The organism is Sphingobium sp. 15-1, assembly GCF_013375535.1.
GTDB classification, from domain to species: Bacteria; Pseudomonadota; Alphaproteobacteria; order Sphingomonadales; family Sphingomonadaceae; genus Sphingobium; species Sphingobium aromaticivastans.
Genome location: NZ_JABXJG010000003.1, coordinates 576,079 through 632,352 on the forward strand (window position 1 = coordinate 576,079; position 56,274 = coordinate 632,352).

Sequence of the window (56,274 nt, forward strand, 5' to 3'; positions counted from 1 at the left end):
CCACGCATGGACGTGGAGAGCGGTTTATCAAAATTGTGGGCCATTTCTTATCCTTCCCCTCCATTTTATTTACTTTAAATCTGCATTCAAATTTTCTTCGGCTATATTTGGAAAAAAGCTCTATCAGCCATATTGAAACCCGCCATCCACCGGCACCCCGGCACCGGTCACAAATGATGCGTAGTCCGAGCACAGGAACATCGTGACCTTCGCCACATCCTCCGGCTTGCCAAAGCGGCCCAATGGCGTCTTGGCCGCGAGCCAGGAACGGCACTCATCCGCTTCTCCAAACCAGCCCAGTTCAACACATTCGGTGATCAAATGATCGATCATGTCCGTCTGAATGATGCCGGGATAAAGGCAATTGACACGGATATTATATCTTCCCTTGCCGGCTTCCACTGCGGCAACCTTGGTGGCCCTTTCCACCGCCGCTTTCGATCCCGCATAAGCAGCCATGCCGCCTGCGGCAGCCTGAGACGAAATCGACGAAAGGTTGACGATCGCACCGCCTTTCCCCGCGATTCCTCCTGGTCGCATCGCGCGAAAGGCCCACTTCATCCCAAGGAGAACGCCAACCACATTTATATCCAACAGTTCACGCGTTAATTCGGCATCAAAATCGATAACCGGCATGGCGGCTTCTATGCCCGCGTTGTTGATCAGCACGTCAAGGCCGCCACCCCATTCGACGCAGTGTTCGACAACTTCCTGCCAGCGCTGCTCGTCGCGAACGTCATGATGCAAAAACAACGCGCTGCCGCCAAATTCCTTTACGAATTCCGTACCTTCACGATCCAAAACATCTGACACAATGATATTCGCGCCAGCCGAATGAAACGCCCGCGCAATGCCCGCGCCGATACCGCGCGCTCCACCGGTGATCAGTACAGTTTTCTCCGCGAAGTCCATCCGGCTCCCCATCATTATTGGCACATCCGCTGTTGCGGCGCACTTACAATTGCAGGTCAGCGAAAGATCGCATGTACAGAGCAGATAGATAACCTGTTCTGGTTACCTTCTTATTTTCCCACTCTAACACACTGTTTCGCTCAAGCCCGTCACGGCTTCATAAGTCTGTTATTATTGTGCTGGCGAAAAAAGCTCTTGCTGAGGCCCGCCGGGAATTTGTCTTTGGACGCCAATTTCGTTGAGCAGTTGAAACCGCCTTTATTTTTTTGGAAAAAGCGGCTTATCTAATGGGGGTCCGGCTTGACTGCCTGCTCAGCCCACTTCACCCTGACGCCGACTCTGGGGAGCTCCGGCAGAGGGGCTAAAGCCGCTGCAGAAGGCTACCGGCCTGCGAGAACCCGCTGAACCTGATCCGGTTTGCACCGGTGCAGGGAACGGAACTGGACTGGTTCGAATCTCCGTCCCGCTCTTCCGTCACACAAGTGGAGATCAGGCGGTCTGCTGCAAAGGGCGCCGTCGGAACGCAGTTCATGATTGGAGAATTCGTATGGCGGATATAACCGAAGAAGCTGGGATCGGCGTCACCACTGGTCCGATCCTTGGTTCGCGCAAGATCCATGTCGGCCCGCTCAAGGTCGCGATGCGCGAGATCGACCTGGAGCCGGGCAGCGGCGAGCCGCCCGTCCGCGTCTACGACACGTCCGGCCCTTACACCGACCCCAATGCCCGCATCGACATCATGGCAGGCCTGCCGCAACTGCGCCGCGACTGGATCATCGGTCGGGGCGATGTCGAGGAATATGACGCCCGCGCCATCCAGCCCGAGGATAACGGCATCAAAGGCCCCGACCGCAGCGGTGGCGTCCAGCCCTTCCCCAACACGGTCAAGCGGCCTCTGCGCGCCAAGGCCGGCGCCAACGTCTCCCAGATGCACTATGCCCGCCGCGGCATCATCACGCCGGAGATGGAATATGTGGCCGAGCGCGAGAATCTCGGTCGTGCCCGCCTCGCGGAATATGTCCGCGACGGGCAGGACTGGGGCGCGTCGATCCCCGACTATGTGACGCCCGAATTCGTCCGCGAGGAAATCGCCCGCGGCCGCGCCATCATCCCATCGAACATCAACCACCCGGAATCGGAGCCGATGGCCATCGGCCGCAACTTCCTGGTCAAGATCAACGCCAATATCGGCAATTCGGCCGTCGCCTCCGATGTGGCGAGCGAGGTCGACAAGCTGGTCTGGTCGATCCGCTGGGGCGCCGACACGGTGATGGACCTGTCGACCGGCCGCAACATCCACGACACCCGTGAGTGGATCATGCGCAACTCGCCGGTCCCGATCGGCACCGTGCCCATCTATCAGGCGCTGGAGAAGGTCGGCGGCATTGCCGAGGAACTGACCTGGGAAATCTTCCGCGACACGCTGATCGAGCAGGCCGAGCAGGGCGTCGACTATTTCACCATCCATGCGGGCGTGCGCCTGCCCTATATCCCGATGACCGCCAAGCGCGTCACCGGCATCGTCTCGCGCGGCGGGTCGATCATGGCGAAATGGTGCCTCGCCCATCACAAGGAAAGCTTCCTCTACGAGCATTTCGACGAGATCACGCAGATCATGAAGGCCTATGACATCGCCTATTCGCTGGGCGATGGCCTGCGTCCCGGCTCGATCGCGGACGCCAATGACGAAGCGCAGTTCGCGGAGCTCTACACGCTGGGCGAACTCACCAAGCGCGCCTGGGAACAGGATGTGCAGGTGATGATCGAAGGGCCGGGCCATGTCCCGATGCACAAGATCAAGCAGAATATGGACAAGCAGCTAGAGGCCTGCGGCGAGGCGCCTTTCTATACGCTTGGGCCGCTCACCACCGACATCGCGCCGGGTTATGACCATATCACCAGCGGGATCGGCGCGGCGATGATCGGCTGGTACGGCACGGCGATGCTTTGCTATGTCACGCCCAAGGAGCATCTGGGCCTGCCCGACCGCGACGATGTGAAGGTGGGTGTCGTCACCTACAAGCTTGCCGCCCACGCCGCCGACCTGGCCAAGGGCCATCCCGCCGCCAAGGTCCGCGACGACGCGCTCTCCCGCGCCCGTTTCGAATTCCGCTGGCGCGACCAGTTCAACCTGTCGCTCGACCCCGACACGGCCGAGAAATATCACGACCAGACCCTCCCGGCCGAGGGCGCCAAGAGCGCGCATTTCTGCTCCATGTGCGGGCCCAAATTCTGCTCCATGAAAATTACCCAAGAGGTGCGCGACTTCGCGGCGCAACACCCCCGGAACACTGATACCTTGTTCGCCGTCGAAGACGTGGAGGCGGGCATGGAGAGGATGCGCGACAAGTTCAAGCAGGAAGGTGGCGAGCTTTATCTGCCAGCAGCCGAATGACCGAAACCGTCTCCATCCTCCTCAACGGCGAGCATTGCCGCGTCCGCCCTGGGCTCAGCATTGCGGAGCTGGCGTTCGAGCTGGGTTTCGTATCGACGAAGATCGCCGTCGAACGGAATCGTGTGGTCGTCCCACGCTCCACGCTCAGGCAGGTGATGGTGAAGGATGGCGATGAGTTGGAGGTCGTCCATTTCGTCGGCGGCGGCGATCATTCCGCCTCGGTGACGGCAGACGATGCCTGGAGCGTTGCGGGGAAAAATTTTACCTCGCGCCTGATCGTCGGCACCGGCAAGTACAGGAATTTCGAGCAGAATGCGGCGGCGGTCGCGGCGTCGGGGGCGGAGATCGTCACCGTGGCGGTGCGGCGGGTCAATGTGTCGGACCCCAAGGCGCCGATGCTGACGGATTTCATCGATCCCAAGAAGATCACCTATCTGCCCAATACGGCGGGGTGCTTTACGGGTGAGGAGGCGATCCGCACGCTGCGTCTGGCGCGTGAGGCGGGCGGCTGGGATCTGGTGAAGCTGGAGGTGCTGGGCGAGGCGCGGACGCTCTATCCCGACATGGTGGAGACGCTGCGGGCGACCGAGGTGCTGGCCAAGGAAGGCTTCAAGCCGATGGTCTATTGCGTCGATGATCCGATCGCCGCCAGGCGGCTCGAAGATGCGGGCGCGGTGGCCATCATGCCACTGGGCGCGCCGATCGGATCGGGCCTCGGGATCCAGAACAGGGTGACGATTCGCCTAATCGTCGAGGGCACGCGGCTCCCCGTGCTGGTCGACGCGGGCGTCGGCACCGCGTCGGAAGCAGCGGAGGCGATGGAACTGGGATGCACCGGCGTCCTCATGAATACCGCCATCGCTGAATCCAAAAATCCCCTATTAATGGCACGCGCGATGAGGGCGGGTGTCGAAGCCGGTCGCATGGCCTATCTCGCCGGACGCATGGGCAAGCGCCTCTATGCGGACCCCTCGAGTCCGCTTGCCGGGCTCATATGAATTTTGCCATCCACACGAACCCGAGGAAGCTGCTCATCCCAATATCGGCGGACGCGGGACGCAGAAGTACGTAGCGGTGACGATTTCGGGAGAGACGAAGCGCGCTGACTAATCCATAGGATGGTCGACCGCGTTTACCGTTGATCGAATATGTGATAGGCTTTAGCGCTGAAAGAAATAGAATATATGCCGGCAGGAGTGGGCTGTAATGGACACACAGGTAGTGCGAGCAGCAGGGGTCGCCGGCTATCGATCCCTGGTGGACACAGTAGGTGATCGGAGAAACGCACCTCGATTGTCTGACATGGGCGTTTCCAATGAAGCCGAAGGCGATCACTATATCGGCTACCTCAAGGTCATCGAAACGCTCGAAGCGGCGGCGCAGCGGTTGAATTGCCCCGATTTCGGTATGAGGCTGGCGCAACAGCAGGATTTCGATGTGTTTGGGGCACTGGGCGTAATCATGCGGCATGAGAAGACCATCAGGTCGAGCTATAACAAAGCCGAGCAATATCTCGCTTATCATAGCCCGGCGATTACATCAGGCCTGCGCGAATTGCCCAGCGACAAATACGAATTTCTGGCCTTCGACGTCGATATTTCGCAGACCTCCTATGCCAGCCAGCATTATGAACTCAGCATCAGCCTGATCCATCGCTGCCTTCAGCATCTGTCCGGCGGCATTTATCAACCGCATGAAGTGTTGTTCAGACACATGCCGGTTGCTCCGCTTTCAACTTATCGCCGGGTATTTGGGATCACACCCAAATTTGGTGCGGCTACACCTGGAATCATTCTGGCTAAACAATATCTGGATTGCGCCATCGCCAATCACAGCCAGGTGCTTTCCGAACTGGCGGAATATTTCCTGAAGGACAAATGTCCGGTGAATGGCGAATATTATTCCGCAAAGACGCGTGAAATCATTCGCCACCAGATCGCGGATCAAGACTGTACTCAGGCCGATGCTGCACGGATGATGGGCGTTAGTGCGCGTACACTTCAGCGACGGTTGCAGGACGAAAATACGAATTTCGACAGCCTGCGCGATGAGATCAGGCGCGCCATGGCCGAGTTCTTGCTCAAATCCACTGACCTCAGCATCACGCAAGTGTCAGAGCGGCTGCATTATGGCGAATCTTCCGCGCTTACCCGCAGCTGTTATCGCTGGTTCGGTATGTCGCCTCGGAAATTGCGTCAGCAAGCGAGAAATGACCGGGTGGATTATCATTGACCGCCGGCGAGGTGCATCCTGCACCGTCATCGATCTAGTCGATTTCACCGCACTGAAAAGGGCCACCAGGGATAGAATGCGGGCATCCCATTCGAGACCCGATCTCTGAACCGGGGAGGACGCTTTTCCAAGAAGCTTGCGATCCCTTCCTTCACATCATCGCTGCGGGAGCGGGCGAACATGCCCATACTGTCCAGGCGATGCGCCTCCGCAGGGTGATCAGCCTCCAGCATCTTCCACAGAAGCTGCCGCGTGAGCGCTACGGAAACCGGCGCTGCGTTTTCTCGAATCTCCCGCGCCAAGGCATTGGCCGCAGGCAGCAAGTCTTCCGGTTCATGTAGCGATTGGACTAGCCCGCCTTCCAGCGCCTCGGTCGCGGGAAATGTCCTTCCGGTAAGCATCCAGTCGAGAGCCCGGCTGATTCCGACTATACGGGGCAGGAACCAGGAGGATGCGGACTCCGGAACGATGCCTCTGCGAACAAAAGGAAAGGCGAATTTCGCCGCAGTTGAGGCAAGCCGGAAATCGGCGGCCAGCGTCAGCGTCGCGCCCATTCCCACAGCCGCACCGTTGATCGCGCAGATAACGGGCTTTGTGAAGTCGAACATCCGCACCGTGAGATAGCCACCGCTGTCCCGCATGCGCGGGTCGCTCCAATCGGGCGTCGCACTTTCTTCCCTATCCGACCCGACGATGAAAACATCGCCGGCGGTCAGATCTGCGCCCGCGCTAAAGGCACGACCCGCGCCGGTGATCAGCACGCAGCGCACAGCGTCATCGGCATCCGCCCGATCCAATACGTCCAGCAGCTCAAAGATCATCGGAGTGGTAAAGGCGTTAAGTTTTTCGGGCCGGTTCAGCGTAATGCGGGCTACCGCATCATCAACCTGATACAGAATATCGGCGCTGTTCATGCTTCTCTCCCCCTAATATTAGAGCATCGTGCGCAAAAGTGGGAACCGGTTTTGCGCTTAAAACAATGCGACAACAAAAGTTTAGAGCGCACGGCCTGCGTCCGATTTAACGCAGCGCGCTCTAGAGCGCCGCCGAAGCCGACTTCGGAAGGGTCGCAGCCATAAGAGGCGAAAACTTCAGGCTACCATTTCGCCCAGCCGTTGCCGGATGATCTGGTCCGCTTGGCCCATGATCCGTGCGAATAATATCGCAACGGTCGGAATATCGTTGATGAGGCCAGCCACCATTCCGCAGCTCCAAGCACCCGCCTCAAGATCACCTTCAACCATCACCTTTGGATAGATACCCGCAACCTGCTCCATAAGATCGTCGATGGTCAGCGCATCACCCTTTTGACGTTCGATCTCGATGATGCGTTCAACGCCTGCATTGTTCAATACGCGCTCGGTATTGCGCAACGAACGCATGATAAGCCGCGTGTCGAGTTCGCTCGCCGCGACCAACGCTTGTTTGACTTTGTCATGAACCGGCGCTTCCTGTGTAGCGATGAAGCGCGTTCCCATATTCATGCCTTCCGCGCCCAGCGCAAGAGCCGCCACCAAGCTGCGCCCATCGGCCATGCCGCCGGATGCCACGAAAGGTATCGTCAATTCCTCTGCCGCGCGCGGCAGCAGGATCATATTCGGAATATCGTCTTCACCAGGATGCCCACCGCATTCGAAACCGTCGATGCTGACGGCGTCGCAACCGATTTTCTCCGCCTTCAATGCGTGACGTACCGACGTGCATTTGTGAATGACCTTTATGCCGGCTGCTTTGAGCGCGGGCATATGCTCTTCAGGGTTGCGCCCCGCGGTTTCGACGATACGCACGCCGCCTTCGATTATTGCGTGAATATATTCGGCATAAGGCGGTTTGGCGAATGTCGGGAGGAAAGTGAGATTCACGCCGAACGGCTTGTCCGTGGAGTCGCTGCAGCGGGCAATCTCCTTTGCCAGCGCTTCAGGCGTTCGCTGGGTTAGGCCGGTAATGATGCCAAGCCCGCCCGCGTTCGAAACCGCGGAGGCCAGCTCGGTGAGGCCAACAAAATGCATCCCGCCCTGGATGATCGGGTGTTCGATGCCGAAAAGGTCCGTAATCCGTGTGCGCATTCATGACTCCAAAAAAAGCGCGACGTCCTCTGGTTTCAACCCAATCCCTGAACGAGCAGCATTACGCCTTCCGTACCCGCCCGGCGCCGCACCGATATGCGCTGATACTCATCGGACAGCATAAAGGCTTCATAGGCCGCTTTGTTCGCGAATTCGAGGATGACCACCTTGCGGCCGTCCCATTTCCCTTCCAGTGCGACAGTATCTTCGTCAGCGGCGAGTATTCTCACGCCCTGTGAGCGCTGGAAGAGATTGATGAATCCTTGGGAATAGCGATCATATTCGCCGCGATCGATGATCTTGATCAGCGCCAGAACATAGAGTGACATATCGTCATCTTCCCATCACAGGAATAAAAGCGGCCCGTCCAGCCGAACGGGCCGCTTCGCGCTTAAAGGTCGACAACAACCCGCCCGCGCACTTTGCCGGCCAGAATGTCGGTGCAGAGCTGCGGTACGTCATCCAGCGTGGCACGGGAGGTCATCTGCTCCAGCTTCGACAGATCGAGATCTTCGGCAAGACGCTGCCATGCCTTTTCGCGTTGGGCGTAAAGTGCGTGGACGGAATCGATGCCTGCAAGCGTCACTCCACGCAGAATGAACGGCAGGATATTGGTTGGCAAATCCACGCCGGAAGCGACACCGCAGGCAGCGACAGCGCCATTATATTTTATCTGAGTGAGCACGGTTGCCAGCGTCTGGCTCGATACGGTATCGACCGCGCCCGCCCAACGCTCCGCATTGAGCATCTCGCCTGCCTTTGAGAATTCTGCCGCGTCGACGATCTCGTCTGCGCCCAATCCGCGCAGATAATCCGCCTCTTCGTTGAACCGGCGGGACGATGCGACAACATGATAGGCAAGTTTCTTCAGGATCGCGATGGCAACCGAACCTACACCTCCCGCTGACCCAGTGATAAGAATCGAACCCTTGTCGGGGGTTACTCCCGCATGTTCGAGCGCGAGCACGCAAAGCATCGCAGTATATCCGGCGGTGCCGATCGCCGCGGCTTGCGATGTCGAAATGGAATCGGGCAGCGGCACCAGCCATTCGGATTTCACGCGAGCCTTGCCGGCGTATCCGCCATGATGCCCTTCACCGACCCCATAGCCATTGAGCACCACGCGATCCCCTTCCTTGAAGCGGGCGCTGCTCGACTCGATCACGGTGCCTGCGAAATCGATACCCGGTACCAGCGGATAGTTCTTGATCATCGGCGCGGCATTGGTGACGGTCAGGCCATCCTTGTAGTTGACGGTCGAATGCTCCACCTTGACCGTGACGTCGCCCGCCATCAGGTCGCTATCCGACATTTCCGTAAAAATCACCTTATGGCCATCCCCCCCTTGGTTGGTGGCAAGAAGCGCGCGAAAACTCTCCGACATATCTGTTCTCCTTTCGACAGCCGCATCGCGGCAAGCCCCCCCTCGCCTCAATTCCAGCGAAGGCTTGTTAACTCCGATCGTGACCGATTACGCGGGCCGCGGTTCGAATCCGATCGCCGCCTTGGTTTCCAGAAATTCCTGGAATGCCAGCTCACCCCATTCCCGCCCGTTGCCCGACATCTTGTAACCGCCGAAGGGAGCGTTGAAGTCCGGCGGAGCATCATTGATGTATATCTGTCCGGCGCGGATCTGGCGCATCACCTTGCGCGCATGGTTGAGATCGCCGCTCTGCACATAGCCGGCGAGCCCATAGGGGGTGTCGTTGGCGATCCTGATCGCCTCGGCTTCATCATCATAGTTCATGATCGCGAGCACCGGGCCGAAAATTTCTTCGCGGGCAATGGTCATATCAGGTGTCACATCGGCAAATACCGTTGGCTTGACATAATAACCCTGGTCAAGACCTTCGGGGCGTCCGATGCCGCCGGCGACCAGCGAAGCGCCCTCGTCCATGCCGATCTGAATGAGGGATTGTATCTTATCCCACTGCGCTTTGGAAACGACGGGTCCGATCGTCGCATTGCTGCCCGGCGGGCCGGCAACGATCTCCTCAACCGCCGCCCTGGCGAGTTGTTTCACTTCTTCAGCCATCGAACTTGGCACAAGCATGCGCGTCGGAGCCGTGCAGGTCTGGCCCGAATTGGTCATGATGCTCTTGACGCCGCGCTTCACAGCGTCTTGCAGATCAGCGTCGGCCAGAATGATATTCGGGGATTTGCCACCCAGTTCCTGATGCACGCGCTTCACAGTGGCCGCCGCATCCCGGGCCACTTCGATGCCGGCGCGGGTCGAGCCGGTAAAGCTGACTAGATCGACGTCGGGATGACGGGAAAGAGCAGAGCCCACCGTCGGCCCATCGCCGTTGACCAGATTGAACACGCCTGCCGGTACACCGGCTGCATCGAGAATTTCGGTCCAAAGCCGCGCCGAGAAAGGCGCGATCTCGGAGGGTTTCAATACCATTGTGCATCCCACGGCAAGCGCAGGCACCACCTTGCAGGCGATCTGGTTGATCGGCCAGTTCCAGGGCGTTATGAGAGCGCAAACGCCGATCGGCTCTTTCGTGATCAGGGTCGTGCCCTTGAGTTCCTCGAACGGGAAATTTTCCAGCGCCTTGATCGCCGTCGCCAAGTGAGCCGCGCCGATGGGCGCCTGAGCCGAGGCCGCCAGCCAGTCCGGCGCACCCATTTCTTCGGTGATGGCGGCGGCGACTTCATCGATCCGCCGCTTATATTCCGCCGCAATCGCCTTTAACAGTGCAAGCCGCTCTTCACGCGTGGTTGACGAGAAGGACGGAAAAGCTTGGCGTGCGGCCGCGACCGCGGCGTCCACATCCGCCTCGCTGCCGAGATTGATTACGCCTGCGACTTTTTCGGTCGCCGGGTTGATGACGTCCAGAACCTTCGGGGCGACTGGATCTACCCATTCGCCATTTATGTAGAATTTACGATAGTCGCGCACTGCTTTCTCCCGATATTTCAGAAATCGGAAGCAAACCCGCCGCGCGGGCCGCTTCTCTCAAATTCAGTGGCAAAGCGTTCCGCCGTCCACCACCAGTTCGGCGCCAGTCATGAATCTGGACTCGTCGGACGCAAGGAACACAACCGCACCTGTAACATCTTCCGGTTCACCGATACGGCCCATCGGTATCCGATTGACGGTGCGCGAATTATATATCTCCGCGTCCTCAGGAGGCAGCGCGCCAGTCCCCGCCTCGACCATGGGCGTCCGCACGAAACCCGGGTGAACCGAATTGACCCGGATACCGGTGTTTTGGGTGGCGCAGTGCAGCGCCGCAGATTTGGTCAACCCACGTACGCCAGCCTTGCTGGCGCAATAGGCGGCGACCGCTTGATCGGCCGCGATACCCCAGATCGATGAAATGTTGATGATCGATCCACCGCCAACCTCCCTCATGAGGGGGATAGCCTGTCTGCAGCCCAGAAATACGCCCGTCAGGTTGACTGCGAGCACCTTGTTCCACCATTTGAGCGTGCAATCCTCAACTGTCGCGCCTGGCGCGATGCCTGCATTGTTGACCAGAATATCGAGGCGACCGAACGCCTGCCTGGTCTTGTCCATGAGAGCAGACCAAGATTCCTCACTGGTAACGTCATGTTGAACGTAGAGCACGTGCGCTCCGGCGCTTCGCAGCAGCTCGGCCGCCTCTTCGCCCTTGTCCTCCGCAATGTCGCTGATCACGACGCGCGCGCCCTCCGCCGCGAGAGCCATGGCAAAGGCCCTGCCCATGCCCATCGCACCGCCGGTTACAATGGCCACTTTGTCCTTGAGTCGCATCTCGTTCTTACACCCTCTCTAAAGCCAGCGCGCTCAACAGCGCGAACCACGAATGCTCAGCCGACCGGGCTCTGGCTGGAATCCATTATATGCCCTTACGCTGCTTTATGCAGCATTGAAGCAAAAGCCCTGAAATCGCATTTTACTGTCACAATATGATCGGAGAACATTTTAATAAATACATCATAATTCATATTAAATTCAAAAAATACTGTGGCAATATTTGCGAATTGTTGATTTTTTATTTGACACTTTCGAAATCGGAGCCAATGTAGAGGCAATCTAGCGCGATTCCCTGCGCCAGACTTGGCAGCGCGCGCCGCAATTTTAACATCATACGCCGGAGAGAGTGGTTTGACGTCCAATTCCTATGCAGAAACCTATGGGCGTTCTGTTTCCATGCCGGAGGAATTCTGGCTCGAAGCGGCTGGTGCGGGCTGGTGGCAGGACGTGCCGCGCACTGCCCTCGACATGGACGGCGCGCCCGCGGGTGCGTGGTTTCCCGACGCCACCACCAATATGTGTGTGGCCGCACTCGATCGGCATATTGACGAAGGTCGGGGAAACGACGTCGCACTGATCCACGAGTCTGCGTATGAGCATAGAAACGAAACGTTCAGCTTCTCCCAACTCCGCGATCGGGTGGCGAAATTCGCCGGAGCGCTGATCGGTCAGGGCGTCAAAAAGGGCGATCCCGTCGTCATCTATATGCCGATGATCCCTGACGCGGTGGTCGCGATGCTCGCCTGCGCTCGCATAGGCGCACCACACTCGGTTGTATTTGGGGGCTTTGCCGGTTTCGAGCTTGCGTCACGCATTGACGATTGCCGGCCCAAGGCGATCGTGGCCAGCTCCTGCGGCCTCGAACCCGGTCGCGTCGTGCCATATGCACCGATGCTGTCAGAGGCGCTCTCAATCGCCAAACATGCCCCTGCCGTGGTCGTGGTCAAACAGCGCGAAGTTTGCCGCATGGACATGGCGGACGCCCGCTTCGTCGATTTCGACGCATTGGTCGAGGCGGCCGCCCCGGCAGAAGCTGTGATTGTTCCCTCCACCCATCCACTCTATATCCTTTATACCTCGGGCACCACCGGCAACCCCAAAGGCCTGGTTCGGGACACTGGCGGCTATATGACCGCGCTGACCTGGTCGATGCGCAACATCTATGGCGCGAAAGCGGGCGACGTCTTCTGGGCGGCTTCGGATATCGGCTGGGTCGTGGGCCACAGCTACATCGTCTATGGGCCCCTCCTCAGCGGCTGCGCGACGATACTCTATGAGGGCAAGCCAGTCGGCACCCCCGATGCCGGCGCCTATTGGCGGCTGGTCGAAAAGCACGGCGTGTCGATATTATTTACCGCTCCCACGGCTTTGCGCGCGATCAAGCGTGATGACTTTGAAGGCGAATGGGTCCGGCGTTCCAATCTCGGGTCTTTGCGCGCTCTGTTCCTCGCAGGCGAACGCGCAGACCCGGACACGGTGAAATGGGCTACGCACATTCTCGGCAAGCCGGTCATAGACCATTGGTGGCAGACCGAACTCGGCTGGCCTGCTCTTTCTTCTTTCCCCGGACTGGGAGACCACAGCACAAAGCTCGGCAGCGCGGGTCGCGCGGTCCCTGGATTCATATTCCATATCGTTGATGATGAGGGTTCGCCTGTTCGCGAGGGCAGCGAAGGGACATTGCTGATCAAGCAACCGCTGCCCCCCGGTTGCTCGCCCACCCTCTGGAATGCGGATGACCGCTTTCGTTCGGTTTATCTCGATGATTATCCGGGATATTATCTTACCGGCGATGCCGCCATGCGCGATGCCGATGGCTTCATCCATGTTATGGGGCGGACCGACGATGTCATCAATGTCGCCGGTCATCGGCTTTCCACAGGTGCAATGGAAGAGATATTGGCGGAGGATGCCGATGTCGCGGAGTGCGCGGTTGTCGGCGCGGCGGATAAGCTGAAGGGGCAGGCGCCGATTGGCCTCATCGTGCTTAAGGCCGGACGCGCGCCCGATCCCGCCGAAATCGAAGCGCGGCTGGTAAAGGCCGTGCGTGACCGCATCGGTCCGGTCGCTGCGTTCAAGCAGGTGACGATCGTGTTGCGCCTGCCCAAGACGCGTTCCGGCAAGGTGTTGCGCAGAACGATGCGCGCAATAGCCGACGGTCGACCTTATTCCATTCCGCCGACGATCGATGATCCCGCTGCGCTGGACGAGATCAAACAAGCGCTGACGCAGCCATCGACCGTCCGGGAATGAGTTAAATCACAGGATAGAGAATATGATGACCGGTTCCATGACGATGATGCCGTTCAGGATTATCGACCTGTTGCGACATGCAGCAACCAATCATTCAGATGCGCAGATCGTTTCACGCCGTGTGGAAGGAGACATACATCGCTATACTTACAGCGATGCCTACAAGCGCGTGTGCAAACTGGCGCGCGCGCTCGAAGCGCTTGGCGCGAAAACCGGAACGCGCGTCGCGACATTGGCCTGGAACACCCACCGCCATTTTGAGCTTTATTACGGCGTTGCCGGGATAGGCGCCATCTGCCACACGCTCAATCCCCGCCTTTACGCCGAACAGATAGCGTGGATCGCAAATCACGCCCAGGACGAAATCCTGTTCTTCGACATAAGCTTCGTGGATCTGATCAAGGAATTGCTGCCGCAGTTCAAGACCATCAAAACGCTCGTTATCATGGGCGATGCGCAAGCGGCTCGAGATGCCGGCATTCAAGGCCTGCTCAGCTATGAAGAACTGCTGGCCACGCAATCGGACGCGCCGATCGAATGGCCTGCAATCGATGAAAACAGCCTTAGCGGCCTGTGCTACACCTCCGGTACCACCGGCAATCCCAAGGGCGTTGCCTACACGCACCGGGCAGTGGTGATCTGCGCCTATGCCAGCGCGCTCCCCGATCATCTCAATCTATCGGCGCGGGAAACCGTGATGCCGATCGTGCCAATGTTCCATGTCAACGCGTGGGGATTTCCCTATACGCTCGCCATGGTCGGCGCGAAAATCGTGTTCCCGGGACCCAACCTTGATGCGGCGAGCCTTTATGAACTGTGCGAAACGGAAAAGGTGACGCTCGCGGCCGGCGTGCCCACAATCTGGATGAACATGGTCGAACATTTGAGGAAGACGAACAGCGAACTAAGCACGCTCAAACGCATTTCCACGGGTGGCGCCCAGGTCAGCCCCGCCCTGATCCGCGCGTATCAGGCTGATCGCGGCATCGAAATGCTGCAGGGCTGGGGCATGACCGAAACCGCTGCTATCGGAACATTTTGCCGGCTGAAGCCCAAGCATGACACATGGTCCGACGAGGACAGGATCGCCTATCAGACGAAGCAGGGCCGCGCCGTCTATGGGGTTGAGCTGCAAATCGAGGACGATGAAGGCAATATATTGCCGAATGACGGCGAAACCTATGGCCATCTGTTCATTCGCGGTCACTGGGTCATCGACCAATATGTGGGCGGCAAGGCCGGCGCGCGTGCCGACGGGTGGTTCGACACCGGCGACATTGCTACGATCGATGTTGACGGATATATGCACATCGTCGACCGCGCCAAGGATGTCATCAAGTCGGGCGGCGAGTGGATCAGTTCGGTCGACCTTGAAAATGCCGCCATGGATCACAAGGCTATTGCAGAGGCGGCGGTGATCGGAATTCCTCATCCCAAATGGGACGAGCGGCCATTGCTGATATGCGTGCGCCGTACCGGTTTCATCGTGTCGGCGGAGGAGCTTCGCGATTTTCTCGCCAATAAGGTTGCGAAATGGTGGCTGCCTGAAAAAATCGAGTTCGTCGAAGAGCTGCCGCACGGGCCGACGGGGAAGCTGTTGAAAACGACGCTGCGTGCCCAATTTGCCGTGCTGCAGGAGTGAATAATCTGCTTTGCCCTGGGGGTGCGGCGGTCTCGTTCCGCCCCCTTCAACGTTTCACGCGTGATGGCGAGCTGTTGGGTCTGTTTCATCCCTCGATGGAGGCGGACGTCGCTATAGAGCCGCTCTAGGCGGCGTAGACAAATTCAAGACCGCCGGACTGAGTGATTTGGGTGGGAAGCGGACGTTAAAATCCTCCCCATCGGTAGATGGGGAGGATTAAGAACGTCAGCTATTGACCATTTCCCGACATTCCGAATTTGTCCAGGCGGCCTAGAAGCACATCCTGGAAGTGGGGTTGGACTAATTTTCGGTGGTCTGGGCATCTCCCAGCCCCGGCCTTCGGCCTTTCAACCGGCCGAGCCGTTTGCGAGAGTCGATGTCGCTCAATTCATCTTCTCCGACATGGCGATGAGCGGCGGTTCAAGGATCGGCAATTCCACCGCCCCCCGAATCTCCCCGCTAGGCATTTTCGATAGCGCGCCCCCCGCCCCGGACGAGGAACAGCATGGCAAAACCGATTGCCAACAGCAGCAATAGCATTACGAAGCCGCCCTGCTGCGTTCCCGATATCCGGGTACCCATATTGACGAGTGTGGGCGCAAGCCAGGCAGTCGCCACGCCCGAGAGCGCGTATATGCCAAAGAATGTGCCCGTCTGTTCGGGCGGCGTCAGTCTCGTCAGCAAGGTTCGGCTGGAGGCATATTGCCCGGTGATGAACATCGCATTGGAAAAATTCACAAGCAAATAGAATAGGTCGGGCCATGTATTGAAGAACGGAACATCCCAGAGAGGCGAGTGGGTGGAAGGATCATAGGACCAGAAAAAGAAAATCCGGTCAGGCCGCATCCCGATCATCGATCCAAGACCAAGCATCGCCACGAAGATAGAAATCCGTAGCGAGGTTTTTGGCCCGAATGCCGCATCCATCCACCGCGCGACAAAGCCGCCAAGCACGGCCACAGTGCTCAGGAGTATACCGAATAGCAGCATTTCCATCGCACTCCATTTCATCACACCAACGGCAAAGAGACCCCCATAGATCAACACGCCATTCATTCCGTCGACAAAGAACATGCGCGCGCCCATGAAGATGGCCGCATTCTTGAAATGGCTGATCGTCTTCACCATCCGGAAAAGCTCTAGCGCCCCCTCCTTGAGCGCCTGCATGGGCCGCACGCCCGTCGATGGCGCATCGGGCGCCAGAAGGAAGAAGGGTATGGACCCGCACAGCAACAATCCGGCCGACATGAGCGCCACCACCCGCTCATGTTCATGCATGGCGGTATCGAGCCCGAACAATGGGACGGAGGGTACCCAGCCCCACTCTACAGTCCCAGGCAGCGCGAAGGCCCAGGCCGTAAAACCGAGCGCGAGAACCGCAAACAGATTACCCATTGAAAGCGCGAGGCTCGATGCCCGGTGCGCCCCTTGGAGTCCAGCAGCGCGAACGAGCAGGGAATTGTGGAGAATTTCGGTATAGTTGAAGAGCACTTGCGCCAGGGAGGCGAACAGCATCACCGTGGACACCGAAAGGCCGGACCCGTCGGGCTTGCCCCACCATAGGGCGGCCGTGGACCCGAACATCAAACTGATGACGATGCCCAGCAGCCGCTTGCGCGCACCGAGGCGATCGATCGACGCCCCCAGAAATGGGGCCGTCGCCATGACAACCCAACCGATGATCTGCTGCCAGTGGGAAATGACTTCCTGCCCCTTCACCGGATCACCGACGAGCGTCCGGGAGACGTAGGGCATGTAGATATAAATGGTGATCAGGATGAGGAAAGGCGTGCGTCCTCCTTCGAAGAAGGCCCAAGCAACGCCGCCGCGATTCAACTTCCCTTTATTGCCGATGTCGACCGTTCCATGGGAAACGGGCTGCGCCGCTACCATTGCTTCCATGACACACACTCTCCACAGTCGGCAGAGACACCATTCTCGCCATTTTCTTCATTTCGCCGGTTGTTCGGCCCTCACGCCGGCAAAACATGTGAGCCAAAGCAGATTCCGTGTGATTGAGTTTGAGCCCGGCCGGTGAAAAGAAATTGCTGCGGAACGTCGGCTAATTGGCTTTTCACGCCAATGAACGATGCAACCGGCGTTATACATGGTTGCCTGAAGCAAAAATCTAGAACGACTTATCAAACCCACAAAAAGGGGAAGTCTGGAAAAGAACTCTGATCAGCCAATCCTGATCAACATCTTGCCCACATTGCCGCCCGTGAAGAGCTGGAGGAAACCATCAAGAGCATTTTCAATGCCCTCTATCACCGTCTCTTCCCACCTGATTCGACCTTCGGCAATCCATTGGAGCATGTCGCGCAGGAAAGCTTCTTTCAATCCCGGCGTACGTGCCGCAAGCGTCGAGTTGATATATCCTTCCATGCGGATGCTCTTCAGGACGATATTGATGATGTTGCAGGGGCCAGGCCGGCGTCCGACATCGTTATAGGTGGCAATCATCCCGCATTCGACGAAACGCGCGAATTGATTGGCCGTTTCCAACGCCACCTCCAGATGTTCTGCGCCAACATTATCGAAATAGATATCGATCCCCCTCGGCGCGGCCGCCTGCACAGCTTCCAGTAGGTTGGGGACCGTCTTGTAGTTGATCGCATGATCGACGCCACGACCGAGCACCCATGCGCATTTTTCTTCGGATCCCACTGAAGCCACGACATTCAGGCCCTTGATCTTAGCTATTTGGCATACATAGGAACCCACTGCGCCTGCCGCGCCGGATACGAATATGGTTTCGCCCGGCACCGGCTGGCCCAAATGAAGAAGACCGGAATAGGCTGTTAATCCCGGCATGCCCAGCACACCCAGAAAGGCTTGCTCGTCTATTCCCGGCGGACAATCGATCTTTTCGAGTTGATCGGCAGGCGCAGTGAATGCCTCGCGCCAACCCATGAAAGAAAGCACCAGGTCGCCCCGACTGAAAGCCGGATCGGCCGACTCGAGCACCTCGCCCACGGCGGTGCCGTCCATCGCTTCCCCCAGACTGAACGGCGGAATATAGCTGTCTTCCATCCCGATCATTCGCGGGCGCATATAGGGATCGACCGACATCCAGCGGTTGCGCACCAGAACCTCGCCGGGACCGGGGCCACCAACGTCAACCGTTCGCATCTCAAAATTCTCGGGCGTGGGCATGCCATTTGGACGCGACATCAGGTGCATTTGACGAGACTTGAGACTCATGGAAGAAACTCCGGGATATTTTTCTTCTCGAAATGCCGCTCCGCCGGGCCGCGGGCCGCTTGGACATTTTAATAGCAGGCCGGCCGGTAAACTTGATAAGGCACGCCAGAGATTTACCCTTGGATGCCGCTTCTATCAGGACAAAGCTTGCTACCCATGCAGCGCTGGCGCAGAAGATTATGAACCCAATAGCTGGGGCGCGGAACAGGGCGGACCGCGCCAAGACCCAGTTCGCGGCTTCCGCAGCTTCTCCGAGAGCGCGGACGGCCCGAAGCAGCGCGTACGCTCGGACAGCTTCGCCGATCATTATAGCCAGGCCCGGCAATTCTTCATCGGTCAGACACCTATCGAGCAGAAACATATCAGCGACGCGCTGGCATTGGACCGGTTCCGAGCGGAACATGGCTCCCTCATCAGGGGTTTCATAATCACCCAGAATAGAAGACAGCGGCGCGCAATCATGGCCGTCACTGGATGGAAGTTGGATCGAAAGGATGGCGCAACACTGATCCGACATGCGTCGCGGTCATTGCAAGCATGGCCATCGACGAGCACAATGTTACGGCGGAAAGACTTATGGTCTATGACCAGCGCCGTCCCGCATGGCTATGGGCAGAAACGCTCGGTATATTCATCCCTCATGAGGACGCAGCCGATGTCCAAGGTAGCTACGCAGGTTTGGCGTCCTGCCCGGGCTCCCCGACAGCAATTCAGGCAGGAGGTTCACTTGACTGATTTCATCAAGCTGCGCGAGAGGATGGTGAGGCTGCACCTGAAGCGCCGGGGCATCCGGGACAAGCGCGTGCTCGCCGCGATGCTCGCCGTGCCACGCGAACGGTTTGTGCGCGAAGGACTGGAAGAATTTGCCTATGAGGATTCCGCGCTGCCCATCGAGCAGGAGCAGACGATTTCCCAGCCCTACATCGTGGCCGCCATGGTCGAGGCCGCCGAAGTGCGACCAGGAGACCATGTTCTCGAAGTCGGCGCGGGATCAGGCTATTCCGCCGCGGTGCTGGGACAGATCGCCAAACAGGTCATAGCCATCGAGCGCCACTCTGCGCTGGCGAAACTTGCGGCCGCGCGGATGGCAACGCTTGGTTATCACAATGTCGATGTCCGCGCAGGCGACGGCACGCGTGGCGCCCCGGAGGACGCGCCCTTTGACGCGATCCTTGTGGCGGCGGGCGGGCCCTACATTCCCGGCACGCTCAAGGAGCAATTGAAAATCGGCGGCATTCTGATTATTCCGGTGGGCGATCCGGGCGAGCAGAAGCTGTGCAAGGTCATGCGCATTGGCCAGGACCGCTATTATGAAGAGAATCTGGGCGCCGTTATGTTCGTGCCGCTGATCGGCGCGCATGGCTGGCAGGAGGATGGCAGCCGTGCGGCGAGCGGGGGCGGCGCCTCGAAATAAACTCTGCGCGCCGGAGCAGCCGGCCCAGACTCGGTGCGATCAAGCAACACGCGACGGAGACGCTGGCGATGCTGGCTGCAACTGCATTTGCCGGGTAGAGCATCGTGAATGTCCAGCCTACTCGCTAAGCTCCCGGACCAGTCAGGCGGCAGGGCCCAGAGCCGCCTGATGATCATAGCTATCGCCGGTCCTCGCCGTCATGCCAAGGAAGGTCGATTGACGGCATATTGATAGAATGTCGATGCACCATATCCTCGAACGAAATGGCTCGCCTACTCGGTTATATGGAAGTCAGATCTACGCAACCATGCCATGCCGCAGTCGTTGGCGCTACTCGTCTTAACCTGTGTAATATCTAATTTACAATTTCCGAGATTACAGGCATTAGGCGCGCAATATTCCTCGAAGATGGGTCCGCAATCATGGCCGACAACAATTCTCCTGACATCACCGCCCTTACCGTACAGTTGGTTAGCGCCTTCGTTTCCAACAACTCAGTCGCGAGTGATGATCTGGCTGGCCTGATCAAGTCGACCCGCGCCGCTCTGACCAACGAGCTCAATCCGGTGATCGCCGCGCCGGAAACCCCTGCCTACACGCCTGCGGTTTCGGTGCGCAAGAGCGTGTCGTCGCCCGACCACATCCTCAGCCTTATCGACGGCAAGCCATATAAGACACTGAAGCGCCACCTGGCCGCCAACGGTCTCACCGCCGATGAATATCGTGCGAGATACAAACTTCCCAAAAGCTATCCAATGGTGGCGGCAAGCTACTCGGATACGCGCCGTGCGGTCGCTGCAAAGATCGGCTTGGGTCGCAAACCGGTGACATCGGCTGTCCCGGCTGCGGAGAGCCGGCCTGCCGCTGCTGCCGCACCGAGCGCATCTGCTCCGGCAAAGGCGCCTTCCAAGTCGGCAACACCCAAGAACGGCTCCACTGCTCCTGCCTCCCCTGCCAAGATCGAGAGCGTTGCCAAGAAGGCGAAGGCGGCGCCCAAGTCCAAGTCGGCGGCGACTTCCAAGGTTGTGCGCCCTAAGGCGGAGAAGAAACCCGTGAAGTCTGCTGAGACGATCGCTCCCGCAGTGATTGGCGACGCGAAGCCGAAAGCCGAAGCGGTCCTGGCAAAAGCCTGAACTATCGATCGCTTGGTGACGTCGTGACTTTCAGATCAGCCCCGCTCCGGCGGGGCTTATTTTTGCGTCCGCCAATGCCATTAAAGAGAACCGATCACCGCCCGCGCATAGCAAAGTCCAGACCAGGTTGCGGACACTCGTGTCCTCAACCGCTTCCGAATGCTAGCCGGTCACATCCAGGCGAAAGCCATGCGGATCGCGTATCGACGCATTGTTAACAACCCACATGGAGGACGACAGCGGTCAGCCGGGCGGTTTTCTAGTCACCGGCTTGAGGGTAGCATCCGTTGGCATCATCGCCGCGCGGCTGCTCTTTAAATTAGACGGCGTGTTGCTGGCGGGATTTCCACGAACATATGGACGTGGTCGCGAAACAATATGCCATGAACGATGGTCAGGCCCATTTCCACACATAGCTGACAGATGATCTCGCGAACATGCAGCCGTACCTCGCCATGGGGTATCTTGAACCGATATTTCGGCGCCCAGGCGAGATGTAGCGATGATGAAATGTCGTATGGCAAGCGCTGCTGTAGTCCGTAGCCTACTCGCCAAGGGAGCCTGATGAGCAGGGTCAGGGAGGCTTTTGCCTTTTCCTACCGGGTCAGCTTCCAATGCCAACTGATGTTGAAGCGCCAGTCGCCCACGCCGGCGAAGGGGGGATCAATGACCCGCGCGCCCTCCAGACCCAGCGACGCTTTCGACGCATAGGCCAGCCTCACTCCGCCGCCGGCCGAAGCGAGGCCATAGTCGCTGGCCGCGAAACCGGCGCGGCTGTTGATCCGGACCTTGGCCCCGTCGATGAAGCCGTAGATTTCCGTACCCTTGAGCCATGAAGTCAGTTCCGGGCGGAAGGCAAGTTCGAAGGAGCCGGCGACGCCCCGGTCGCCGCTGAGCAGCGCGGTGTCGAAGGCGCGGCCATAGTCCGGCCCGCCAACCGCCAGCCGCTCATTGCCCGAAAGCCGGTCCGCGCTATATTGCCCCGTCATGCGCAGGCGGCCCACGAAGCGCTTGCCCAGCATCCGGTCATAGCCTGCGCGGGCCGCGACCTTGGTGAAGACCGTATCGGTAAAGCCCGGTGTCCCGCGCGCATCCAATATGTCGAGGCCCCGACTGACGGTGAGGCCGGCCGTCAGCACATCCTTGTCGCCAACCATGGAATAGCCGACCGCTGCCCGCGCGGCGCGGATATGGTCGGAAGAAAGTACTGCCCCGAGCAGCGCCGCGTCGCTGTCCAGGCCGTCGAACCCGGCACTCACCGTCAGATTGCGCTTATAGCCGCGAATGACGGGGTAGCTGAGCGAAAGCCCGGCGGTCTTCGCCTCGCCCGTGACCGGGAAATTCTTGAGCCGGGTGCGCAACCACGATCCCGACAGGCCCAGCGTGAGGCCATCGGACCCCAGCGGCGTCTGGTGGCTGAGCCCGACATATTGGTAGCGCTTGAGGTCCGTCGCGCCGAGCAGCACCAGATCGGTCCGGTCGCCGTCGCGCAACAGACTGTTGGCTTGGGCCGTGGCCCGCAGTTGCCCGCTGCCAAGGCCGCTCTGCGTACGGTTGTCGACGCCGAAGCTGGCGTCGAAGCGCTTGCGCATCGGCGTGATCGCCAGCCTGACGCCACCGGGCTTCGTGCCGCGTTCCAGCGCGACCTCTGCCTTCACTCCAGGAATGTCGCGGATCAGCGAAAGATAACGCTCCAGCGCGTGTCGGCTGAGCGGCTTTTCCGCCCGCATCCGCTTGGCATAGGCGCGGATCAGCGGGCTCGCGCCCTTGGGATAGACGATGTCCTCGACAAAGCCCTCGACCAGCAACACCTTGACCTGTCCCGTGGACAGATCCTGCTGGGGAATGGCGATGGTATAGAGGGCGATGTCGCTCTCGGCATAAGCATCGGAGATCGCCCTGGCGAGCGCGGCGAGCGTCTGGCGCGATGCGGGACGGCCGAGAAAATGGCGCGCGGCCTGTGCGACCCGCTCGGGCGCGTCCACGCCGACAAAGTCGATGCCGCGAATGGCCGCGCCGCTATCCTCAGCGTCCACGGCGATGGCGCGTTGAACCGGTGCGCCGGGGGGATTTTCGTTGAGGTTCGGCGCGGCAGGCTGCTCGCTCTGTTGGATCAGCGGCGGCGACAGTGTCGAAGGCGGCTGCGCGGCCGCGAGCGCCGGAAGTGCGGCGAGGACTAGGAGCATGAAGCGTTCCTGCGATAAAAAGCGGCGAAGCCGGCGCGCGCCGGCGGTGGCGCGCCCCGGCCAGTGATTCAGCGGCTCAGGTTGAGCGCGCCCGTCAGCGTGTTCACCGTATTGCTGACCGTTCCCGTCACCGGCGCCAGCAGTCCGCCCGGATTTGCCGTGGCGGTGGCTCCAGCACCAGCGTTGGCAGTCGTCCCGGCCGTCGCCGTCGTGCCGGCGCTCACGCCCAGGGGCGAAAGGGCGCTGCCGGTTACGCCCTGCACGGTCGAGGCGACGCCCGTGCCGACCGTCTCCACGGCGGATGTCACGGGGGCGAGCACGCCTGTGGCGTTGCCCGCGCCGGTAGAGCTGATGCCATTGGGCAGCAGGTTGGCGTTCACCAACGCCGGGTCGCCACTGCCCAGAAGCTGGTTGCCGCCGAGCGCGACATTCAGCAGATGGTCGGCAATGCCACCGGTCGAGGAGGTGACGTTGGTCACGCGCACATCGGCTATGCCATTGACCGTCGCCAGCGCCGTATTGCCGGCATCGAGCACGCCGAGGCTGGCGAGAGTGCCGGTCGGCGGCGTATCGCCCAGCACGCCGATTCCGATCGCGCCGGTCGTGCCGTCAAGCCCATTGGTGACCGTCCGGCCACCGATGTCGATCGAGACGAGATCGCCCACGACACCCTGCGCGCCCTGAAGGAGAAGGGTTCGCCCGGCACCCGCATCCACCAGCACGGTGCCGGTGTCGTTCAGGAGACGCGTGATCGTGCCGGTGACCGGCTGCGCGACGGGAAGCGCGGTGGCGATGGGGGTCGTCACATTGCCTTGACCGTCGGAGACGCCCAGCACCGCATTCCCGGCGGTGGTGAGCACCGGCGAGACCTGCTGGAAGAGGCCGGCCGTGGTCGCTGTGCCGCCAGTGCCAGAACCGGTACCGCCAGTGCCAGAGCCAGTGCCGCCGCTGGTCGAACCGCCACTGGTGTCGGTGCCTGATCCGCTGCCCGAGCCGCTACCGGCGCCCGGCATGCCAGATCCGACACTGGCGACGCGCAGGCCGCCGCTGCTTTCACAGGCGCTCAGCAGAAGGGCAAGTGTCGAGCAGGCGGATAGGGCCAGCAACCTGCCGCGAGATGATTTCCGATCGAACGAAAACACAGGCTTTCTCCTAACTTGTCCCAGCGCACAGGCGCACGGCAAGAGGGCTGCCCAGCGGCAGGGTCGGAGGGTTGCGCAATGTTTTGCAAGACGGGGCGCTTTTCCATCGAACCATGGTCCTTCGGCAGCCCCGCTACCTTGCCACCAAGGCCGGAGGCTTTGCGTCCCGGCGTCACCGCCGGTTTGCCATTATCGGGATCTTCCTGATCCTTCGCCTGTAACGGGCGACAAAGGAAAACGTTTCAATGGGATAGGTTCGGAATAGGAGAATAATGGTTAAGTAACAATTAGTTGATCCATTTCCGTGCCCTCTGCTCAGCGCCTCCTCCACATCCATCCCGAAATATCCCGCTCCGCCCCGGATGCCCGAGATCACCATTCGGTCATCTACCCTCGGTTTACCTGGCGTGGTAGATGCGGTTCGATCGCATCCCATGCTTCATCCGAAAGCCAGAAAAGATGCCGCGACATATCCGATCCGCCCAAACACACAAAAACCAGATACTTAGGTTCCCAACTTACACGGGGCGCCGGACTCGCCGCGTCATTGTAACAAGGATGGCTTATGCGCGCTTCAGAGCCACTTGACCGACGATCGCTTGCCCTTGCGGCGCTATCCACCGTGGTCGAATGGTATGACTTCACCTTGTTCCTCTACTTGGCGACGGTACTCGCACGCCTGTTCTTCGTGGGTGAGAATGCGATGCTCACGACGCTCGCGGGATTTGCGGTCGCTTATCTGATGCGGCCGCTGGGCGCGATGGCGTTCGGTCATTTCGGTGATAGGCATGGACGAAGAGCGACGCTGCTCCTGTCCATGGCGTTGATGACTGTGGCTATGCTGTTGAGTGCCCTGCTGCCGACGGTGGCGCAGATCGGCCCACTCGCCGGGATATTGCTGTTGGTCCTGCGTTGCGTGATGGGCTTTGCGGTGGGAGGCGAATATACCGGGGTCATTGCGTATCTGCTGGAAGGCGCGCCTTCGCATCGTCGCGCGCTCGTCACTTCGATGGCGGCGGCAACCAGCGAGATCGGAGGGTTGCTGGCCGCAGGCGCATCGGCGCTGGCCGTGAGCCTCCTCCCCGCTCCGGTGCTGGAAAGCTGGGGCTGGCGGTTCCCCTTCCTGTTTGGCGCGGCGATGGCGGGCACGATCCTGGTGGCTCGCATGGCGATGCGCGAATCGCCCGAGTTCGAGGTTCACCGCGCCGCAGGGACGCTGGTGAGCAGGCCGCTTGGCCATGCGATCTCGCGCTATGGAACGGGCGTAGCAAGAGGATTCGCTATCTCGGCCCTTGGATCGATCACCTATTATGTGGGCATCACCTACCTGCCGATCCATCTGGTGTCGGCGGGCGGGCTCAGCGAAGCGGACGCGCTCAAACTGGCGACCATCGCAGCAGTCGCGGTGATTGCCGTGACGCCGTTGGCGGGCTTGGCTGCCGACCGGTTCGGGCGGCGCCCGGTACTCATAGCCCTTGCCGTGCTGGCGGCCATGCTACCCTATCTGTCCTTTCGGCTGCTTGCTGGAATGGGCGCGCTTTCGGCACTGATCGGCGCCGTGATACTCGCTGCCGTGGCCGGCGGCGTTAGTGCCGTGGGCGCGGTGGCGACGGCTGAACAGGTTCCCGCCGAGGGACGGCTGAGCGGGCTGGCCCTTGGCGCCACGACGGCAACCGCATTGTTCGGTGGCCTGACGCCGTGGCTTGCACAATTGCTGACGGAGCGAACAGGCTCGACCACAGCGCCCGGCATCATGATCACTCTGGTGGCGCTGGCGGTGCTTCCCGTGCTGCTGACGCTTCCTGAGACGCGTCCCCCAGGAAGCTGAGATCGGCTCGGCTGCCTCAGTGGTGGCGCCTCGCAGAAAGAAGCTGGGCACGCGCCCCGCTTCCGGGGCTGGCGAGAGGGTGAGAGGCGAGTGATGTCGGAGATTTCCAGCATTAACGGCAATTGTGCCGCGGGGACGATTCATCGATGCCCCTTGAATGCAGAGATTCTGACAGCCACGACGCCAGACCGGCCATTGCAACTTATCTTTGCTGACAGGAGCGATCCGCCGGCTGGCGAAGCGAGCGTCGACCGGTCGCCAAGCGCTAAGCCAAGGCACAAGACGAGAAGACCAAGTTTGCGGCGGCCACTAACATGGCGACCCGACTATATGAGGCGTGATAATTTCAGCCGGCGGCGTTCCCCACATCCGGGACCGGCAGTCTCGACAGAAGGGAATTGATTTACTTCTCGGGAAGTGCGCCGACAATGGTGCAAAGGGGTTATGACGCCGGTTGTACGGAAAATCCCCTGTTCTATTCTATCGGATAGATAGGCGACTCACGAACCCAAGCGCATAATGCCCGTTCCTCCCCCTTGGAGGAGCCCGACAGTCCCGCCTCGCCCCCCTTCGAGGCGGGGCTGACTCGGCGGGTACAAGCAGCCATCGTTAAGATGAAGCGTTCGAAACCGGCCGCTTCAGTTGATGCGTCTAACATCTATCTGACTGTGGAAATTGCTCGACCCGTGCGCCGCTTGGGCTGCGCGCTGTAAAAAAGGGCCGGCTTAGTAGCCGGCCCAAGGGGGAGTTTCTCCATGAAAAACTCCGGGTCGCTCCGTTACGTTCGAGAAACCCGACGCAATAAAATCGCTCATGACGAATTTTGAGAATTGCTCAACACTATCTCGAACGAATGATGATCCAAAGATAACCAATCAATACATGGGCTGACCTTCGGCTGGCGATACACTGCCGGAGCCTCGGGCCCTGACCGATCCGCCAACCAGATCTAGCAGGTTAGATGTCGTCCACGAGATGGCCCGCACTATATTCGATGCGGTATTTGCATAACTGCTCAATATTTCTGTCTGCACTGTCATGATTTGAGCGGGTGCATCGCTGGGCAGAAAACCAGTCAATACTTTCGAACAGCTTTCCAACAGCTTCATTGAACAATCCAAACCATGCGACATGAGAGCCAACGCACTGTCGGAAGGCGCACGTCCTGCGAAGACGCACCATTGACGCTCCAAATGCATCATCTGGAAATTCGCGGCGGCCGCGACATGGGGTTCAAAGATATACTCCGCCTCGTCATCCGCCGCCATGCGTTGCGCTGTCAAGGTGCGGCTCTCAGGTGACGGCCGTCGTGAATGCCTCTGGTCGATCATTTGGCGGGTGTCGCATAGGCATGGATCATGCGCGAAATTCTGCATCAACTCGACGAATGTTGCGAGACGATCGGCACTCGGTCGTCACATCGGCACTTGATCCTATCGGTTCACCCGAGTTGGAAAGCCTAAATCCATATATGGCTTCAACTGCGCAGAGCAGCGACGGCGAATAATGTTTCAAAGAAATATGTTTCGCCATGGGAATCATTTACTCCATTGACCATGTGTCATTTGGTCCGCGATCGAGCTAACGACCGCGACCATCCTCATCAAAGTATTAAATAAATTGATCTTAACGGCGCAGTTGAACGAAATGATGATGATCGATAGGATGTCGATAAAATATTACCATCATCCGATGATATAAATTACAATATCTTCAGAAATTTTGCCGTTCATCCGCCTTGGTAGATTTCGATTTTTCTCACTTTCCGTAAGAGAAATTCCTTGAGAAAGGCATTAGAGTCAACGAATAAAAAAGCAAAATTTCGAGGAAGTTTATTATAATTTGTTAAAAGGAATTTATAATTTACAGACGTTAAATCTTATTTCAGAAGTAAAACTTTGAAATATGAGGACTTTCGCGGGACTTTGACGCCTTGTTCCGATTCCGATGGCTGCGGGCCAGGGCCGATTGAAAAAACCGGTCCGCCATGACGAATGCCATCATCCAACGGGAAGATGAAGATATGCCGAAGAGAAGCCGCCGACTTCCGCCAGATGATCCCAGTCCGGTATCAGGATGGTCCGCTTGTGCCGCTGGATAAGTCCACCAGATTCCAGCATTTTCACGGTGCGATTGATATGAACGGTCGTAAGGCCCAGCGCATCGCCCAGTTGCTCCTGCGTCAAGGGAAGCTCGATCTTGCAGCGGTTCCCCAGTCCGGCATGTTCCTGGCGCAAACCCAATTCGCAAAGGAGATGAGCGATCCTTGAACGCGCGTTCCGACGACCAATGCTCACGATCCATTCCTGAATGATGGATGCATCGGCCAACGAATCAATCCATATGGCTTCCGCCACCGCGGGCCGGGAACGCATCAGTTCAATGACCGAACTTGTAGGGATGTCAGCGACCTTGGCGGGCGTAAGCAACTGCACATTCTGGGCGGCACGCCGCAGCATCGAAAAATGAAGGTCCACAAAGTCCCCTTCAACATGAAAACCGATGATCTGCCGTCCGCCGTCCGCCAAAAGCCTGTACCGCTGCGCGAAGCCGCTCAGAAGAAGAGTGCAATGAGTGGGAATTTCGCCTACCCGAATAAGATGCTGACCAGCAGACGGCGCCCTTATGGAAAAGGGTAAGGAGAGGATTGCGCGCCGGTCCTCATCCGTGAGAGGAGCCCTGTCCCTCAGCTTGAGGAACAGGCGCTGAAGCGTGTGCTTCTCGTCAGCCATCTCTGCCTTCCTCTGGAATGCGCCAACAGGAAGCGGAAGAAACGGTATCACAACAATTTCGAAGCGATCCGGTTCCGATCCGACATGCCTGTTTTCGGCCGTACACGCCCCGTCCCCGATATTGAATAGGCGGGGCTTATGGCTATAATCCCAAGTTCCCCAGCCCGGTTTAGCCAAGCGACAGGACTATGCTCCATTCTCTCCTTTATATCAGCGAGAGTCGCCTTTCGATCCCGGCGGAGGAATGGCAGATCGACGCGATCGTCGATGTATCGCGCAGCAGGAATTTCATCCTCGAGGTGACGGGCGCCTTGATGTTCACCCACTCCAACTTCGTTCAGGTTCTGGAAGGGCGGCAAACCGCCATTAAGGAGTTGATGGCCAGCATCAAGCTGGATCCCCGACACTGCAAGGTGAGGGTTTTGGAGGTGGAGCCTATCGCATCCCGACGGTTTGCCACCTGGTCCATGGCCTATGTGGGCCCAGCAGCTCTCGTCGAATCCAGCCTCAAGCCGCTGCTGACGACCGGCGCGGAGGGTCTCGATCCATTTGCGACGCAGGACATGATCACATTGCTACGGTCGCTCGCTTCTCTTGGTCAGTGATGCCCGTTCGCAGCCGTAGAACGCCGACCGGTGCCGATTGCCGTCTGGAAGAGACTATATGCTGTGCCATGGCATATGATTGTTCTGATTTTCGTTTGCCAGGCAGGATTCATCCTCATCGTCCGGCGGACCTTTCCGTTGCCGCGACCGTTAGGGATCTTTCCATGATAGGAGCAAGCCATGAACACGCAGAGCACGATCAGCGCCTTGAACAGCCTCATCAAAACCACGCTCGATAGCATGAAGGGCTTCAGGGACGCCGCAAAGGATGCGGAGAGCACGCAATTCTCCGCCTTGTTCGCTGACTTCGCGCGCGAACGGAGCGAAGTTGCAACCGCGCTTCAAACCGAAGTCAGGCGCTTGGGCGGCGACCCCGAAAATGACAGCAGTTTCCTTGCCGCTGCCCATCGCAGCTTCATGGATTTGAAGCAGGCATTTGCCGGCAAGGACGACAAAGCGATCATCGAGGAAGTCGAGCGAGGCGAAGATTATATCAAAGGCAAATATGAAGCGGCCCTTCGCGATACCAACCTTGAGACATCGGCGCGAACGGTCATCGAACGGGCGTTTCAATCGATAAAGGCCGGCCATGATCGTGCCAGCGCGTTAAAGCACAGCATCGCGTAAGGGGATAGGGCCGCTCATGACGAGTGGCCCCTTCATCTTTGTCATCAGCGCCGTGCCTTGCAGCGATGTCCGTGATTTCAGTCGAGATGCGGTTCGACCGAGACGGATTGCGCTATCAGCCTTGCATCGCCAAAAGCCGTCAGGAACGCCACGTCCGCTGCGTCCCTGCCAATACCGATCTTCGCCATGGCGGCTTCACGCGCCATCCCCGTCGCGTCGATCAAATGCCATTCGCCGCCCAGGAACACTTCGGCTACGGCATGGAAATCGGGAGGGTCTACGCCCAGGGCATAGACGCTCGCCATCCGCGCGGGAATGCCCGCCGCGCGTGCCAGGGTGATCAGCAGATGCGCATAGTCGCGGCAGATGCCCTGACGCGCGATGAAGGTATCGGCCGCCGTCGTTGTGACATCGCTTGAGCCTGGCACATAGTTTAGATGGCCGTGGATCCAATCCCGCATCGCCATGATCAGAACCCCGCCCTGGATTTTTCCAAACTCGGCATCGACGAAGGGTTTGAAGCGATCGGACTCGCAGTAGCGCGAGGAAAGCAGATAGGGCACGGTCTCGCCCGGAAGTTGATGCAGCGGCACCTTGGAAAGCGTCCGGCAGTCCGCCAGGATGCGGTTGACGGTCACGGTGGCCTGATAGTCCACAACCATCTCGCCTTGGAGGCGCAGCCAGATGCGGTCCCCGATACAATCCTGCGCCGGAACTCGGGCGACATGATCCGCCTCGGGCAGCGCCAAGGCCGTCCAGTCTATCGTCTGTTCGGGGATATCGGCTGCCTCGATCTGCAGCAGCAGATCGGTTGGCTCATCCAGCGCATAATGTAATTGGGCGTGGATGTTCAGCTTCATGTTCACCTAAACCCGCCAAGTTCGAAATGGTGCCCCAAAGACAATAACGGGAGAAGATTTGGTGAACTTGCCGGATTACGGCGCAGGGCATTTGGCTGGCGACGGTTGTTTGAGGACAACCGCCGCAACGCCTCGGGGGGTGGAAGGTCAAAACCAGCACCTCGAGAACGCGGGGCGGCTGAACGTGGCCACCTCCGATTACGGCCTGGCATTTCCGGGCGGCCGGGTGCGAATTTCCTATAACCCTCACGCCTCCTCAAGGCTTGAGGGCGCAAAAGCGATTAAGAAACCGTAGATCGGTACTGCAGGAGTAAGCTGTTCGATATCATCTTTTCGAAAAACTCGTCCTTTTTACTAACATAGTTTAAATGCTGATTATATTAGTTATGATCTGCGCTAACTTCGGCAATATACGAAATTTATCGTGCATTTTCCAAATACATCACTTTAACTTCAATTGGGGGAAACTGGATCGCATCCTATTTGGTTAAATCGCTGCAGCCAGGAGAGCAGCGATGGAAAACCACAATGAAGAACGGGCGACCTGCGTTCCGATTTACGCGACGATGCCATCGCGCGCAACCTGACCTCGCAGCGGGTTTCGGACGCCAGTTCGACCTGTTGAAGCACCAGCGCCGGATCGCTGCGGCTGGCAAAGGTCGTGACGCGAGCGGGAAGAGGGTTGGACGGTGAAGCCATAAGGCTGAAAGCCGCGGCGAAACGGTTGGTTCCCGCTGCCCCGTGTCGGAAGCGGGAGCGCCTCCCCGCGGACGCCCAGCCCCTGATCACGAGTTTCCCATGCTTACCATCCACTTTTTCAACTCGCAGTGGAACGTGGCGCTTCCGCCGGGTTCACGCCGCGTCAGGAAAGTCCGTGGAGCGCGTCAAGTCCTCCCACGCGTCCATCTCCTCAATGACGGCATCCATTTTCTCTCGCGCGCGACGGAGGGCGTCGCTGCCAAGGAGGAGATGCAGGGGCGGCTTTTCCGCATCAGCGATCTTCAGTATGGCCATGGCCGCGCGCGCCGGATCACCGAGTTGGCGCCCGGCCATCGCGTCGAGATGGGCGACCGACTTGCCCACGCTTTGGTCATAGACGCTCGCGACCTGGCTGCGACGGATGCTGTGGTCGCTCAGGAAATCAGTGCGAAATCCGCCAGGCGCGATCGCAGTGGCCTTGAGCCCCAGCGGCGCGATCTCCTGCGCAAGGCTTTGCGTCATGCCTTCCATTGCGGACTTCGCCGCAGCGTAGAGGCCCGAGGACGCCGTAGGAGCGCGTCCCGCAATGGATGTGATGTTGATGATGTGGCCCGCGCCCTGATTACGCAAGCAAGGTAAGGCCGCCCGAATGACGGCGAATGGGCCAAAGACGTTGACCGCAAACAACCGTTCCAGTTCCGCGTCCGATACCTGCTCCAGCGCGCCCAGCAATCCATAGCCTGCATTATTGACGATCAAGTCAATATGACCGCCTTTCTCGAAGGCCTTTGCGACGATGGGCGCGACCGATCCGGTGTTGGCGATGTCCAACGTCAGCACGTGTAACGTTCCGTTGCCGGGCGCGATGTCCGGGCTGCCCTTACGTACTGTTCCAATGACCGTGTCGCCGCGCGTCAGCGCTGCCTCCGCCAGTGCTTTGCCCAGCCCGCGCGAGATGCCGGTGATGAACCATGTCTTCATATGCTTTCTCCTTCGGCCGCCCATATGGCGCGGCATCCCCGCGGAAATAATCGCCTGATTTCTTTGCGAGCTTGTAAGCCTGGCTTAACAATGCTGAAATGCACCCATGATCCACCCCAGCGAGTTTGGTGCCTTGAGAGCGTTCGCCACCGTCGCCGGGCAGCGCAGTTTCACGCGCGCAGCCGAGAGTCTGGGCGTGTCCGCCTCCGCGCTTAGCCAGATGGTCCGTGGGCTGGAGGAGCGACTGGGCATCCGACTCCTCCACCGCACCACACGCAGCGTCTCTCCGACCGAGGCTGGCAGCGCGCTGTTGGCAGAAGCGGCACCGGCATTGGCGAGCCTGTCGGATGCGTTCGAACAAGCGCGCCATGCGGGCCGTCGCCCGGCAGGGACGGTGCGGCTCCACTGCTTCCACGCGGCGGCCGAGATGTTCGTGGCGCCGATCCTGCCCGGCTTCACGCGCGCCTATCCGGATGTGCTGCTGGATCTCACGATCGACGACACCGTCATCGACATCGTGGCAAACGGCTATGATGCCGGCATCCATATCGGGGAGGTGGTCGCACGCGACATGGTTGCGTTGCGGCTAGGCGGCGACATCCGCCAACTAGCCGTGGCGGCGCCGGGCTATCTGGCCGAGCATGGCACCCCGCAAAATCCCCGCGACCTGCTCAACCATCGCTGCATCCGCTGGCGCTGGCCGGGTCGCGAGACGCCCTATGCCTGGGAGTTCTTTGAAGATGGGCGCTGGTTCTCCGTTGCCGTCGAAGGGCCGCTGATCACCAGCAGTCGCGCCTTCACCCTCGAAGCGGCCCTTAGCGGCGTCGGCATCGCCTTCCTCAAGGAGGAGGCTGTAGCGGGGGCCATCGCAGAAGGGCGACTGGTCCCGCTGCTCGAACGCTGGTCGGCGCCCTTCCCGGGTTTCTATCTCTGCTACCCACGACAGCGGCAGATGGCGCCGGCGCTCAGAGTGTTGCTGGACGCTATCGTAGCACCCTTCGCCGGCCAGAACTGAGGAGGGCGCCGGTTGGGGGAGCCGACACCAATCAGGAAAGAATTGCCCGAGAAGAATGTGATCAATAACCTGTTTGGATGGTGAACGCGTTACGCAGCCTTCTCGAAATCGATCCCTCGATCCGAAGGGTCGATGCCTATGAGGGCGTTTTCGATGACTTCATTGCTTTCAGCGGCGGCTGCCGGGTCACGGATATCGCGCAAATCGCCAAAGGGGTGAAGAATGCCGACTATGTGCTGGAAGCCGATGAGGCCCGCCTGATCATCGAGCTGAAGCAAATCAGCAAATACGACCGGGTCAAATCGGTTGACGAGTATTTCAGCGATTTGCTGCGACAAGGCAGGATTATCTCGCCGCCGCCGATGGGATCCCGCAAGCTCCATATCGGACCGGGTTCGCTCAGTCCCTCAGAGTGGACGCGTTTCCATCGTGAATTTCGTCCCCGTATCCCTAAATCTCTCGACACGGCAGCGCGGCAAATCAAAGCGACCCCAAAAATCCTGCCGCTCACGACAAAGCGCACGATCGGCGTCGCCATACTCGTCAACACGGGCGATTATAACTTGCCTGTCGATCTCATGTTCCGAATCGTTGAGCGCCACGCGAAAGCGAAATGGAAAGTCGGTCGGTTCAGCTCGCTCGACGCCATTCTCTGCCTGTCGATGGATATGCTGAAAAATGGTCAGCATCCATTACATGGTCGAGCGATCGCCCGCGATGCCGCGGACAAGCAGGTCGCAGGGAGCGCTTATTATCTTTTCGACCGGTGGGTGCACTATGGCGCTGCCGCTGTCGGCGCCTCTGTGCAGTTCACGCCAGGCCTGCTGACCGCTGATCCCTTCCAGCTGGGTGGTGGGATCGACGGCAAGATCCGTCTTACTTAAGCAACCTGACCCGCGAACCCTGTTTCATGGATCATGTATGCGTGGGGTGGGCGTTGCCGTTCTTCCTACGCCGACGCTGGACGCAGACAGAGATATCGTCAATTCGGGCCTTTCCCTCTGCTTTACGCCAGCCGTGCAACACCGCTTGATCAGGCGGAAGAACGCTATGGTTGAACCTCATGGCAATTTTTGCCATAAAGGATTTTGGAGGTAATGCCGATGGCGACCATGAATGTTTCCCTGCCCGATCCCCTCCGGGATTATGTGCAGAGCCGTATCGACAGCGGCCAATATGCCAGCGTCAGCGACTATGTGCGCGATCTGATCCGCCGCGACCAGACCATTGTCGCGGACGAGGAACGATGGCTGAAGGACCTTGATGCCTCTATCGAGGAAAGCCTGACAGAGATGGCAGCCGGAGGCGGCCGCGACCTCGATGAGGTTTGCGACGAAATCATTGCCGATATTCGGACAGCCGCCGACAGCCAGCAGCATTAATGCGGGTTCGGTTATCAACGCAGGCCATCCGGGATCTGCAAGCCATCAGAGAGTGGATCGCGCCAGACAATCTGGGACGAGCGGTGACTTTCATCCAGGAACTGCGCGATGTGATTGCCCGTATCGGAACAATGCCGCACGCTTTCCCGCTGATTCCGCGCTATGAGCGGCATGGCATCCGTCGTCGCTCCTACAAGGGCTATGGCATCTTATATTCGGTGCAACCCGATCGCCTGTTCGTTCATCGCATCATTGGTCCCGGCCAGGACCATGACCGTGCCTTGCGCCTGAACTGAACGCGCAGCGGAAGATCGGGCGCGGGACGCGCGCGCTCATTCTTTGTGGTCGCATCATGTGTGCAGAAAACCCGATCCAGCGAAACGGGACGGCATGACGCGGAACCCCGGTATCTGAGGTTCCGCGCAAGCCCATCAATCCTTCTTGGGCGACGCCTTCCGTCCCTTGGATCCCTGCCCCTTCCGCTTCTGACCGAGGCCGATCGTCAAGGCGAGATCGCGCCGCGTGGCAGCATAGCTTGGCGCGACCATCGGATAATCGGCGGGCAGGTTCCACTTCCGGCGATAATCGTCCGGCGTCATCTGATAGTGGGTCATCAGGTGGCGCTTGAGCATCTTGAGCTTCTTACCGTCCTCCAGACAGATTATGTGGTCGGGCTTAACCGATGAGCGGACCGGCACGGCGGGCTTCAGTTCTTCCTGCGCCGGGGCGGCGGGCGTGCCGAGACCGGAAAGCGCGCCATGCACCTGGGCGATAAGCCCCGCCACCTCGGGCACCGGCACCATATTGTTCGACAGATGCGCCGACACAATGTCCGCTGTCAGGGTGATCAGGTTATTCTGCGCTGCCAGCAATTCGTCCGTCATCAAGCACTCCAAACAGGATCAATGCGGCCCCCTTGGCATATCGGCCAGCCAATACCAAACCGCCATCGCCCTCGATCGCAATATCCGCGCCCGCGTCAGGAATCGTCGCCGAATGGTCGAGACGGCAAATCCGGCTCGACGGAGCGGCACGCGGATCAGGCCCGCCCCCGCAGGGGAGACGCCCTGCTTTCCCTCTCTGCATGACGGGTATCAGAGCAACAGATGCCGAAGACCAGGAGGAGAAGGACCAGGTCCGAGGAACTCCATCTCCGCCACCATGCCATGAGACCGACGGACCGTTGCCGTTTCAGCCGGGCGAACCTTTCAGGATGAGATGGGCCGAACGCATGTAGAGGCCCAACTCCTTGTCACTTCGCAGCAGCCGGTCCAACAGATCCTTCATGTCGGCCAGGTCCGAATCGGGCCGGAACGGTCCTTCGGGTTGCTCCCCCATGACGAGCACGCTCAAGCAGAGCGCCTTCTTGACGAGATGGAGATCGCGCTGTTCGAACAGGGCCATAAGGCTTCTCCCGGCGTGGCATGGCGATGTAGCATGATCCGGGCCGATTGTTGATCGGCAGCTCTCGACAGACCCCCTGACGGATAGGAAATTGGGTGAAGGACGGCCGATTCACGGACGATCAGCGGCGTCATTCCGCCCGCCCAAAACAAAGCCGCCGAACCCGAATGACAAAAGCCCCGCCTCCCAAGGGAAGAGGCGGGGCCGGTTCAGAGGCGGCCATTATGCTCAGCCCGGGTCGTCCCTGCACTGGCTATTATGGACTATGACGGACGGCATAAGGCCGGACGCCTGCTTGCCGCCGTCACGACAAGATATATGTGCCTTCCCCCGGCGTCCGGGCGGGCATATGGTCCTCGCCCCACGACTCGCAGAAGAGGTCGTCATGAGAACGTCCAATGACGCCGACTTGTTGTCCCAGCCGCCGCACGAGACACGGGATGCGATAGTTCCAGAGGAACGGTCTGAACTCATCACCGTCCAAAGAGAATTTCTCATTCGGAGTTACGCCCGGGCCATGGCGACGATGCGCCCTCCTTCCATTTTCCACTGATCATTCAAGGCCGGCACAAGAGGCCTGGAACTCATTGCATTCCAGAAAAGTCATGCGCCGCTTCGTCAAGCCTGGGAGGCAAGGGCGTCGCTATCCGGCCGCCATTGCCATGAACGACGGTCTCACGGGATAGCCCATCAGGTTGGCGGGAGGATCGGAGGTCTCAACGGCGGTCGTTCAGCGCCACGGTCAGTGCGACCGCCGACATGCCGCGGCGGCTCTCCCCTGCTGCGAAATGTGCCAAAAGCACCGCCGAACCTCCCGGTCGACCAGGACTGGCCGCTTGGCCTGCCCCATAGCTGGCGGGTCAGTGCGAAATGCTCGGCCCTGAGCCGAAATCGGCTTAGGAGCCGAAGGCTGAAATTCCGGGACGCTTGCCTTAAAGCACAGCCTACCCTATCTTACCTTCGTCTTACTTTGGAGGGCGCCATGGGCGTGCAGGAACGGATTACGACGACGGTGTCGACCAAGGGACAGGTCATCTTGCCCAAGGCGATCCGCGAGCAGCGGCATTGGCCTGCCGGTACGAAGCTGATCGTCGAAGAAACGCCGGAGGGCGTCCTCCTAAAACCTATGCCGATCTTCGCACCAACCGACATTGATGCCGTTTTCGGTTCGCTGCGGTCGACTAAGCCTGCACTGTCCATCGATGCCATGAACGCGGTCATCGCCAGGGAAGCGAAACGACGTGCGCGGGATTGATACCAATATCGTTGTACGGCTGCTGACCGCCGACGATGCGGAACAGGCGCAAGCCGCCCGACGAGCCATTGAAGGCAAGGAGATTTTTCTCGGCGTGACGGTGCTGCTGGAGGCGGAGTGGGTTTTGCGCGCGGGTTATGATTTTAAACCCGCCCAGATTGCCGGCGCCTTGCGCGGGCTCGCCGGCCTGCCGGGTATGACCGTGGAGGAACCGGCTCAACTGGCGCTGGCGCTGGAGTGGATGGAAGGCGGCATGGATTTCGCCGACGCCCTTCATCTGGCGCGATCGGACCATTGCACGGAATTTCTGACCTTCGACCGCAAATTGGCCAAACGTGCCAAGGCTCTGAACACGATGCCGGTCGTCATTCCCTGATTCTCCATCTGGCGATCGGCATTCCCCCGAGGTTCCGAATGGGGCGCTTCCATGACGGAAGCGCCCATTTCATAAATCAGGACAAGAGCCCCATGCGACTGCTCGCCGTGCGGAAATGCTCGCCGTCCAGTTCGACTCCAAGAAAAACGCGCCCACATGTCCGAGCCGCTTCCAGCGTCGATCCCGAGCCACAAAAGGGATCAAGCACGATGTCGCCAGGCGCGCTGAATGTCTCGACCAATGGCCGCAAAATTTCCACCGGCTTCTCGGTGGGATGGCGCCTGTTGCCGGTATAACGCGGCCAGTCGATCACGTCAGGCAAAGCATGCGCCGGCTGCGCTGGCCGCCCCTTCGCCAGCAGGAAAGCCTGCTCATGCTCGTAGCGCAGGAAGCGCGTCGATGAGGCATAATGTTTGCGGAAGACGATATGACCGACCGGGACAAGCCCGACCGAACGCCAGGCCAGCACAAATTTTTCGACCGCGCTCCAGCCGTAGAAGCTGATGGCGAAGCTGCCTGGCTTCATCACGCGCGCGATCTCCGCAAAGGCGGGGCGAAGCCAGTCGGAATTATCGTCGTTGGCGACCGTGCGTCCGTCACGCGAACGGTATCGGCAGATATAGGGCGGATCGGTCACGACAAGATCGACCGCGCCATTGGGTAGCGCTCTCAATTTTTCGATACAGTTGCCATGAGCAATACGGTTGCGGGGAATGGGCCACCTCTTGGCCTGAGAATCGGTTGATGGCGCCTTCTCATGCGGTGTCTTTTCCATCTCAAAGCTCCTGATGCTGGGTCAGGCACCGTCATCGGCGCTTGGCCCCTGCCTCGCGGCGAGCAGCAGGAGAGAGGGGGGCAACGACAATCTGCCGGGGTGGTGCGGGCGCAGGCGCCGCCGAGCCACGGCCCGGCCGATTGTCGTTGCGGGGGAGAGAGGACGGCGTTCTCGTTCCCTATTCAAGATCAGGAAACGGCGCGGATCGCGCCGCAAGGAACGAGGAAATCAAGGCATTTGGCACCTTTGCCCGTGGTTCTCGGCGCCTGAGTGGAAGGTTACCAATCTCCCCCCTGCCCGACAATTTCGAGCCGCAAGCGCCACTATGCCTGCGATCCTTCTTGCCGCGTCCGACGCCCATGCTATCGCCGCGACTGGCGAACCTACCTCCTATTGAAATGGTCGCCCCCAGCCTGCCGGCCACTCAGAGATGGAAATCCTGTTCCGCCAAGCCGACGTTCATCATCGTCTATTTTTTGGAGGCGGGATGACATTTGGCTTCTCCAAAAGAAGCCAAACATCCTATCAGTGGTTGCTGGAGAGTGCCGAACCTAGAGGTGAAAACATGGATCGAACGGTAATCCTGACGGTGGTCGGCAGCGACCGACCCGGCCTCACTCGCGCGATAGCCGATGCGGTATATGCGGCAGGCGGCAACTGGCTGGAGAGCCATCTTTCGCGGCTCGGCGGAAAATATGTCGGCTCGGTGTTGGTCGAACTGCCTGAAGAGCGCCTGGATGAACTTGCAAAGGCCGCACGCGGGATCGATGCGTTCGGGATCAAAGTCGACATCATCGGGTCTGCCAAAACGGACGAGCGAACAGGACAATCGCTGACAATCGAAATCGTCGGGCAGGATCGCCCCGGGATCGTTCGTGAAGTGACCACCGTACTCGCTGGGCTGGAAGTCAATATCGAGGATTTTGCTACTGCCATTGAAGGCAGCGCATGGTCCGGCGCGCCGCTGTTTAAGGGGAAAATGAAGCTGTTGGTTCCGGAGAATCTCTCCACCGACATAGTATGCGAGGCACTCGAAGGCATATCGGGAGAGATCATGGTCGATTTCGCTACCGCTGCGAACTGAACTAAGGTCTAACGGGCGGGATCGCGGTTCTGCAACGCCGACGTGCTCGGTAGAGTCAGGAAGTGGCGCGGTGTCGTGCGGCGCGCCTGTGGGGCTTGCCAGACGGTCCGTTTCCACTCCCTGCTCATCGAACCGGACGTGCAGATCTCCCGCATCCGGCTCTCGGACAAGACATCACGCCTTCACCCACGGCGGGCTGCGGCCAAGTCCGCCAGACGCACGAGCCCGAAGCGCTCGTACAGCTCAGGGCCGTGATAGGCTCCCTCTCGCTTTTCCATGCTGCTGAAAGAGAAAGGAGCCCCGGCGGCTGGCTCGGGGCTCCCCTTTCCATCCTCACGAGCTTCCCCGAACGAGGCCGACGATCATGCAACGCAGATGGGCGCCCTCAGGTTTCCGGCAAACGCTCGTTGCCGAAAAGTTACGGGCAAATGCGCAAATCGTCCGCACCGAACTCTCGCTCAGGCGGCTTCGCGCTCGGCCTCGTGCCCCGAGCAGGCCGCCATCTGGTCCTTGACCGCGAGCTTCAGCTTCTTGAGCCGGCCGATCAGGAAATGGCGCGGAAGGGGACGCTTCTCCTCCTCGCGAATTTCGGCTTCGAGACGCGCATGTTCGCGCTCGAGGTAGCGCAGATAGTGGTCATTCATCGTCGAGTTCCTCATGTTCGATGATGGGACCCGGCTGCAGCCGGGCCCTTGGTGTGTCAGTACTCCAGCTCCGGCATCGCGGCCTTTGCGCCCTTGTCATCCTTGGGCGCTTCGGCGACGAGCGCCTCGGTCGTGATCAGCAGCGAGGCCACCGAAGCGGCATCCTGAAGCGCGGTGCGGACCACCTTGGCGGGATCGATCACCCCGGAGCCGACCAGATCTTCATATTGGCCGGTGGCGGCGTTGAAGCCCCAATTGTAGTCCTCGCTCTCCAGGAGCTTGCCGACGATGAAGGCACCATCCTCACCGGCGTTGTCAGCGATCTGCCGTGCCGGCGCGCGAAGTGCGCGGCGGACAATATCGATGCCTGACTGCTGGTCGTCGTTCGCCGCCTTGAGGCCGCCAAGCGCCTTGAGCGCGCGCAGCAGCGAAATACCGCCTCCCGGCAGAATGCCTTCCTCGACCGCGGCGCGGGTGGCGTGGAGTGCGTCATCGACGCGATCCTTCTTCTCCTTCACCTCGACCTCGGTCGCGCCGCCGACGCGGATCACCGCGACACCGCCCGCGAGCTTGGCCACGCGTTCCTGCAGCTTCTCGCGATCGTAGTCGCTCGTCGTGGTCTCGATCTGTGCGCGGATCTGGGCGACGCGGGCATCGATGTCTGAGCGGGCTCCGGCACCATCGACGACGGTCGTATTGTCCTTGTCGATGATGACCTTCTTGGCTCGGCCGAGCATCCCGATCGTGACGTTCTCGAGCTTGGTGCCGAGTTCCTCGCTGACGACGTTGCCGGCAGTTAGGATCGCGATGTCTTCCAGCATGGCTTTGCGGCGATCGCCGAAGCCCGGCGCTTTGACCGCTGCAACCTTGAGGCCGCCGCGCAGCTTGTTGACGACCAGCGTCGCCAGCGCCTCGCCCTCCACGTCCTCGGCGATGATAAGGAGCGGCCGGCCCGACTGCACTACCTGCTCGAGCAGCGGGATCATCGCCTGCAGGTTCGACAGCTTCTTCTCGTGGATGAGAATGTAGGGATCGTCGAGCTCGACCTTGAGCTTCTCCGCGTTGGTCACGAAGTAAGGCGACAGATAGCCGCGATCGAACTGCATACCCTCGACGGTTTCAAGCTCTGTCGCGAGGCTCTTGGCCTCTTCGACCGTGATGACGCCCTCGTTGCCGACCTTCTCCATCGCCTCGGCGAGAATGCGGCCGACTTCCTCGTCGCCGTTCGCCGAGATGGTCGCGACCTGCGCGATCTCGCTGTTGGCGCTGACCTTCCGCGCGTGGGCTTCGAGGTCCTTGACCACGGCGCCGACGGCGAGGTCGATGCCGCGTTTCAGGTCCATCGGGTTCATGCCTGCCGAGACGGCCTTTGTGCCTTCGCGCACGATCGCCTGGGCGAGCACGGTCGCGGTGGTGGTGCCGTCGCCGGCCTTGTCGTTCTGCTTCGACGCGACCTCGCGCAGCATTTGCGCGCCCATGTTCTCGAACTTGTCCTTGAGTTCGATTTCCTTGGCGACGGTTACGCCGTCCTTGGTGATGCGCGGCGCGCCGAACGATTTCTCGATGACCACGTTGCGGCCCTTGGGCCCCAGGGTCACCTTCACTGCGTTGGCCAGCGTATCCACGCCGCGCAGCATGCGATCACGCGCGTCGGACGCAAACTTCACTTCCTTGGCAGCCATTGCCTCGTCTCCTTTCTTCGATTTCCTTCCACGTGTCAGAGGATGCAGGTCGCTGTCAGGCGGCCTGCTTGAGCTGGGCCGCGGCCTCGATTACGCCGAGGATGTCGCTCTCCTTCATGATGAGCAAATCCTCGCCGTCGATCTTGACCTCGGTTCCCGACCATTTGCCGAAAAGCACGCGGTCGCCCGCCTTAACGGCGAGTTCAACGAGCTTGCCGCTATCGTCGCGCAGGCCCGCGCCGACGGCGACCACTTCCCCTTCCTGCGGCTTTTCCTTGGCGGTGTCGGGGATGATGATGCCGCCCGAGGTCTTCTCCTCGGCTTCGATGCGGCGGACGACCACACGGTCGTGCAAGGGGCGGAAATGCATGCATAACCTCCAGATGCAAAACTGAGATGTGATAGACCTGCCGATCCTTCGAACGACAGGTGACGCGGAATTAGGAAAGGTCATTTTTTGCGTCAAGATGGTGCGCGAAAAAATTTGGCACTCGTAAGCGCTGAGTGCCAATGCCAGCGTTATCGGCTTGCTGTTGGACCAATTTCCCCTCTTGACTCGACTCGCCGGCGTTCCAAAATTCGCAGCGTGGGCCCGCTGCGCCCGCAGATGAAAAAGGAGCGACACAAAGGAAGGAGGCACAGCCATGTCGCAGCCATTTTCGCGTTATCTTCATCCCTTCGACGTTGCGCACAACCCGAGCCTCGAGCCGGAAGTGAAGCGCGCCATTCTGGCATCCTGGGCGTCCGACCGCGCCGCGGTGCGCGACCATCCCGGCCTGCGCAAGCCGCCCGGCGCCAGGCGCGCGGTGCCGATCGATGACATCCTTGCCGCCATGCATTCGATCGACAGGCCCTTGGAAGGTCACCGCCCTTCGCCATGAGCCGCCGGGATTTTATCGTGCAGCTAGAGGGCCGTCGGCTGACGACGGCTCAGATCCACTACTACCGTCCCGATGCGCCTTCGCTGCTGCAACTGTTCGTCTGGCAGGAGTACGATCTCGCGCCCGATTTTCCAGTGCTGTTCGAGTTTCTCGAGCATTGGCGGCGCGAGATCGAGGCCGCGCTGCACTCAGTGTGCATATCGCACGAGGGGATGATCCGCCCCACCAAGTGGCGTGCGGTCGATGGCGTGATCGATATCCGGTGACGCGCAGTCTGCTCAAGCGGTGGCGCAAGCCGAAGCCGGACGACGTGCCGGTACGTCTGCCGTTTAGCAACATCATGGAGTTCGCGATCGCGCTTCTGTCGATCACCCCTCGCGAACTGCGAGCGCTGGGGTGGACCTTTGCCCAACGCAAAAGGCTGCTCCATCACATGCTGGCTTGTGGCCGAGCCGCCGAACAAACTGGCCACCAAGCAGATCGAACTGCGCTTGCCCAAGAAAGACCTTGCCCGCTTGCAGCATTTCGCGGTGCGCGAACTGCCCAAGGCGGCGAGCAACACGGCCGTTATCGACCGCGTGCTCACCGCCCTCGACCAGGCATGGCATCGACACGAGCGTCCATCGCACGCTGCAAGCTCTGGCAAGCAGTCCTCGCCCACATGAAGCGCGCCCCAGGTTATGCAGACCTGCGATCATCGTCCTCATTGGCGGCCGCGCTGGCACAAGGGAAATTGCCGCAGCACAAGGCATGCGGGCCCGTGGGCCAGCAGGAAAGCTCGGGACCCAGGGCATCGGGGAGAGCGGGACGGATTTGGCCTGGCGATCGTGCCGTCCGGCATTCGAAGATGAGACCCTGCCTCTGACAATATCGCTCGGCCGAGGCGCGGTCGGGAAAGCGTAGCTCGATCGTCGCGAGGGGATCGCCTCCGCCGGTCCAACCAATCAGCGGGTCGGCGACCGGGCCCCAGCGCGGCGCGAACCTGACCCGCCATCGATTTTGGCGGCGCCGGCCGCCGTTTGTCGTCAAGGCCAGCGGCTCGATGATCGCATTGGCGCCGTGCGGGAACGAGGTCGCACGCGCGACGGCAACTGCATGGTTGTCGTTGGCCGAAGGCCCGGACTCGAAAGTCCGGGCCCGGCCCTCAGCGGGCGCCGCCATTGACGGGAATCCGGCGGATGTTCTGTTCCGCCGCCTCCGTTCTGGGCAACGTCACCGTGAGGACGCCGTTCTTGAAGGTGGCCGCAACCTTGTCGCGGTCGATGCCTCTGGGCAGGCCGATGCGGCGCTCGAAGCGGCCGTAGCTGCGCTCCGAGTAGCCGCGATCCTTGTCGTCGACTTCGGACTTCTTTTCGCCGCGCAGGGTCAAGGCGCCGTCTTCGACGAAAATCTCCACGTCCTGCTCGTCCATACCCGGTAGTTCCGCCGTCACACGAATTTCCTCGTCGGTCTCGCCGAGCTCGAGGTGGGGCCATCCCGACAAGCGGTCGAAACCGGCAAAGGCGGGCATGCCGAAGTTGCGGAAGACATCGTCGAAGAGACGGTTCACGTCGCGGTGGAGCGACTGCAGTGGATGGGTGTCCCTTTCCCGTTCGGCGCTCACCGGAACGGGCAGCCGGTTTTCCTGCCGGCTCCAGGGAATGAGATCACGAATTGCCATGATGACATCTCCTTTTCTGGCTGGATGAAAGGCTGAACCTGCCGGCCGCCGCGCGCGGGGGTGTGTCGGGAGGCGGCGCCGGCAGGCCAGTGGACGCGGCTTAGGCAGGCTCGCTCGCTCTTTCCTTCACCTCGCCGAGTCGCTTGCTGTCGGACGCATTGCCGCCGATCTCGATCCGACGCGGCTTCATCGCCTCCGGCACGACGCGCGTCAGTTCGATCGACAGGAGGCCGTGCTCGAAGTTCGCGTTGCCGACCTCGATGAAATCGGCGAGCTGGAAGCGCCGCTCGAAGGCCCGGGCCGCGATACCGCGATGCAGGTATTCGCCCTTGTCGGCGTCATCGGCTCGCTTGCCGGTCACCGAGAGCAGGTTCTGATGCGCGACGATCTCGATATCCTCCGGCTTGAAGCCGGCGACCGCGACGGTGATGCGAAAATTGTCGTCGTCGAGCCGCTGGATGTCGAAAGGCGGATAGCCATCGTCCTCGCGCGCGCCCGCCTCGAGCAGGTTGAACAGCCGGTCGAAACCGACCGTCGATCGGCGATAGGGGGTAAAGTCAAAGTTCGGTCTCATTTCCAAATCCTCCAAACGAAGCAATTTGGGCATGAGATGCGCCGGTAACCAAGAGCCGGCGCTCTCGATGTCCAACCGGACCCGGTTTGGCGTCCGGTATCATTGAGCTAATTTCAGTCTCGCGGCTTTCAAGATGTTTCGGCCAAAAAAATGAGCAGGGAGCGGACACTGCGCTGCCGAGGCGATCCAAGAGGAAATTGCCGATCTATTAGGGCTGACCGCTGTCCACGTCAACCGCATGCTCCACGAGCTTGAAGGCCGTTCGCTTCTTCGACGTACCGGCAGAGACTTCATGCTTGACCTGCCAGGGATGGAGGCGATGAACATGATCGCATCGCGGACCTATGTACAAAAACCGCCATGGCTTCCTTCAGCATAAGCATGAACCGCAATTGACTAAATGGCGGTAGCCCTCATCGACCCTTCTCCGTCGCTCAGCGGCCGAGTTGCTCTTCTCAGTAGCGGACACCTCACTACCGCGCTGAGGCCGGGCATTATGTCCGCTATGTCGATGGGTTTCGGGCGCCGGCAGGCGTACGAAAGCCTGACATGTACGACCCGCGGTGGCTTGTCGAAGGTCTATGAGGATTTCGCTTTTCGGACAGCCCTGGGGAGCCATTGATCTGTTATGAAGCCGCCGTCGTTGGATGCTGACGGGTGATATCGCCACCAGTTGCGACGCCTTTTTGGGCAAGAGTCAGCGGCGAACAGCTTCGATAGGGACACGGCGTAGGTAGACAGCGCGAGGAGGCTTTTGACCCGGAGCACGGTGCCCACGAGCATTGTTACCGCCTTGCCATGCCGGGTCATGGCGCAATCTCCCGGGTTAGTAATGCAGAGAACGGCGGCGGCCGGGGCTGTCGCCAGCGCTCGAAGGCCTCGATGATGATCATGCGCCCACCGCAGCAGGGACAGGGTGGACGCAGGTCGATGGGTCTTCCCGTTTCGTTCTGTTCGGGTGTCGGCGGGACGACGTCGAGCAGTTCGCGGGCACGCGCGAGACTGGTTTTGCGCGAGGAACTGGCGAGCAGGCCATAGTGGCGGATGCGGTGGAAGCCGCGTGGCAGGACGTGAAGTAGGAAGCGGCGGATAAATTCGTCGGCACTGATCGTCATGATGCTCTGCCGTTCGTCGCCGGCGTGCCGATAATCCTTATAACGGAACGTGACGTCCTGACGGTCGAACGCGACCAGGCGTCGATTCGAGATGGCAACCCGATGGGTGTAGCGCGAGAGATAGGCCAGTACGGCCTCGGGACCGGAGAAGGGCGGCTTGGCATAGACCACCCAGCGCTTCTTTCTGACCGGTGCCAGATGACGCAGGAAGGCTCGCTTATTGGCGAGGCCGACCATGGATCCGAAGAAGGCGAGCTTGCCGGTGCGGTGCAACTGGATCAGCCGGGCGAGGAAGAGACGGCGGAACAGTGCGCCCAGAACCCGCACCGGCAAGAGAAAGGCGGGGCGCGAGGATATCCATCGCGTCCCGTCCAGCGCAATACCACCGCCCGGCACGATCATGTGAACATGCGGATGGTGTGTCATGGCCGATCCCCATGTGTGAAGTACGGCCGTAATGCCGATGCGGGCGCCGAGATGTTTCGGATCGGCCGCGATCGTCAGTATCGTTTCCGAGGCCGTGCGGAACAGCAGATCATAGACGATCGCCTTGTTCTGGAACGCGATATCGGCGACCTCTGCCGGCAGCGTGAAGACCACGTGGAAGTAGCCGACCGGTAACAGGTCAGCCTTACGCTCTGCCAGCCAGGTAAATCCGATCACCATTTCGGCTCATGGGCAGGAAAGCCCCCGGTTGCAGGCACGGCGGAAGAAATCGCGCGTGACCTTGCGCCTCATGCGTGGCAGCGCTTGTCCGCTGGCGAGGGGACCAAGGGCGCACGGCTTCATGACTGGGCTTACTGTGAACTCGCCGATCTCGAAGCCGATGAATATGATGAGACGAAATCGGGCCTTTGGACCCGCGGTCTTCTGATCCGCCGCAATATCAGCGACGGCGATCTCGCTTTCTTCACAACCTGGTGTCCCGCCGGGACAGACATCCAGGCGCTTGTGTCCGTCGAAGGCCATCGCTGGGCAATCGAAGACGGCTTCGAAACCGCCAAGAACGAACTCGGCCTTGACCACAACGAAACGCGATCATGGCATGGCTGGCACCGCCACGCCACTAGGTCGTCGAGCGCTCATTCGCACGGGCTACTCGTTCCCCCGACTCGTCAAAGACTATGAGCGTTACGTCCAAACTCTCGCCGGACTGCATGTCGCCGCCATCGCCCGCATCATGATGAAACAGGCTACCACAATCCGGCAGGTGCATAACAGCTCCGGGCGCGGCCCCTCATGCAGCGCCCAGCATAATCATTCGGGCTGGACGGACAACTGTATCAGATGGCCCTTGAAAGCGAAGGGCGTTCCATATTCCGCAGAAACCGGTGTGCCGGTGTCCGATCCGACGTCGAAGGTCTCGCTTAGCGAAATGATCATTGGGATCGTGCGGGGGATGCGACCCTCACCGACCTGGATTCCGTCAGCCAACAGGTCGGCTGACCCAGCCTTTCCGGCTCCGCCGCCATCGTAGCGAAAGCGCAGATTGATGTCATGCTGACCCGGGGTCAACGACACAGCGCCCTTGATTTCCGTCGTCTCCAAGCCAAGCATATTGTAGGCGAACGTTGGTATCCCGTTCCTGATAAATAGCGAATAACCGCCGAAGCGGCCACCCTGGGCAACAAGCACGCCATCGCCGCCGCTGGTCGGGATGTCGACCTTGGCGGCGATCTCGAATGAGCGGTTCAGGATATTGGGTGCCTGCGCAGATGGAACGCGGTTGACCGGCATGGTGTAGGTGAAGACGTCCCGCGAGACCTCCGCCCACGGCGGACGTCCGCCCTGAGGAATAAGCGGATAGACCTGATTGCGATAAGCTTCCCGATCGAACATGGCCTGCAGTTCGCGCAGCTTTCCGGGGTACTGCGTGGCGACATCTGTCGATTGACTGAAGTCGGCGTTGAGATCGTAGAGTTCCCAGTGCATCGCAGCCGGGTCGAACGGTCGCCAAGGGGCTATTTCCCAAGGCATCCTCACTGGTGTGACCGAGGCCAACCAACCTTCGTGGTAGATTGCGCGGCCATGGCAAAGTGCAGCGCATGAGCCTGCATGTCGGTGAAAAGGCCGCGACCAATTTCCGCATCGAAGCGACCAATCCCGGAGGCCACAGTTCGGCTCCGGTGCGTGACAATGCGATTTACGAACTGGCCGACGCACTCGTCCGCATCCGCGACCTTGAATTCCCAATGATGCTGAACGACACCACCCGCGCCTTCTTCTCTCGCCTTGCCCGACGCTATCCCCCAACAGGAGTCTGGCGTCTCCGATTCTGCGGTCTCCCAGTGCTAACTGGTAAGTTCAAGACACTAGGCTAGCCCATCGTCGAAGGTGAGCAATGCCTCGCAACATCATCGCTCCCAATCGATCGGCAGCAGGATCTCCCCCGGTGTCCGTCATCTGCATCTCACGCGATCATCACGATCCCACATCAACCTTGGAAAATTGGAGCTGGCGGGTATGATAATTGGAAGTCCAAGGCCGTGAAGCGACAGCCCCCCTGAGCCTCTGATCGGAGGGTAAGTCTTGGCAAATTTCGGCTTTCAACGAGTGCGACCTTCGTATGGCGAGGGATTATTCCTCCCCGCAGTTCGCAGAAGTCAGAATATGTTCGCCATGCGCGAACATATCGAACAATCCATAAACCGTCTCTTGCTTTCAGTTTATTTTTCTATAGAAATGTTCGCTATGAGCGAACAAAATCGGCAACCTCTTCAGCGCCTTCTAACCAGCCTGCCGGCTGGACCGCTGGTTGATGCCGCATGGCTGAAGGCGCAGGGAATCTCCCGGACATCGATCCATGACTATGTACAACGCGGCTGGCTCGAACGTGTAGCGCCTCGCGTTTATCGCCGGCCGACTGCCGCTAGCGCAGCGAAGCCTCCTCGCTGGGACATGGCTGTAATGTCGGCCCAGAGAACTGCAACATCGACGTTCCATGTCGGCGGTCTGACGGCGCTCGAGTTGCTGGGCCAAGGACATTATGCCCGCCTTGGCGGAGAGCGCTCGGTCCACCTTTACGATCCCCAAGGCACGGCTCCGTCCTGGCTATTGAGGCTTACGACAGACGCGACCCTCGTCATGCATAAACGCGCCTTGTTCAGCGATCCACTGGCTGGCCTGGAATGGCGCCGGTTCGATCTTGGCACGGAGCGGTTGGGCGTCGCGATGCCCTCGCCAGACGCCAACGAACCCTGGGACTATTTCCTGCGCGTCGCGGGCGCCGAACGCGCCGCAGTTGAGTTGGTCGATGATGTCCCTCAGGGCGTTGGCTTCGAACATGCTGACACGATTTTTCAGGGTCTGACGACCCTGCGACCACGGCTCGTCACCGCACTTCTCGAAGGTTGCGCCAGCATCAGGGCGAAGCGCCTCTTCCTTTTCTTTGCCGATCGTCATGATCATAGCTGGGTCAAGCATATTGATCGCCGGAACATCGATCTGGGCCGGGGCAAACGCCAACTCGTGCCCGGCGGACGATTGGACCCCCAATACCAGATCACCGTCCCGCAGAGCTTTGCCGAAAAGCCAGCGGACTCAGTGCAATGACCGCTCAGCGCTACGCTGATCAGGTCAGCCTGTTGGTGCGGGCCATCCCCGAGATCGCGCGTGAGGAGATGTTTGCGTTGAAGGGCGGCACCGCCATCAACCTGTTCATCCGGGATCTCCCACGCCTGTCAGTGGATATCGACCTCGTCTATCTTCCGATCGCCGATCGCGCGACATCGCTGGCTTCCGTCCGCGAAGGCCTCGAACGCATAGCATCGCGTCTCGAGCGCAGCGGACACATGACCGTCGAGCGTCGGCTGCTACCTGACGGGAAGCGCCTGATCGTTCAATCAGACCGCGTCATGATCAAAATCGAGGTTTCTCCAGTGCTGCGTGGCACAGTCTTCCCGCCTGTGGTTCGCGCGGTGTCTCCGGCCGTTGAGGAGCGTTTCGGCTTTGCAGAGATGCAACTGGTATCCGACGCCGACCTTTACGCAGGGAAGATCGCCGCCGCGCTCGACCGCCAGCACCCGCGCGACCTCTTCGACATCCATTTCCTCTTTGCGAACGGGGGCATCAGCGACGAACTGTTCCAAGCGTTCCTGGTCTATCTCGTCAGCCATCCGCGCCCCGCGCACGAACTGCTCTGCCCTCACCGGCTCAACATCAGTGAGCAATATGGGGCCGAGTTTATCGGCATGACCGTCGCCGACCTCCCGCTCGATGCGCTTCTGGATGCGCGCGAGCGCCTCGTGCAGGAAATCCACGCACGCGCACTCCAGCCGGCCATGCGCAAGTTCCTTATTTCGTTTCACAGGCTTACCCCGGACTGGAACGCGGCTGGCTTCGACCCCGGGATTGCAGAGCTTCCGGCGTTACGCTGGAAGGCCGTCAATCTCGAACGACTCCAGCGCGAAAATCCGGTCAAGTTCGCAGAACAGCTACAGGCGCTCGAAAGCTGCCTTGGGTCAGGCCCGACCAGCGCAGAGGGTATGTCGAATGCATGACACGACGACTGACCTTGAAGCGCTTGCGGTACAGCTCGTCGCCAGCGGCCGCTACAAAGTGCAGCGCCGGCTGGACAGGCGCACGGTCATCACGGCGCCTGATGGCACGCCGACGAGACTTGGTCTGTTCGTTGACGTGGAAACAACTGGGCTCGATCCCAAGAAAGACGAAATCATCGAACTGGCGATGGTACCCTTCACCTATGGGCTGGATGGCCGCATTTTTGAAATACGTCCATCGTACCAGCATTTCCAGGAACCCTCTGCGCCGATCTCTTCCGCAATAACGGCGATCACCGGCATTACCGACGAAATGGTCGCAGGTCAGCGCATCGATCCTGCGGAAGTTGCATCCTTCGCGAGCGCAGCCGCTTTGGTTATTGCCCATAATGCCGAATTCGACCGGAAGTTTGTCGAGCGGCTGAGCGAGACATTCATTACCAAGCCATGGGCCTGCTCGATGACGCAGGTGGATTGGTCGAACGAAGGTCATGAAGGGACCAAGCTTGCGTATCTCGCGTTGGGTGCGGGCTTTTTCTACGACCGCCACCGTGCCGAGAATGACTGTCTCGCCGCCATCGAGCTGCTGGCAACGCCTCTCCCAAGGTCTGGCATTACCGGCATGGCGCGCCTGCTAGAGCGCGCACGGCAACCGAGTTGGCGGATCTGGGCCGAGGGCGCGCTTTTCGATCTCAAGGACATACTGAAATCACGCGGCTACCGATGGAATGGCGAGAACAACCCGAACCCGCGCGCCTGGTATATCGATGTCGAAGAGGTCCAACGCGAGGCGGAAATCGAATATCTGCGCAAGGAAATCTACCTGCGGGAAGTTGATCTGCTGGTTCACAAGATGGATGCGTACAACAGATATTCAGATCGCTGCTAACGCCAAGAATGGCCGTTTCCCGAATGGCGGCTCGGCGATAAATGGTTCAGGAAAGCTGCCAAGAGAAGTTTAAGAAAACCTAATGGTAAGGTATTAGGTCGAAGTAGTCATTTCACCAATTTGCGACATTCCTACGGTCGAGAGATTACATGAAAGCGTGACATGGAGCGATATCGTCCAGTAAGCTCAAATTTTTCTCCTTTATGCCTGTAGACTGTTGCTTGCCCCAGTCGCATAGTGCCAGCCCGTTGCGAACCCGTACGGCGTGATATCTCCAGCAGCGTCCACGATTTGAAATCCATTGATGTGTACGCTTTTGGCTTTCCCGATGGCTCCATATGGGCCGGTGACAATTCGACTGACTTTTCTAATTCTGGTCATGGTAGCAACGTCCAATCGTTGAACCTTTTCGTCCGGAACGGTCGGTTGGCTCTGGATGTCCGAATGGACCGGTATGAATCATCAGTGCCATCGGATAGGCCGACGCAATACATAAGATGAAGACCGCTTCGTCGTTCCGCTGAGCAGCTTGTCCCTCATCAGTTCACGCACGGTATCGGCATCTGCTGGATCTGCCAGGACGACTCGTGTGCCTCCAGACAGAAGCGGCTCAATCGTCGAAATACGAATGGATTGCCGCTTACATAGCGATTTTATTGCGGTCTCGGATGTGTCGATATTCACTACGCGGGTCATGACTGCCTACCTCCCCCTCCAAAAGGATTGGGATCGAAAGAACGATGGCCGCTGATTGCGACAGAACGATAGGGGAGTCGGTGATTTTGAATCCGCTGGGCATAGCTATGGGCAAGTCCCTCGTGAACTTGACGGGTGACGCCACAGGCTGATGCTTTGGCGCGCATGATTTCTTCCTGCTCCCGCTTCAGCAAATGATTGAGATCTTCCATGAGACGTCTCCGGCCAGCAAGCGAGAGTATATGAATCTCTCAGTCGAAACGAGCGCCTGCAGGAACTTTCGTGCGATACGGCCTGTATATCATAATTACCTCAAGATAATTAATTAATTTTCTTCTTTATTGGTAATCCATTATTATCCAAAGATGAAAATTATTTACATAATAGAATCAGATATTCCCGGCTTGATAATTTTATTTTTTACTGATGATTATTGATAGTCACGAGCAAGATCAAAATCATTGTCATAATATTGCACTGGGGTGGGGAGACTTCGTGGGCATGTAAATGTTTCGTATCTGAAATGATATGCGCGGCCGCGCATATTCATTGACTGGGAAGCCTATTTAAGTCGGCTATCCCACCCGTATATGATATAGTTACCTATCACTCGATTTCGACCGCAAGCGTCCTGTGACAGAGAGACTTGGCCACTCCCGCTTGCCTGACGGGAGTTACGCCCATGATCACTATGAACAAAGTCAAAGCAAGGACTGTTGATTGGGTGGACGACATCGTCGGCGCAGTGGCACGGATCGCTTACGCCGGATCAATTCACGGCTTTGAGAAAATCGTCGCTGCCAGGATTTGGCTAGCCACCCATATTCAGCGAGAGGCGAAGCTCACAGAAGGAGAAAATGCTTCACAACGGTGGAGCGCTGCACGGAATAATGAACTTACCTGCGCTCTCGACGATTGGGAAAATGAGGGCGGTCGTTGCTAGGCGAACGTCACCTGCGCTGCGCGCCCGGCATCAGTATCGACGGAATTCAGTATGATCAGATCGCGACCTTACCCGGAAGCATTTAGACCTGCCCCCTGCGAAAGCCACCGTCCGTTGAAGGGCTTATTTCTTGCTTTTTTTCCTTTGCTCTGGTTGGCGGGATGCGAAGGCCCCGCAGAGCAGGCGGGAGAAAGGCGAGATGAGGCTGCTGCTAACGCATCGGGCGTAGCTTATGAGGGTTCCGGCCCTGCAGAAAGAGCAGGTAAGGTACAGGATCGAGCAAATAATGCCGCTCGGAAAGCCAGGCAGGCTTCTGCAGCAGCGCTGGAGGCCGAGGGAGAAAACTACCAGCGGCAAGCCGATGTTGAGGCCGAGGACCTCGAAGCGAAGGCAGCTCAGTTACGCGATGCGGCACGTGACCGGGCCAAAGCTCTTGATAAAGAAGCTGCCGCGATTAACCCGTGAGCGAAGTTCGCTATTCAAGCCCCACTTGAACAGTAGGTTCAGAAAGATCTCGTTATAACAATGAGATGCACGCGTGCGCAGCTTTGTTAGCACCACGTTTTGGGAGGTTGGCCGTGCCTATATCAGGCGGCGGCGAGATCGCGGATATTGGGCGGCAGCGCGACACCGGCGGCCTTGAAGATGCTGCCCACCTGACCGGAGACGGGTGTCCGCACGATAATGGACTTGCCGTCCTTGGTCAGCGTTGCGACCTGGAGGCGGTCGAGATCGCGCAGCAGCGGTTGCCATTCCGGCTTGATGTTTGCCGCTTCACAGTCGCGCGCGAGCTCCTTCTGTAGCACAAGTGCGAGGAACGAGCAGAACACATGGCCGCGGATGGCAGCGTCCGAGCTGTGGTAAATGGGGCGGGTATCGAGCGTTGCCTTGGCCTGGCGGAACAATGTTTCCACCTGGAGGAGGTCGCGATAGCGCAACACCGCCTGCAGGGGGGTGATCTTCGCATTGGTGCGTAGCACGAAGATGCCGTCATAGCGGGCTTCCTCGGCCAGCTTGCCGACATCGATCTCGAACGCCTTCTTGCCCGTGGCGCGCAGATAACGGCGGTAGGCGGAGTTTCCGACCAGCGCCTTGTCGCCCTTCTTCAGTTGCGCTTCGAGGCCGGCGATGATCTGCTGGCGCTCCGCCTTGTCCCTGGCTGCTTCAGCCTCGTTGCGACAGACAATGTAGCGCTGCTTGTCGACCCGGACTTCCTTGATGAACAGTTGGGTCTCCCCGCGCTGCCGGTCGATGGCAAGCGGGGTAAAGGGCGTGTCGTCATTGAGCACGACATCGCGCACGATCGCGCTGCTGCGCTCCCGCGCACCGAGGATATATTCAAGCCCACGCTCCTCGAGCGCGGTGATGGTGGCAGCCGAGATCATGCCCCGATCGGCGACCACGCAAACCCGGCCGATACCAAAGCGCGAGCGCAGCCGGTCGATGATGGGCACCAGCACGGCCACGTCGGCGGTATTGCCCGGCATCATCTCTGTGCAGATCGGCCGCCCCTCGGTGTCGATGACGAGCGCCACGATCATTTGCTTGAGGTCAGGGCGATAGTCCTTCGAATGACCACGCGCGCCCAGCGTTTCGCCTCCCTCACCATAGAAGGACAGCGAGGTTGTATCCATGAATACGAGGCTGAGATCCGTGAAGAGGTCGCGCCGGCGGTCGAACAGCTTTTCCTCTATGACATCCTTCACGGTGCGCGGTGCAAAAGGCGTGGCATCGGCTTGCTCGTGATCGGGCAGTTCCTCGCCGAGCCAGGCCATGGCACGGTAGAAGTGATGGAGTGCGAGATCGGCGTTGCCGGGAATGTCGTAATCGCCCATCCAGCTGACACAATCGCGATCCGAGCCCGAGACGAACAGCCGGTGCAGCGTGGCCACCAGCACCGCGCGCTCGACAGCGAACTCGAAACCGCGCGCTTCCAGCAGATCATCGATGACCTCGCGGATCCCGGTCCGCTCCCAGAGGCGACCGAACAGCAAGGGCCCCCCGATCCGCAAGGGCGTGAAATCCGCAGAGCCTGCTTCGATCGCATCGAGCACCATGGTACGTTCGGCGTGCCGCCCGACAGATGCCGCCAGCCGGTCCATCTCACCTGATGCCAACACCGCTTCCTTGCGGCCCAGGTTCTTGATAATGCGCTGCTTTGCTCGGCCATTCTCGCGGACACTCTCTACAAGGTAGAGATAGGTATATCCCTTGATGGTCTTTTCGCGGACGAACATGGCGACCAATTAGCACTCAAAAAATGCTCAATAGTCAAGAATAACCGTCAATTTATACGCAGAATTTAGCACTACACCTTTTTTCACGCCAAAATCGATCCCAGCCAAATCAACGACTTATGGCGCGGCGTACCGCTTCCGTTCGCATTCGACTGTTCAAGTTGGGTCTAAGCGTTCGCGACGAGCGCTATCTTGCCACTCCCGCCCGTAGACCGACGCCTCCTGAGCGGCCACTACTGAGGCATGACGCGCAACAACGTCCATTGTCAGGAATGTGGGCATGTCTGTGGGTTTCGCGCACCGGTAGATCTTCAAGTCTCGAGCCCAGCCCGTCCGTCCAGTCGACGTCCGACTTCCACGAATAGCATCTGTGGACGCCTCTTCGGATGCAAGCGGTAAATCGGGGTATGCTCGCACGTAGTCGGATGCTGTCATCTGTCCGGCCTCGATGAGCAGCGCCATAGCTGCGGGCCAGTATGGGAGTTCACGGACGGATCCATTACAGGT

General features: G+C 59.5%; 55 protein-coding genes, 4 pseudogenes and 1 riboswitch. Of the genes and pseudogenes, 30 read left to right on the forward strand and 29 right to left on the reverse strand.

The genetic code is table 11. The annotated features are described in order from the left end of the window. Positions 1-123: 123 nt before the first annotated feature. Positions 124-912: an SDR family NAD(P)-dependent oxidoreductase gene (locus tag HUK72_RS25695; RefSeq protein WP_176599309.1), complete on the reverse strand. Its 789-nt coding sequence runs from the start codon at positions 910-912 to the stop codon at positions 124-126. A gap of 547 nt (positions 913-1,459) precedes the next feature. On the opposite strand from HUK72_RS25695, the gene thiC reads away from it, so the two are divergent. The 3 genes from thiC (at position 1,460) to HUK72_RS25710 (ending at position 5,539) form a co-directional block, all read left to right on the forward strand. Further along, complete coding sequence (gene thiC / locus HUK72_RS25700; protein ID WP_176599310.1) at positions 1,460-3,307, forward strand: phosphomethylpyrimidine synthase ThiC; 1,848 nt, start codon at positions 1,460-1,462, stop codon at positions 3,305-3,307. Further along, entirely contained in the window at positions 3,304-4,305 is a 1,002-nt protein-coding gene (thiS, locus tag HUK72_RS25705; protein ID WP_176599311.1) for a sulfur carrier protein ThiS, read from the forward strand. Before thiC ends, thiS begins: the two co-directional genes overlap by 4 nt. 208 nt (positions 4,306-4,513) lie before the next feature. Then, entirely contained in the window at positions 4,514-5,539 is a 1,026-nt protein-coding gene (locus HUK72_RS25710) for an AraC family transcriptional regulator (RefSeq protein WP_176599312.1), read from the forward strand. 44 nt (positions 5,540-5,583) lie between these two features. Here HUK72_RS25710 and HUK72_RS25715 read toward each other — a convergent pair whose 3' ends face one another. The 6 genes from HUK72_RS25715 to HUK72_RS25740 form a co-directional block, all read right to left on the reverse strand. After that, positions 5,584-6,453: a crotonase/enoyl-CoA hydratase family protein gene (locus tag HUK72_RS25715; protein ID WP_176599313.1), complete on the reverse strand. Its 870-nt coding sequence runs from the start codon at positions 6,451-6,453 to the stop codon at positions 5,584-5,586. Between the two features lie 177 nt (positions 6,454-6,630). Continuing rightward, positions 6,631-7,605: a nitronate monooxygenase family protein gene (locus HUK72_RS25720; protein ID WP_176599314.1), complete on the reverse strand. Its 975-nt coding sequence runs from the start codon at positions 7,603-7,605 to the stop codon at positions 6,631-6,633. 35 nt (positions 7,606-7,640) lie between these two features. Beyond that, positions 7,641-7,934: a DUF1330 domain-containing protein gene (locus HUK72_RS25725; RefSeq protein WP_176599315.1), complete on the reverse strand. Its 294-nt coding sequence runs from the start codon at positions 7,932-7,934 to the stop codon at positions 7,641-7,643. 62 nt (positions 7,935-7,996) lie between these two features. Next, positions 7,997-8,989, reverse strand: coding sequence for an MDR family oxidoreductase (locus HUK72_RS25730; protein ID WP_176599316.1), 993 nt, complete (start codon positions 8,987-8,989; stop codon positions 7,997-7,999). Positions 8,990-9,076: 87 nt separating this feature from the next. After that, positions 9,077-10,510 (reverse strand): aldehyde dehydrogenase family protein, encoded by a 1,434-nt coding sequence (locus tag HUK72_RS25735; RefSeq protein WP_176599317.1) that lies wholly within the window; start codon positions 10,508-10,510, stop codon positions 9,077-9,079. Between the two features lie 63 nt (positions 10,511-10,573). After that, complete coding sequence (locus HUK72_RS25740; protein ID WP_176599318.1) at positions 10,574-11,347, reverse strand: glucose 1-dehydrogenase; 774 nt, start codon at positions 11,345-11,347, stop codon at positions 10,574-10,576. Positions 11,348-11,653: 306 nt separating this feature from the next. Between HUK72_RS25740 and HUK72_RS25745 the strand changes: the two genes are divergently transcribed. Continuing rightward, entirely contained in the window at positions 11,654-13,603 is a 1,950-nt protein-coding gene (locus tag HUK72_RS25745; protein WP_255326023.1) for an AMP-binding protein, read from the forward strand. 22 nt (positions 13,604-13,625) lie between these two features. Beyond that, on the forward strand, positions 13,626-15,245 hold the full coding sequence (locus HUK72_RS25750) for a long-chain-fatty-acid--CoA ligase (RefSeq protein ID WP_176599319.1): 1,620 nt from the start codon (positions 13,626-13,628) through the stop codon (positions 15,243-15,245). A 459-nt stretch (positions 15,246-15,704) separates the two neighbouring features. Here the strand turns inward: HUK72_RS25750 and HUK72_RS25755 are convergent, their stop codons facing one another. Together HUK72_RS25755 and HUK72_RS25760 are read right to left on the reverse strand one after the other, a co-directional pair. After that, positions 15,705-17,147 (reverse strand): MFS transporter, encoded by a 1,443-nt coding sequence (locus tag HUK72_RS25755; RefSeq protein WP_176599320.1) that lies wholly within the window; start codon positions 17,145-17,147, stop codon positions 15,705-15,707. Between the two features lie 279 nt (positions 17,148-17,426). Next, positions 17,427-18,449 (reverse strand): NADP-dependent oxidoreductase, encoded by a 1,023-nt coding sequence (locus HUK72_RS25760; RefSeq protein WP_176599321.1) that lies wholly within the window; start codon positions 18,447-18,449, stop codon positions 17,427-17,429. A gap of 166 nt (positions 18,450-18,615) precedes the next feature. Between HUK72_RS25760 and HUK72_RS27530 the strand changes: the two are divergent. The 3 genes and pseudogenes from HUK72_RS27530 to HUK72_RS25770 form a co-directional block, all read left to right on the forward strand. Further along, a pseudogene (locus HUK72_RS27530) lies at positions 18,616-18,849 on the forward strand (catalase HPII); the annotation flags it as partial. A 327-nt stretch (positions 18,850-19,176) separates the two neighbouring features. Then, the gene (locus tag HUK72_RS25765) at positions 19,177-19,863 is read left to right on the forward strand and encodes a protein-L-isoaspartate(D-aspartate) O-methyltransferase (protein WP_176599322.1); all 687 of its coding nucleotides are present in this window, start codon (positions 19,177-19,179) and stop codon (positions 19,861-19,863) included. 422 nt (positions 19,864-20,285) lie between these two features. Further along, a complete protein-coding gene (locus HUK72_RS25770) occupies positions 20,286-20,996 on the forward strand; it encodes a MucR family transcriptional regulator (RefSeq protein ID WP_176599323.1) in 711 nt (236 codons plus the stop codon). 314 nt (positions 20,997-21,310) lie between these two features. Here HUK72_RS25770 and HUK72_RS25775 read toward each other — a convergent pair whose 3' ends face one another. From HUK72_RS25775 to HUK72_RS25785, 3 genes are all read right to left on the reverse strand, one after another. Further along, the gene (locus HUK72_RS25775) at positions 21,311-21,520 is read right to left on the reverse strand and encodes a transposase (RefSeq protein ID WP_255326024.1); all 210 of its coding nucleotides are present in this window, start codon (positions 21,518-21,520) and stop codon (positions 21,311-21,313) included. 72 nt (positions 21,521-21,592) lie between these two features. After that, positions 21,593-23,182, reverse strand: coding sequence for a ShlB/FhaC/HecB family hemolysin secretion/activation protein (locus HUK72_RS25780; RefSeq protein WP_176599324.1), 1,590 nt, complete (start codon positions 23,180-23,182; stop codon positions 21,593-21,595). A 68-nt stretch (positions 23,183-23,250) separates the two neighbouring features. Further along, positions 23,251-24,324, reverse strand: coding sequence for a hypothetical protein (locus HUK72_RS25785; RefSeq protein ID WP_176599325.1), 1,074 nt, complete (start codon positions 24,322-24,324; stop codon positions 23,251-23,253). A 120-nt stretch (positions 24,325-24,444) separates the two neighbouring features. Then, positions 24,445-24,522, reverse strand: a riboswitch (cyclic di-GMP riboswitch). 367 nt (positions 24,523-24,889) lie between these two features. Between HUK72_RS25785 and HUK72_RS25795 the strand changes: the two genes are divergently transcribed. Beyond that, positions 24,890-26,152: an MFS transporter gene (locus tag HUK72_RS25795; RefSeq protein ID WP_176599326.1), complete on the forward strand. Its 1,263-nt coding sequence runs from the start codon at positions 24,890-24,892 to the stop codon at positions 26,150-26,152. 875 nt (positions 26,153-27,027) lie between these two features. Here the strand turns inward: HUK72_RS25795 and HUK72_RS25800 are convergent. Both HUK72_RS25800 and HUK72_RS25805 read right to left on the reverse strand, forming a co-directional pair. Further along, positions 27,028-27,420, reverse strand: coding sequence for a hypothetical protein (locus HUK72_RS25800; protein WP_218036295.1), 393 nt, complete (start codon positions 27,418-27,420; stop codon positions 27,028-27,030). A gap of 732 nt (positions 27,421-28,152) precedes the next feature. After that, the gene (locus HUK72_RS25805; RefSeq protein ID WP_176599328.1) at positions 28,153-28,884 is read right to left on the reverse strand and encodes a Crp/Fnr family transcriptional regulator; all 732 of its coding nucleotides are present in this window, start codon (positions 28,882-28,884) and stop codon (positions 28,153-28,155) included. A 188-nt stretch (positions 28,885-29,072) separates the two neighbouring features. On the opposite strand from HUK72_RS25805, the gene HUK72_RS25810 reads away from it, so the two are divergent. Both HUK72_RS25810 and HUK72_RS25815 read left to right on the forward strand, forming a co-directional pair. Beyond that, on the forward strand, positions 29,073-29,489 hold the full coding sequence (locus HUK72_RS25810) for a BLUF domain-containing protein (RefSeq protein ID WP_176599329.1): 417 nt from the start codon (positions 29,073-29,075) through the stop codon (positions 29,487-29,489). A gap of 180 nt (positions 29,490-29,669) precedes the next feature. Next, entirely contained in the window at positions 29,670-30,116 is a 447-nt protein-coding gene (locus HUK72_RS25815) for a PA2169 family four-helix-bundle protein (RefSeq protein ID WP_176599330.1), read from the forward strand. A 77-nt stretch (positions 30,117-30,193) separates the two neighbouring features. Here the strand turns inward: HUK72_RS25815 and HUK72_RS25820 are convergent, their stop codons facing one another. After that, complete coding sequence (locus HUK72_RS25820) at positions 30,194-30,976, reverse strand: transglutaminase family protein (protein WP_176599479.1); 783 nt, start codon at positions 30,974-30,976, stop codon at positions 30,194-30,196. Between the two features lie 852 nt (positions 30,977-31,828). Further along, complete coding sequence (locus tag HUK72_RS25825) at positions 31,829-32,656, reverse strand: oxidoreductase (protein ID WP_176599331.1); 828 nt, start codon at positions 32,654-32,656, stop codon at positions 31,829-31,831. Positions 32,657-32,762: 106 nt separating this feature from the next. Here HUK72_RS25825 and HUK72_RS25830 point away from each other — a divergent pair, with 106 nt between their 5' ends. From HUK72_RS25830 to HUK72_RS25845, 4 genes are all read left to right on the forward strand, one after another. After that, complete coding sequence (locus tag HUK72_RS25830; RefSeq protein WP_176599332.1) at positions 32,763-33,671, forward strand: LysR family transcriptional regulator; 909 nt, start codon at positions 32,763-32,765, stop codon at positions 33,669-33,671. Positions 33,672-33,748: 77 nt separating this feature from the next. Continuing rightward, entirely contained in the window at positions 33,749-34,555 is an 807-nt protein-coding gene (locus tag HUK72_RS25835; protein WP_176599333.1) for a hypothetical protein, read from the forward strand. Positions 34,556-34,774: 219 nt separating this feature from the next. Continuing rightward, on the forward strand, positions 34,775-35,053 hold the full coding sequence (locus HUK72_RS25840) for a type II toxin-antitoxin system ParD family antitoxin (protein WP_176599334.1): 279 nt from the start codon (positions 34,775-34,777) through the stop codon (positions 35,051-35,053). Next, the gene (locus HUK72_RS25845; protein WP_176599335.1) at positions 35,053-35,349 is read left to right on the forward strand and encodes a type II toxin-antitoxin system RelE/ParE family toxin; all 297 of its coding nucleotides are present in this window, start codon (positions 35,053-35,055) and stop codon (positions 35,347-35,349) included. The genes HUK72_RS25840 and HUK72_RS25845 overlap by 1 nt, the downstream gene beginning before the upstream one ends. Before the next feature lie 135 nt (positions 35,350-35,484). Here HUK72_RS25845 and HUK72_RS25850 read toward each other — a convergent pair whose 3' ends face one another. After that, a complete protein-coding gene (locus tag HUK72_RS25850) occupies positions 35,485-35,937 on the reverse strand; it encodes a MucR family transcriptional regulator (protein ID WP_046764592.1) in 453 nt (150 codons plus the stop codon). Positions 35,938-36,244: 307 nt separating this feature from the next. After that, positions 36,245-36,457: a hypothetical protein gene (locus HUK72_RS25855; RefSeq protein WP_046764593.1), complete on the reverse strand. Its 213-nt coding sequence runs from the start codon at positions 36,455-36,457 to the stop codon at positions 36,245-36,247. A gap of 982 nt (positions 36,458-37,439) precedes the next feature. Here HUK72_RS25855 and HUK72_RS25860 point away from each other — a divergent pair. Further along, on the forward strand, positions 37,440-37,712 hold the full coding sequence (locus tag HUK72_RS25860) for an AbrB/MazE/SpoVT family DNA-binding domain-containing protein (protein WP_176590706.1): 273 nt from the start codon (positions 37,440-37,442) through the stop codon (positions 37,710-37,712). Next, positions 37,699-38,088, forward strand: a complete 390-nt coding sequence (locus HUK72_RS25865; RefSeq protein WP_087576244.1) for a type II toxin-antitoxin system VapC family toxin — start codon at positions 37,699-37,701, stop codon at positions 38,086-38,088. The genes HUK72_RS25860 and HUK72_RS25865 overlap by 14 nt, the downstream gene beginning before the upstream one ends. A gap of 76 nt (positions 38,089-38,164) precedes the next feature. On the opposite strand, the gene HUK72_RS25870 is transcribed toward HUK72_RS25865, so the two are convergent. After that, complete coding sequence (locus tag HUK72_RS25870) at positions 38,165-38,863, reverse strand: DNA methyltransferase (RefSeq protein WP_176599336.1); 699 nt, start codon at positions 38,861-38,863, stop codon at positions 38,165-38,167. A gap of 430 nt (positions 38,864-39,293) precedes the next feature. Between HUK72_RS25870 and HUK72_RS25875 the strand changes: the two genes are divergently transcribed. Next, positions 39,294-39,947 (forward strand): glycine cleavage system protein R, encoded by a 654-nt coding sequence (locus HUK72_RS25875; RefSeq protein WP_255326025.1) that lies wholly within the window; start codon positions 39,294-39,296, stop codon positions 39,945-39,947. A 458-nt stretch (positions 39,948-40,405) separates the two neighbouring features. Here HUK72_RS25875 and HUK72_RS25880 read toward each other — a convergent pair whose 3' ends face one another. Genes HUK72_RS25880 through groES form a run of 3 tightly spaced genes read right to left on the reverse strand, consistent with a single transcriptional unit; the run spans position 40,406 to position 42,643 of the window. Continuing rightward, complete coding sequence (locus tag HUK72_RS25880; RefSeq protein ID WP_046764598.1) at positions 40,406-40,591, reverse strand: YdcH family protein; 186 nt, start codon at positions 40,589-40,591, stop codon at positions 40,406-40,408. Between the two features lie 56 nt (positions 40,592-40,647). After that, positions 40,648-42,273, reverse strand: a complete 1,626-nt coding sequence (gene groL, locus HUK72_RS25885) for a chaperonin GroEL (RefSeq protein WP_176599337.1) — start codon at positions 42,271-42,273, stop codon at positions 40,648-40,650. A 55-nt stretch (positions 42,274-42,328) separates the two neighbouring features. Next, positions 42,329-42,643 carry a co-chaperone GroES gene (groES, locus tag HUK72_RS25890; protein WP_087576271.1) on the reverse strand — a complete coding sequence of 105 codons (315 nt, stop codon included), beginning with the start codon at positions 42,641-42,643 and terminating at the stop codon, positions 42,329-42,331. A gap of 274 nt (positions 42,644-42,917) precedes the next feature. On the opposite strand from groES, the gene HUK72_RS25895 reads away from it, so the two are divergent. From HUK72_RS25895 to HUK72_RS27535, 3 genes are all read left to right on the forward strand, one after another. After that, positions 42,918-43,154 (forward strand): hypothetical protein, encoded by a 237-nt coding sequence (locus tag HUK72_RS25895; protein ID WP_046764601.1) that lies wholly within the window; start codon positions 42,918-42,920, stop codon positions 43,152-43,154. Beyond that, positions 43,151-43,420: an usg protein gene (locus HUK72_RS25900; RefSeq protein WP_046764602.1), complete on the forward strand. Its 270-nt coding sequence runs from the start codon at positions 43,151-43,153 to the stop codon at positions 43,418-43,420. The genes HUK72_RS25895 and HUK72_RS25900 overlap by 4 nt, the downstream gene beginning before the upstream one ends. A gap of 177 nt (positions 43,421-43,597) precedes the next feature. After that, positions 43,598-43,819, forward strand: a complete 222-nt coding sequence (locus HUK72_RS27535; protein WP_255326026.1) for a hypothetical protein — start codon at positions 43,598-43,600, stop codon at positions 43,817-43,819. Positions 43,820-43,832: 13 nt separating this feature from the next. Here HUK72_RS27535 and HUK72_RS25910 read toward each other — a convergent pair whose 3' ends face one another. From HUK72_RS25910 to HUK72_RS25920, 3 genes are all read right to left on the reverse strand, one after another. Then, positions 43,833-44,315: an NADH dehydrogenase ubiquinone Fe-S protein 4 gene (locus HUK72_RS25910; RefSeq protein WP_176599338.1), complete on the reverse strand. Its 483-nt coding sequence runs from the start codon at positions 44,313-44,315 to the stop codon at positions 43,833-43,835. Further along, a complete protein-coding gene (locus HUK72_RS25915) occupies positions 44,299-44,814 on the reverse strand; it encodes an Hsp20/alpha crystallin family protein (RefSeq protein ID WP_046764604.1) in 516 nt (171 codons plus the stop codon). Before HUK72_RS25915 ends, HUK72_RS25910 begins: the two co-directional genes overlap by 17 nt. A gap of 100 nt (positions 44,815-44,914) precedes the next feature. Then, positions 44,915-45,388: an Hsp20 family protein gene (locus tag HUK72_RS25920; protein ID WP_046764908.1), complete on the reverse strand. Its 474-nt coding sequence runs from the start codon at positions 45,386-45,388 to the stop codon at positions 44,915-44,917. Positions 45,389-45,584: 196 nt separating this feature from the next. Between HUK72_RS25920 and HUK72_RS25925 the strand changes: the two genes are divergently transcribed. Beyond that, positions 45,585-45,767 carry a helix-turn-helix domain-containing protein gene (locus tag HUK72_RS25925; RefSeq protein WP_336952041.1) on the forward strand — a complete coding sequence of 61 codons (183 nt, stop codon included), beginning with the start codon at positions 45,585-45,587 and terminating at the stop codon, positions 45,765-45,767. A gap of 427 nt (positions 45,768-46,194) precedes the next feature. Here HUK72_RS25925 and HUK72_RS25930 read toward each other — a convergent pair. After that, a pseudogene (locus HUK72_RS25930) lies at positions 46,195-47,151 on the reverse strand (IS91 family transposase); the annotation flags it as partial. A 3-nt stretch (positions 47,152-47,154) separates the two neighbouring features. Here HUK72_RS25930 and HUK72_RS25935 point away from each other — a divergent pair. Both HUK72_RS25935 and HUK72_RS27750 read left to right on the forward strand, forming a co-directional pair. Next, positions 47,155-47,571: pseudogene (locus HUK72_RS25935) on the forward strand (IS701 family transposase); the annotation flags it as partial. Positions 47,572-47,573: 2 nt separating this feature from the next. Next, a pseudogene (locus tag HUK72_RS27750) lies at positions 47,574-47,698 on the forward strand (IS5/IS1182 family transposase); the annotation flags it as partial. A gap of 62 nt (positions 47,699-47,760) precedes the next feature. On the opposite strand, the gene HUK72_RS25940 reads toward HUK72_RS27750, so the two are convergent. Further along, on the reverse strand, positions 47,761-48,435 hold the full coding sequence (locus HUK72_RS25940; RefSeq protein WP_176599339.1) for a hypothetical protein: 675 nt from the start codon (positions 48,433-48,435) through the stop codon (positions 47,761-47,763). Between the two features lie 113 nt (positions 48,436-48,548). Between HUK72_RS25940 and HUK72_RS25945 the strand changes: the two genes are divergently transcribed. From HUK72_RS25945 to HUK72_RS25960, 4 genes are all read left to right on the forward strand, one after another. Beyond that, a complete protein-coding gene (locus HUK72_RS25945; RefSeq protein ID WP_176599340.1) occupies positions 48,549-48,824 on the forward strand; it encodes a peptidase dimerization domain-containing protein in 276 nt (91 codons plus the stop codon). Positions 48,825-49,113: 289 nt separating this feature from the next. After that, complete coding sequence (locus HUK72_RS25950; protein ID WP_255326027.1) at positions 49,114-50,055, forward strand: type IV toxin-antitoxin system AbiEi family antitoxin; 942 nt, start codon at positions 49,114-49,116, stop codon at positions 50,053-50,055. Further along, on the forward strand, positions 50,052-51,002 hold the full coding sequence (locus tag HUK72_RS25955) for a nucleotidyl transferase AbiEii/AbiGii toxin family protein (RefSeq protein WP_176599341.1): 951 nt from the start codon (positions 50,052-50,054) through the stop codon (positions 51,000-51,002). Before HUK72_RS25950 ends, HUK72_RS25955 begins: the two co-directional genes overlap by 4 nt. Then, on the forward strand, positions 50,995-51,891 hold the full coding sequence (locus HUK72_RS25960; RefSeq protein WP_176599342.1) for a 3'-5' exonuclease: 897 nt from the start codon (positions 50,995-50,997) through the stop codon (positions 51,889-51,891). Before HUK72_RS25955 ends, HUK72_RS25960 begins: the two co-directional genes overlap by 8 nt. Positions 51,892-52,583: 692 nt before the next feature. Here the strand turns inward: HUK72_RS25960 and HUK72_RS25965 are convergent. Continuing rightward, complete coding sequence (locus HUK72_RS25965; protein ID WP_176599343.1) at positions 52,584-52,799, reverse strand: hypothetical protein; 216 nt, start codon at positions 52,797-52,799, stop codon at positions 52,584-52,586. 470 nt (positions 52,800-53,269) lie between these two features. On the opposite strand from HUK72_RS25965, the gene HUK72_RS25970 reads away from it, so the two are divergent. Continuing rightward, the gene (locus HUK72_RS25970) at positions 53,270-53,530 is read left to right on the forward strand and encodes a hypothetical protein (RefSeq protein WP_176599344.1); all 261 of its coding nucleotides are present in this window, start codon (positions 53,270-53,272) and stop codon (positions 53,528-53,530) included. Positions 53,531-53,644: 114 nt separating this feature from the next. Further along, positions 53,645-53,995 carry a hypothetical protein gene (locus HUK72_RS25975; protein WP_176599345.1) on the forward strand — a complete coding sequence of 117 codons (351 nt, stop codon included), beginning with the start codon at positions 53,645-53,647 and terminating at the stop codon, positions 53,993-53,995. A 122-nt stretch (positions 53,996-54,117) separates the two neighbouring features. Here HUK72_RS25975 and HUK72_RS25980 read toward each other — a convergent pair whose 3' ends face one another. After that, entirely contained in the window at positions 54,118-55,767 is a 1,650-nt protein-coding gene (locus HUK72_RS25980; RefSeq protein WP_176599483.1) for an IS1634 family transposase, read from the reverse strand. Between the last annotated feature and the right edge of the window lie 507 nt (positions 55,768-56,274).

Bases quoted from the DNA above. Each gene is read 5' to 3' on its own strand.
- HUK72_RS25760 (WP_176599321.1), bottom strand. From the start codon at position 18,449: ATGAGTCTCAAGTCTCGTCAAATGCACCTGATGTCGCGTCCAAATGGC.
- HUK72_RS25805 (WP_176599328.1), bottom strand. From the start codon at position 28,884: ATGGCTGACGAGAAGCACACGCTTCAGCGCCTGTTCCTCAAGCTGAGG.
- HUK72_RS25920 (WP_046764908.1), bottom strand. From the start codon at position 45,388: ATGAGACCGAACTTTGACTTTACCCCCTATCGCCGATCGACGGTCGGT.
- HUK72_RS25750 (WP_176599319.1), top strand. From the start codon at position 13,626: ATGATGACCGGTTCCATGACGATGATGCCGTTCAGGATTATCGACCTG.
- groES (WP_087576271.1), bottom strand. From the start codon at position 42,643: ATGCATTTCCGCCCCTTGCACGACCGTGTGGTCGTCCGCCGCATCGAA.
- HUK72_RS25715 (WP_176599313.1), bottom strand. From the start codon at position 6,453: ATGAACAGCGCCGATATTCTGTATCAGGTTGATGATGCGGTAGCCCGC.
- HUK72_RS25910 (WP_176599338.1), bottom strand. From the start codon at position 44,315: ATGGCGGCGCCCGCTGAGGGCCGGGCCCGGACTTTCGAGTCCGGGCCT.
- HUK72_RS25780 (WP_176599324.1), bottom strand. From the start codon at position 23,182: ATGCTCCTAGTCCTCGCCGCACTTCCGGCGCTCGCGGCCGCGCAGCCG.
- HUK72_RS25695 (WP_176599309.1), bottom strand. From the start codon at position 912: ATGGACTTCGCGGAGAAAACTGTACTGATCACCGGTGGAGCGCGCGGT.
- HUK72_RS25950 (WP_255326027.1), top strand. From the start codon at position 49,114: ATGTTCGCCATGCGCGAACATATCGAACAATCCATAAACCGTCTCTTG.
- HUK72_RS25845 (WP_176599335.1), top strand. From the start codon at position 35,053: ATGCGGGTTCGGTTATCAACGCAGGCCATCCGGGATCTGCAAGCCATC.
- HUK72_RS25730 (WP_176599316.1), bottom strand. From the start codon at position 8,989: ATGTCGGAGAGTTTTCGCGCGCTTCTTGCCACCAACCAAGGGGGGGAT.
- HUK72_RS25915 (WP_046764604.1), bottom strand. From the start codon at position 44,814: ATGGCAATTCGTGATCTCATTCCCTGGAGCCGGCAGGAAAACCGGCTG.
- HUK72_RS25710 (WP_176599312.1), top strand. From the start codon at position 4,514: ATGGACACACAGGTAGTGCGAGCAGCAGGGGTCGCCGGCTATCGATCC.
- HUK72_RS25870 (WP_176599336.1), bottom strand. From the start codon at position 38,863: ATGGAAAAGACACCGCATGAGAAGGCGCCATCAACCGATTCTCAGGCC.
- HUK72_RS25970 (WP_176599344.1), top strand. From the start codon at position 53,270: ATGATCACTATGAACAAAGTCAAAGCAAGGACTGTTGATTGGGTGGAC.
- thiS (WP_176599311.1), top strand. From the start codon at position 3,304: ATGACCGAAACCGTCTCCATCCTCCTCAACGGCGAGCATTGCCGCGTC.
- HUK72_RS25830 (WP_176599332.1), top strand. From the start codon at position 32,763: ATGATCCACCCCAGCGAGTTTGGTGCCTTGAGAGCGTTCGCCACCGTC.
- HUK72_RS25770 (WP_176599323.1), top strand. From the start codon at position 20,286: ATGGCCGACAACAATTCTCCTGACATCACCGCCCTTACCGTACAGTTG.
- HUK72_RS25955 (WP_176599341.1), top strand. From the start codon at position 50,052: ATGACCGCTCAGCGCTACGCTGATCAGGTCAGCCTGTTGGTGCGGGCC.
- HUK72_RS25940 (WP_176599339.1), bottom strand. From the start codon at position 48,435: ATGCACTGGGAACTCTACGATCTCAACGCCGACTTCAGTCAATCGACA.
- HUK72_RS25810 (WP_176599329.1), top strand. From the start codon at position 29,073: ATGCTCCATTCTCTCCTTTATATCAGCGAGAGTCGCCTTTCGATCCCG.
- HUK72_RS25850 (WP_046764592.1), bottom strand. From the start codon at position 35,937: ATGACGGACGAATTGCTGGCAGCGCAGAATAACCTGATCACCCTGACA.
- HUK72_RS25980 (WP_176599483.1), bottom strand. From the start codon at position 55,767: ATGTTCGTCCGCGAAAAGACCATCAAGGGATATACCTATCTCTACCTT.
- HUK72_RS25835 (WP_176599333.1), top strand. From the start codon at position 33,749: ATGGTGAACGCGTTACGCAGCCTTCTCGAAATCGATCCCTCGATCCGA.
- HUK72_RS25800 (WP_218036295.1), bottom strand. From the start codon at position 27,420: ATGGCGGCGGATGACGAGGCGGAGTATATCTTTGAACCCCATGTCGCG.
- HUK72_RS25725 (WP_176599315.1), bottom strand. From the start codon at position 7,934: ATGTCACTCTATGTTCTGGCGCTGATCAAGATCATCGATCGCGGCGAA.
- HUK72_RS25720 (WP_176599314.1), bottom strand. From the start codon at position 7,605: ATGCGCACACGGATTACGGACCTTTTCGGCATCGAACACCCGATCATC.
- HUK72_RS25820 (WP_176599479.1), bottom strand. From the start codon at position 30,976: ATGAAGCTGAACATCCACGCCCAATTACATTATGCGCTGGATGAGCCA.
- HUK72_RS25755 (WP_176599320.1), bottom strand. From the start codon at position 17,147: ATGGAAGCAATGGTAGCGGCGCAGCCCGTTTCCCATGGAACGGTCGAC.
- HUK72_RS25900 (WP_046764602.1), top strand. From the start codon at position 43,151: ATGAGCCGCCGGGATTTTATCGTGCAGCTAGAGGGCCGTCGGCTGACG.
- thiC (WP_176599310.1), top strand. From the start codon at position 1,460: ATGGCGGATATAACCGAAGAAGCTGGGATCGGCGTCACCACTGGTCCG.
- HUK72_RS25880 (WP_046764598.1), bottom strand. From the start codon at position 40,591: ATGAATGACCACTATCTGCGCTACCTCGAGCGCGAACATGCGCGTCTC.
- HUK72_RS25825 (WP_176599331.1), bottom strand. From the start codon at position 32,656: ATGAAGACATGGTTCATCACCGGCATCTCGCGCGGGCTGGGCAAAGCA.
- HUK72_RS25875 (WP_255326025.1), top strand. From the start codon at position 39,294: ATGGAAATCCTGTTCCGCCAAGCCGACGTTCATCATCGTCTATTTTTT.
- HUK72_RS25860 (WP_176590706.1), top strand. From the start codon at position 37,440: ATGGGCGTGCAGGAACGGATTACGACGACGGTGTCGACCAAGGGACAG.
- HUK72_RS25945 (WP_176599340.1), top strand. From the start codon at position 48,549: ATGAGCCTGCATGTCGGTGAAAAGGCCGCGACCAATTTCCGCATCGAA.
- HUK72_RS25855 (WP_046764593.1), bottom strand. From the start codon at position 36,457: ATGGCCCTGTTCGAACAGCGCGATCTCCATCTCGTCAAGAAGGCGCTC.
- HUK72_RS25965 (WP_176599343.1), bottom strand. From the start codon at position 52,799: ATGGAAGATCTCAATCATTTGCTGAAGCGGGAGCAGGAAGAAATCATG.
- groL (WP_176599337.1), bottom strand. From the start codon at position 42,273: ATGGCTGCCAAGGAAGTGAAGTTTGCGTCCGACGCGCGTGATCGCATG.
- HUK72_RS25840 (WP_176599334.1), top strand. From the start codon at position 34,775: ATGGCGACCATGAATGTTTCCCTGCCCGATCCCCTCCGGGATTATGTG.
- HUK72_RS25740 (WP_176599318.1), bottom strand. From the start codon at position 11,347: ATGCGACTCAAGGACAAAGTGGCCATTGTAACCGGCGGTGCGATGGGC.
- HUK72_RS25795 (WP_176599326.1), top strand. From the start codon at position 24,890: ATGCGCGCTTCAGAGCCACTTGACCGACGATCGCTTGCCCTTGCGGCG.
- HUK72_RS25815 (WP_176599330.1), top strand. From the start codon at position 29,670: ATGAACACGCAGAGCACGATCAGCGCCTTGAACAGCCTCATCAAAACC.
- HUK72_RS25895 (WP_046764601.1), top strand. From the start codon at position 42,918: ATGTCGCAGCCATTTTCGCGTTATCTTCATCCCTTCGACGTTGCGCAC.
- HUK72_RS25960 (WP_176599342.1), top strand. From the start codon at position 50,995: ATGCATGACACGACGACTGACCTTGAAGCGCTTGCGGTACAGCTCGTC.